Source organism: Nocardioides sp. CPCC 206347, assembly GCF_048654605.1.
In the GTDB taxonomy this organism is placed as follows: Bacteria; Actinomycetota; Actinomycetes; order Propionibacteriales; family Nocardioidaceae; genus Nocardioides.
Window position 1 is genome coordinate 56,414 of sequence record NZ_JBMCYZ010000009.1, and the last position, 48,272, is coordinate 104,685.

40 protein-coding genes and 1 pseudogene (1 of these 41 cut by a window edge) are annotated in these 48,272 nt (G+C 70.6%); 20 read left to right on the plus strand and 21 right to left on the minus strand.

What is annotated here, in order from left to right; all coding sequences use genetic code 11:
• The 8 genes from glnA to ACOACQ_RS23255 all read left to right on the plus strand — a co-directional run.
• Positions 1-16, plus strand: partial view of a type I glutamate--ammonia ligase gene (glnA, locus tag ACOACQ_RS23220; protein ID WP_420289373.1) — the end only. Its footprint begins 1,325 nt before the window's first position; 16 of the gene's 1,341 nt are visible here — the last part of the coding sequence; its start codon lies beyond the left edge, outside the window; its stop codon occupies positions 14-16.
• 38 nt (positions 17-54) lie between these two features.
• On the plus strand, positions 55-3,048 hold the full coding sequence (locus ACOACQ_RS23225) for a bifunctional [glutamine synthetase] adenylyltransferase/[glutamine synthetase]-adenylyl-L-tyrosine phosphorylase (RefSeq protein ID WP_378598054.1): 2,994 nt from the start codon (positions 55-57) through the stop codon (positions 3,046-3,048).
• Between the two features lie 159 nt (positions 3,049-3,207).
• Positions 3,208-3,756 (plus strand): manganese efflux pump MntP family protein, encoded by a 549-nt coding sequence (locus tag ACOACQ_RS23230; RefSeq protein WP_420289374.1) that lies wholly within the window; start codon positions 3,208-3,210, stop codon positions 3,754-3,756.
• Positions 3,757-3,825: 69 nt separating this feature from the next.
• A complete protein-coding gene (locus ACOACQ_RS23235; protein WP_420289375.1) occupies positions 3,826-5,871 on the plus strand; it encodes a hypothetical protein in 2,046 nt (681 codons plus the stop codon).
• Between the two features lie 67 nt (positions 5,872-5,938).
• The gene (locus ACOACQ_RS23240; RefSeq protein WP_420289376.1) at positions 5,939-6,973 is read left to right on the plus strand and encodes a FecCD family ABC transporter permease; all 1,035 of its coding nucleotides are present in this window, start codon (positions 5,939-5,941) and stop codon (positions 6,971-6,973) included.
• Positions 6,974-6,981: 8 nt separating this feature from the next.
• On the plus strand, positions 6,982-8,019 hold the full coding sequence (locus tag ACOACQ_RS23245) for a FecCD family ABC transporter permease (protein ID WP_420289377.1): 1,038 nt from the start codon (positions 6,982-6,984) through the stop codon (positions 8,017-8,019).
• On the plus strand, positions 8,016-8,828 hold the full coding sequence (locus ACOACQ_RS23250; protein WP_378598044.1) for an ABC transporter ATP-binding protein: 813 nt from the start codon (positions 8,016-8,018) through the stop codon (positions 8,826-8,828). Before ACOACQ_RS23245 ends, ACOACQ_RS23250 begins: the two co-directional genes overlap by 4 nt.
• A gap of 40 nt (positions 8,829-8,868) precedes the next feature.
• Positions 8,869-9,906 (plus strand): iron-siderophore ABC transporter substrate-binding protein, encoded by a 1,038-nt coding sequence (locus ACOACQ_RS23255; protein WP_420289378.1) that lies wholly within the window; start codon positions 8,869-8,871, stop codon positions 9,904-9,906.
• Between the two features lie 109 nt (positions 9,907-10,015).
• On the opposite strand, the gene ACOACQ_RS23260 is transcribed toward ACOACQ_RS23255, so the two are convergent.
• Positions 10,016-10,234: a hypothetical protein gene (locus tag ACOACQ_RS23260; RefSeq protein ID WP_378598040.1), complete on the minus strand. Its 219-nt coding sequence runs from the start codon at positions 10,232-10,234 to the stop codon at positions 10,016-10,018.
• Positions 10,234-11,673, minus strand: coding sequence for a glycosyltransferase (locus ACOACQ_RS23265; RefSeq protein WP_420289379.1), 1,440 nt, complete (start codon positions 11,671-11,673; stop codon positions 10,234-10,236). Before ACOACQ_RS23265 ends, ACOACQ_RS23260 begins: the two co-directional genes overlap by 1 nt.
• 178 nt (positions 11,674-11,851) lie before the next feature.
• On the opposite strand from ACOACQ_RS23265, the gene ACOACQ_RS23270 reads away from it, so the two are divergent.
• Positions 11,852-13,954, plus strand: a complete 2,103-nt coding sequence (locus tag ACOACQ_RS23270; protein WP_420289380.1) for a putative bifunctional diguanylate cyclase/phosphodiesterase — start codon at positions 11,852-11,854, stop codon at positions 13,952-13,954.
• Here ACOACQ_RS23270 and ACOACQ_RS23275 read toward each other — a convergent pair.
• Entirely contained in the window at positions 13,894-15,345 is a 1,452-nt protein-coding gene (locus ACOACQ_RS23275; protein WP_420289381.1) for a diguanylate cyclase, read from the minus strand. The genes ACOACQ_RS23270 and ACOACQ_RS23275 overlap by 61 nt on opposite strands.
• Before the next feature lie 152 nt (positions 15,346-15,497).
• On the opposite strand from ACOACQ_RS23275, the gene ACOACQ_RS23280 reads away from it, so the two are divergent.
• The 4 genes from ACOACQ_RS23280 to ACOACQ_RS23295 are packed head-to-tail and all read left to right on the plus strand — an operon-like array spanning position 15,498 to position 20,334.
• A complete protein-coding gene (locus ACOACQ_RS23280; protein ID WP_420289382.1) occupies positions 15,498-17,822 on the plus strand; it encodes a molybdopterin cofactor-binding domain-containing protein in 2,325 nt (774 codons plus the stop codon).
• Positions 17,823-17,831: 9 nt separating this feature from the next.
• Positions 17,832-18,314, plus strand: a complete 483-nt coding sequence (locus ACOACQ_RS23285; RefSeq protein ID WP_378598030.1) for a (2Fe-2S)-binding protein — start codon at positions 17,832-17,834, stop codon at positions 18,312-18,314.
• 26 nt (positions 18,315-18,340) lie between these two features.
• Complete coding sequence (locus ACOACQ_RS23290) at positions 18,341-19,831, plus strand: SDR family NAD(P)-dependent oxidoreductase (RefSeq protein ID WP_420289383.1); 1,491 nt, start codon at positions 18,341-18,343, stop codon at positions 19,829-19,831.
• A gap of 23 nt (positions 19,832-19,854) precedes the next feature.
• Positions 19,855-20,334, plus strand: a complete 480-nt coding sequence (locus tag ACOACQ_RS23295) for a T3SS (YopN, CesT) and YbjN peptide-binding chaperone 1 (protein WP_420289384.1) — start codon at positions 19,855-19,857, stop codon at positions 20,332-20,334.
• A 34-nt stretch (positions 20,335-20,368) separates the two neighbouring features.
• Here ACOACQ_RS23295 and ACOACQ_RS23300 read toward each other — a convergent pair whose 3' ends face one another.
• From ACOACQ_RS23300 to ACOACQ_RS23330, 7 genes are all read right to left on the minus strand, one after another.
• Positions 20,369-20,923 (minus strand): flavodoxin family protein, encoded by a 555-nt coding sequence (locus ACOACQ_RS23300; RefSeq protein WP_420289385.1) that lies wholly within the window; start codon positions 20,921-20,923, stop codon positions 20,369-20,371.
• Positions 20,920-21,762, minus strand: coding sequence for a universal stress protein (locus tag ACOACQ_RS23305; protein WP_378601254.1), 843 nt, complete (start codon positions 21,760-21,762; stop codon positions 20,920-20,922). Before ACOACQ_RS23305 ends, ACOACQ_RS23300 begins: the two co-directional genes overlap by 4 nt.
• A gap of 13 nt (positions 21,763-21,775) precedes the next feature.
• Positions 21,776-22,681 (minus strand): universal stress protein, encoded by a 906-nt coding sequence (locus ACOACQ_RS23310; protein ID WP_420289386.1) that lies wholly within the window; start codon positions 22,679-22,681, stop codon positions 21,776-21,778.
• A complete protein-coding gene (cydD, locus tag ACOACQ_RS23315) occupies positions 22,678-26,091 on the minus strand; it encodes a thiol reductant ABC exporter subunit CydD (RefSeq protein WP_420289387.1) in 3,414 nt (1,137 codons plus the stop codon). Before cydD ends, ACOACQ_RS23310 begins: the two co-directional genes overlap by 4 nt.
• Entirely contained in the window at positions 26,088-27,110 is a 1,023-nt protein-coding gene (gene cydB / locus ACOACQ_RS23320) for a cytochrome d ubiquinol oxidase subunit II (RefSeq protein ID WP_420289388.1), read from the minus strand. The genes cydD and cydB overlap by 4 nt, the downstream gene beginning before the upstream one ends.
• Positions 27,111-27,125: 15 nt before the next feature.
• Positions 27,126-28,562, minus strand: coding sequence for a cytochrome ubiquinol oxidase subunit I (locus ACOACQ_RS23325; RefSeq protein ID WP_378601266.1), 1,437 nt, complete (start codon positions 28,560-28,562; stop codon positions 27,126-27,128).
• Between the two features lie 103 nt (positions 28,563-28,665).
• A complete protein-coding gene (locus ACOACQ_RS23330; RefSeq protein WP_420289389.1) occupies positions 28,666-29,649 on the minus strand; it encodes an Acg family FMN-binding oxidoreductase in 984 nt (327 codons plus the stop codon).
• Positions 29,650-29,777: 128 nt separating this feature from the next.
• On the opposite strand from ACOACQ_RS23330, the gene ACOACQ_RS23335 reads away from it, so the two are divergent.
• Entirely contained in the window at positions 29,778-30,446 is a 669-nt protein-coding gene (locus tag ACOACQ_RS23335; RefSeq protein ID WP_378601272.1) for a response regulator, read from the plus strand.
• 33 nt (positions 30,447-30,479) lie between these two features.
• Here the strand turns inward: ACOACQ_RS23335 and adhP are convergent, their stop codons facing one another.
• Together adhP and ACOACQ_RS23345 are read right to left on the minus strand one after the other, a co-directional pair.
• Positions 30,480-31,496 carry an alcohol dehydrogenase AdhP gene (gene adhP, locus ACOACQ_RS23340; protein WP_420289390.1) on the minus strand — a complete coding sequence of 339 codons (1,017 nt, stop codon included), beginning with the start codon at positions 31,494-31,496 and terminating at the stop codon, positions 30,480-30,482.
• 109 nt (positions 31,497-31,605) lie between these two features.
• The gene (locus ACOACQ_RS23345; RefSeq protein WP_420289401.1) at positions 31,606-32,010 is read right to left on the minus strand and encodes a pyridoxamine 5'-phosphate oxidase family protein; all 405 of its coding nucleotides are present in this window, start codon (positions 32,008-32,010) and stop codon (positions 31,606-31,608) included.
• A 157-nt stretch (positions 32,011-32,167) separates the two neighbouring features.
• Here ACOACQ_RS23345 and ACOACQ_RS23350 point away from each other — a divergent pair, with 157 nt between their 5' ends.
• Together ACOACQ_RS23350 and ACOACQ_RS23355 are read left to right on the plus strand one after the other, a co-directional pair.
• On the plus strand, positions 32,168-33,883 hold the full coding sequence (locus tag ACOACQ_RS23350) for a GAF domain-containing protein (protein WP_420289391.1): 1,716 nt from the start codon (positions 32,168-32,170) through the stop codon (positions 33,881-33,883).
• 66 nt (positions 33,884-33,949) lie between these two features.
• Positions 33,950-34,393 (plus strand): pyridoxamine 5'-phosphate oxidase family protein, encoded by a 444-nt coding sequence (locus ACOACQ_RS23355; protein ID WP_420289392.1) that lies wholly within the window; start codon positions 33,950-33,952, stop codon positions 34,391-34,393.
• Between the two features lie 27 nt (positions 34,394-34,420).
• Here the strand turns inward: ACOACQ_RS23355 and ACOACQ_RS23360 are convergent, their stop codons facing one another.
• On the minus strand, positions 34,421-35,344 hold the full coding sequence (locus ACOACQ_RS23360; RefSeq protein ID WP_420289393.1) for a metallophosphoesterase: 924 nt from the start codon (positions 35,342-35,344) through the stop codon (positions 34,421-34,423).
• A 65-nt stretch (positions 35,345-35,409) separates the two neighbouring features.
• Here ACOACQ_RS23360 and ACOACQ_RS23365 point away from each other — a divergent pair, with 65 nt between their 5' ends.
• Both ACOACQ_RS23365 and ACOACQ_RS23370 read left to right on the plus strand, forming a co-directional pair.
• Positions 35,410-35,763 carry a UBP-type zinc finger domain-containing protein gene (locus tag ACOACQ_RS23365; protein ID WP_378601293.1) on the plus strand — a complete coding sequence of 118 codons (354 nt, stop codon included), beginning with the start codon at positions 35,410-35,412 and terminating at the stop codon, positions 35,761-35,763.
• 75 nt (positions 35,764-35,838) lie between these two features.
• Positions 35,839-36,561 carry a lysophospholipid acyltransferase family protein gene (locus tag ACOACQ_RS23370; RefSeq protein WP_378601296.1) on the plus strand — a complete coding sequence of 241 codons (723 nt, stop codon included), beginning with the start codon at positions 35,839-35,841 and terminating at the stop codon, positions 36,559-36,561.
• Here the strand turns inward: ACOACQ_RS23370 and ACOACQ_RS23375 are convergent, their stop codons facing one another.
• Both ACOACQ_RS23375 and ACOACQ_RS23380 read right to left on the minus strand, forming a co-directional pair.
• Positions 36,562-38,082 (minus strand): acyl-CoA carboxylase subunit beta, encoded by a 1,521-nt coding sequence (locus tag ACOACQ_RS23375; RefSeq protein ID WP_420289394.1) that lies wholly within the window; start codon positions 38,080-38,082, stop codon positions 36,562-36,564.
• 7 nt (positions 38,083-38,089) lie between these two features.
• Complete coding sequence (locus ACOACQ_RS23380; protein ID WP_420289395.1) at positions 38,090-39,097, minus strand: 5'-3' exonuclease H3TH domain-containing protein; 1,008 nt, start codon at positions 39,095-39,097, stop codon at positions 38,090-38,092.
• Positions 39,098-39,194: 97 nt separating this feature from the next.
• Between ACOACQ_RS23380 and ACOACQ_RS23385 the strand changes: the two genes are divergently transcribed.
• Positions 39,195-39,608, plus strand: a complete 414-nt coding sequence (locus ACOACQ_RS23385; protein WP_420289396.1) for a hypothetical protein — start codon at positions 39,195-39,197, stop codon at positions 39,606-39,608.
• Here the strand turns inward: ACOACQ_RS23385 and ACOACQ_RS23390 are convergent.
• The 4 genes from ACOACQ_RS23390 to ACOACQ_RS23405 form a co-directional block, all read right to left on the minus strand.
• Positions 39,605-41,692, minus strand: coding sequence for a fibronectin type III domain-containing protein (locus ACOACQ_RS23390; RefSeq protein ID WP_420289402.1), 2,088 nt, complete (start codon positions 41,690-41,692; stop codon positions 39,605-39,607). The two genes, ACOACQ_RS23385 and ACOACQ_RS23390, sit on opposite strands and share 4 nt — an antisense overlap.
• A gap of 85 nt (positions 41,693-41,777) precedes the next feature.
• Positions 41,778-43,148: an NAD(P)/FAD-dependent oxidoreductase gene (locus ACOACQ_RS23395; protein ID WP_420289397.1), complete on the minus strand. Its 1,371-nt coding sequence runs from the start codon at positions 43,146-43,148 to the stop codon at positions 41,778-41,780.
• On the minus strand, positions 43,145-44,353 hold the full coding sequence (locus tag ACOACQ_RS23400; RefSeq protein WP_420289398.1) for a saccharopine dehydrogenase family protein: 1,209 nt from the start codon (positions 44,351-44,353) through the stop codon (positions 43,145-43,147). The genes ACOACQ_RS23395 and ACOACQ_RS23400 overlap by 4 nt, the downstream gene beginning before the upstream one ends.
• Before the next feature lies 1 nt (position 44,354).
• Positions 44,355-45,794 (minus strand): gamma-aminobutyraldehyde dehydrogenase, encoded by a 1,440-nt coding sequence (locus ACOACQ_RS23405; protein ID WP_420289399.1) that lies wholly within the window; start codon positions 45,792-45,794, stop codon positions 44,355-44,357.
• 123 nt (positions 45,795-45,917) lie between these two features.
• Here ACOACQ_RS23405 and ACOACQ_RS23410 point away from each other — a divergent pair, with 123 nt between their 5' ends.
• A complete protein-coding gene (locus ACOACQ_RS23410) occupies positions 45,918-47,309 on the plus strand; it encodes an aspartate aminotransferase family protein (RefSeq protein ID WP_378599992.1) in 1,392 nt (463 codons plus the stop codon).
• Positions 47,310-47,593: 284 nt separating this feature from the next.
• Here the strand turns inward: ACOACQ_RS23410 and ACOACQ_RS23415 are convergent, their stop codons facing one another.
• A complete protein-coding gene (locus ACOACQ_RS23415; RefSeq protein WP_378599989.1) occupies positions 47,594-47,917 on the minus strand; it encodes a GIY-YIG nuclease family protein in 324 nt (107 codons plus the stop codon).
• 253 nt (positions 47,918-48,170) lie between these two features.
• A pseudogene (locus tag ACOACQ_RS23420) lies at positions 48,171-48,272 on the minus strand (IS481 family transposase); the annotation flags it as partial.

The window sequence follows — 48,272 nt, forward strand, 5'->3', positions numbered from 1 at the left end:
GCTCCCCATCCTGTGAGCCGGGCCGACCGTTGACCCTGCCGTGAGGATGGTTCCGTGACGCCGGCCGACCTGCGACGAACCACCCGCAGCGACCTGCTGCGGCTGGGGTTCGTCGAGCTCGACCGCGCTGTCGCGGAGCTCGAATCGCTCGGCGCCGGCGGAGTGGACCTGCTCGCGTTCCTCGGGCAGACCGCGGACCCCGACGCAGCGCTCGGGGCATTGTGTCGGCTGGCTGATGCCGTCGATGACCGCGACGAGCTGCTGACCGCCCTCCGCGACGACGAGGGTACGGCGATGCGCGTGCTCTGCGTCCTCGGTGCGAGCACCGCACTGGCGGATCACCTGGTCCAGCACCCCGCGCAGTGGCTCGAGCTCACCGATCCCAGCCTCGGGTCGACCCGACCGGCAGCCTGGGCGATGCGCGAGTCGCTGCTGGCCGCCGTCGGAGCCGACGCGACCGATCCTTCGCCGGTCGCGACAGCGCCCGACCACGCGGCGGTCGATGCGCTGCGGGTCGAGTACCGCCGCCAGTTGTTGCGCCTGGCCGCCCGGGACCTCACCCATCACCTGGGCGTCGACGATGCGGCTGCAGAGCTCTCGGACCTCGCTGCCGGGACCCTGGACGCGGCGCTCGCCGTCGCCCGTCAGCGGATCGGCCCCGAGTCCGCCACCGTGCTGCTCGCGGTGATCGCGATGGGCAAGTGTGGCGGCCACGAGCTGAACTACGTCTCCGACGTCGACGTGATCTTCCTCCACGAGCCGGCCGACCCCGATGTGGACGACGCCATCGTCTCGGCCGCGGGCAGGGTCGCGTCGCGCCTGGCGGCCCAGATGATGCAGGTCTGCTCGGAACACACGGCCGAGGGCACCATCTGGCCGGTCGACGCGGCCCTGCGCCCGGAGGGCAAGGCCGGCCCGCTGAGCCGGACCCTGGCCAGCCACCAGAGCTACTACGAGCGCTGGGCCGAGCAGTGGGAGTTCCAGGCCCTGCTCAAGGCGCGGCCCGTCGCCGGTGACCTCGCCCTGGGGCGAGCCTTCGTCGACATGGTTGCCCCGATGGTCTGGTCGGCCGCCGACCGGGAGGGGTTCGTCGATGCTGCCCGCGCCATGCGCCGACGGGTCCTCGAGCACATCCCGGCGAAGGAAGCCGACCGCCAGCTCAAGCTCGGTGCCGGCGGCCTGCGTGACGTCGAGTTCGCCGTGCAGCTGCTGCAACTGGTCCACGGGCGCGCCGACGAACGGATCCGGCCGCCCGCGACCCTGAGCGCCCTCGCGGAGCTGACCCGCGGCGGGTACGTCGGCCGGGAGGACGGCGAGGCACTGCATCGCGCCTACGGATTCCTCCGCCAGCTGGAGCACCGCATCCAGCTCTACCGGATGCAGCGCACGCACGTCGTACCCTCCGACGCGCCCTCGATGCGACGGCTGGGCCGCAGCCTCGGCTTCCTCAAGGAGTCGGAGAAGCGGCTCGACGACACGTGGCAGGACTACCGTCGCGAGGTCAGTCGCCTGCACCAGAAGATCTTCTACCGGCCGCTGCTCAGCGCCGTCGCACGCATCGGCTCGGACGAGGTCCGGCTGTCGTCCGAGGCGGCGGGCGCGCGGCTGGCCGCGCTGGGGTACGCCGACCCGGACGCTGCGTTGCGCAACCTGGAGGCGCTCACGTCCGGGGTCAGCCGGACCTCCGCCATCCAGCGCACCCTGCTGCCCGCGATGCTGCAGTGGTTCGCGGAGTGCCCGGATCCCGATGGCGGGCTGTTCGGGTTCCGGCGGATCAGCGAGGAGCTCGGGCGGACGCCCTGGTACCTGTCCACCCTGCGCGACGAGGGTGAGGTCGCCGAGCGCCTGGCGCACCTGCTGGCGACCTCTCGCTACTGCACCGACCTGCTCGAGCGCGAGCCCGCCGGGGTGCGCCTGCTCGCGGGCGACCTCCGACCGCTGGGCTCGGACGCGCTGACCGAGGAGATGCTCGCGGGCGCCCGCCGGCAGGAGGGGGAGAAGGCGGTGCGTGCCGTGCGCGCCGTACGACGCCGTGAGCTGTTGCGGATCGCGGCCGGCGACGTGCTCGGCCTGGTCACCGTCGACGAGGTCGGCTTCGCGCTGTCCCGCCTCACCGACGCGACGCTTGAGGCGACCCTCGAGGTCGCCGGCCAGACCGTCCGGCGCCAGCGCCACCTGGAGGCCGCACCGACCCGGATCGCGATCATCGCGATGGGCCGCTACGGCGGCTTCGAGCTGTCCTACGGCAGCGATGCCGACGTCCTGTTCGTCCACGACCCCGTCGACGGTGCCGACGCCCACGAGGCCGGCAGCTACGCCCGTGCCGTTGCCGAAGAGGTACGACGTGCGCTGGGTGCGCCGGGTCCCGACCCGGCGCTCGTGGTCGATGCCGACCTGCGCCCCGAGGGACGCCAGGGCCCGCTCGTCCGGACCCTCGAGTCCTACGCCGCCTACTACGCGAAGTGGTCGCACGTGTGGGAGGCCCAGGCGCTGCTCCGCGCGGACGCGGTGGTCGGTGACCCCGACCTGCGGGCGCGCTTCACGGCACTGATCGACCCGTTGCGCTACCCCGAGGAGGGCCTGAGCGAGGACGACATCGTGGAGGTCCGGCGGATCAAGGGCCGGGTCGACAAGGAACGGTTGCCGCGCGGCGCGGACCCGACCCTGCACTTCAAGCTCGGGCGCGGCGGCCTCGCCGACATCGAGTGGACCGTCCAGCTGCTGCAGCTGCGGTACGGCGCCCGCGTCGAGGGACTGCGCACCGCACAGACCCTCGCTGCGCTGACCGCGGCTGCCGACGCCGACCTGCTCACCCACGAGGACGCGGAGACCCTCGCCACGTCGTGGCGGATGGCGTCGCGGGTGCGCAACGGGCTGCTCCTCGCGCGCGGCCGGGCCGGCGACCAGTTCCCGCGCGCGACGATCGAGCGCCGCGCGACGGCGGGCATCCTCGGCTATCAGCTGGACGAGACGGACCGGGTCCTGGACGACTACCTGCGCATCACGCGCAGGGCGCGCGCGGTGGTGGACCGGGTCTTCTGGGAGTGAGCTGGAACAGGCGTGGGGTCCTGCCCCAAGTGGCCCAAGGGAACCATTGGTATGTCATGATGGACGCCGTCGGGCCGCGACCGACCCCCCCAGAGGTCGCGGCCCGGCGCCTTGCGTTTTGACCCCTTGCGGCCTGTCCAGCACGAAACGGAACCTTCGGTGACCACGCTCGAACTCGTCGTCCTCGCCTTTGCGCTGGCCATGGACGCAGTGGCCGTGTCGCTGGCCGAAGGACTCCAGCTGCGCCGGCCGCGGTGGCGCGACGCCCTGCTGATGGCCGGCATGTTCGGCCTCTTCCAGGCGCTGATGCCGGTGCTCGGCTGGGTGCTGGCGTTCTGGTTCGCCGACGCCGTCGAGACGGCGACGCCGTGGATCGCGTTCGGCCTGCTGAGCCTGATCGGCGCCAAGATGCTGTGGGAGTCGTTCGGCAACGAGGCGGACGAGCACACCACCCCGACCGTCACGGTGCGCTCCGTGTTGCCGCTGGCGATCGCCACGTCGATCGATGCTGCAGCCGTCGGCGTGACCTTCGGCGTGCTGGAGGTCGACGTCGCGCCGGCCGTCCTGCTGATCGGTGTCATCACCTTCGTGCTGGCGCTCGCTGCGGTGTTCATCGGTTCGCGGGTGGGGGAGCGGCTGGGGCGCTGGGCGACCCTGGTCGGTGGCCTGATCCTGATCGGGATCGGCCTGCGCATCCTGCTCGGCTGAGCACCCGATCTGGCTCAACCACGGGCGATTCCCTGTTCAGGTACCTGTTACGGGCGGTAACGTCAGAGCATGTTCCTTGCCGTAGAAGAAGCTCCACCGGCAGGCGGTGCGGCGCTCGACCAGGTCCTGATCGCCGCGGCGGCCTTCGCCGTCATCTACATCCCGATCGGGATCTTCCTGATGCGCGAACGCGACGGGAAGCCGACCCTCATCGGGCGCCTGGCCGACCGCGTCTCCGCCATCGACGGGCTTCCGCGGTGGGCTGGGCTGCCCGGCTACCTGGCGGTGGCGGCGCTGCTCGCCTGTGCATTCGGCGTCTACTGGGACGTCCCGATCCACATGCAGAACGGCCGCGACGAGGGGCCGCTGGCCAACCCGTCGCACTTCCCGATCATGTTCGGCATCTTCTTCTTCCTTGCCGCGGGGGTGATCTCGGCGGGGCTGGCCAAGGACCCGTTGCCGCGTCGGACCTTCCGACTCACGCCGAAGTGGCACGTGCCGATGGGCACCCTGGTGCTCCTCGGGGCCGGCATGATCGCCGCGGCGGGCTTCCCTGCCGATGACGTGTGGCACCGGCTGTTCGGCCAGGACGTCACCGAGTGGGGGCCCACCCACGTGATGATGATCGGCGGTGCCGTCACCTGCATCCTGGCGGTTCCCCTGCTCTTCGCCGAGGCAGCGCAGGTGGGCCACGCGCCGGCCCGGACCTGGCTCCGCTTCGGTGGCCTCGCCACCGGTGGCCTGCGCCTGTTCGGCAGGTTCCTGCCGCCGGTGCGTCGCGAGGCCCCGGAGTCGGTCATTGCCGACCGTGGCGCCTGGGCGACCCGCCTGCTCATGACCATCGTGATCGGCATCTGCATCATCCCGATGGCGTTCCTGATGGAGTTCGACCTCGGCGTTCCCCAGTTCCCCGCCGCGACCCTATTCATCATCTCCGGCTTCCTGACCGGCTGGATCTTCGTGGCCGGCCGGCTCTTCTTCGGGCCCGGCGGCGCCCTGGTCACCTGGCTGACCTACACCGTCGTGCGCCTGCTCATCTTCGCCATGACACTGCCGGTCCCCGACATCCACCGTGCCCACTGGCTGCTCTTCCTCGGTCCGGCGCTCTGCATCGAGCTGCTGGCGCTCGTCGTGCGGAACCGGGGCCCGCTCTTCGCCGGCGCCGCCGGAGTGTTCGCGGGCACGGTCGGCCTGGCGACCGAGTGGTGGTGGATGGACCTCTTCATGCCCTACCCGCTGCCGCCCGAGACGCAGCAGATGCCGTTGATGCTGACGGTCGGTGGCATCGCCGCCGCCGGTGGCGGCCTGCTCGGCTGGTCCTTCGCACGCCACATCGAGCGCATCGCCCAGCTGCCCGGCGCCTCCGCCCCGGTCCAGGAGTCCCGTGCGTCGTCGGGCCGATGGCTCGGTACCGCCGGCGTGCTCGCCTTCGTCGTCCTGATGGCTGTCTTCGCCCCGCCGACCAGTGCTGGTGAGGTCGAGGTGGTCAAGCAGTGCGACGGTGACGACTGCCGGACGACGTACCAACCGGTTGAGGGCACCGACGTGGTCTCGGGCCGGGTCTCCTACGACGACAACTGCATCGGCACCGAGGGCTGCCGATCGGTGGTGACCGTGCGTACCGATCCGGTCGATGCCGCGGACGACGCCGTGTGGATCTCGGCGCTGGCGTACCAGGGCAAGCACGAGAACGACGAGAACATCCCCGGCAACGGCATGCTCAGCATCGCGATGGAGCCGACCGGCCTCGACGGAGAGTTCCGCAGCACGGACCCGCTGCCGCTGTACGGCGACTGGAAGGTGCTGGTCCGACTCCACCTCGCGCCCACCACGATGGTCTCGATCCCGCTCCACATGCCGGCCGACCTCGCGATCGACGGACCCGCGGCGGGGCTGGTCCAGGTCGAGGACGGTACGGACGCCGCCTTCGTCCATGAACCGTTCATGCTCCAGCGCGAGCGGAAGCCGGACGTCCCGGTCTGGCTCTGGACCGTGATGTACGGCGTCGTGATCGCCTCGTGGCTGGCGCTGCTCGCCTTCTACGGCTGGCTGTTCGCCTCCGCCGCGGGGGCGGCCGGAGTGGCGACGAAGAAGGAGACGTCACCGGCGTCGTAGCGGTCTCGAGACGGTTGCTGCGCAACCTCCTCGACCAACGTTGTCCCCGGTGTGGGATTGTTAGGTTATGCATACCTTGGTCACGACGCCGGCCGCGGTGCATGGCGACGTCACCTCCGGTGCTGCACGCGGCCGGGTCCTGGTGCTCGCGGGTGCCGTCCTGCTCCTGCTGGTCGGTGTGGTGCTGAGCCTGGCGCTGGGCGTGCGCGAGGTTGCTGTCGGCGAGTCCTGGCGTGCGCTGACCGATCCGGTCGCGGGCAACGTGGACCACGCCGTGATCCGTGGGCAGCGGGTGCCGCGCACGATCATCGCGCTGCTCGCCGGTGCCGCCCTGGGCTTGGCCGGCGTGCTCGCCCAGGGGATCACCCGCAACCCGCTGGCCGACCCCGGCCTGCTCGGTCTCAACGCCGGGGCTGCCCTCGGCATCGTCATCGCCGCGACGACCTTCGGCGTCATTTCGCCGGTCGGGGCCGTGTGGTTCGCCTTCCTCGGCGCGGCGATCGCTGCGCTCACGGTCTTCGCCATCGGGCACGGGCGTCCCGTGCAGCTCGCACTCGCCGGGGCGACGCTCACCGCGCTGCTCACCCCGATCTCGAACCTCGTCCTGTTCCGTGACGTCGACGCGTTCAACAGCCTCCGGTTCTGGGCGGTGGGCGCCCTCAACGGGCGCGACCTCGCCGCCGTCGAGGTGCTGTGGCCGTTCATCGCGGTCGGCGCGGCCATCGCGTTGTTCTCGGCGCACCGCCTCAACGGCCTGGCGCTCGGCGACGACGTCGCCGCCGCCCTGGGCCAGGGTGTCGGGACCACCCGCGCGATCGCCGGCCTGGCCATCATCTGCCTCGCGGGTACGGCGACCGCGCTCGCCGGCCCGATCGCACTCGTCGGCCTCGCGGTCCCGCACGCCGCCCGGCGCCTGGTCGGCACCGACTACCGCTGGATCGTCCCGCTGTGCGCGCTGCTCGGGCCGGTGATGCTGCTGACCGCGGACATCGTCGGTCGCCTGGTCAAGGCCGACGAGCTCGAGGCGGGCGTGGTGGCTGCCATCATCGGGGCACCGGTGCTGATCGCCGTGGCCCGCGGCCGACGGGTGGCCGGCCTGTGAGTACCACGGTGACCGACCTCGACCTCAGCACGATCACCCGCATCCGTCGACGCCACCACCTGCGCACCCTCGCGGTCGTCGTGGTCGGGGTGGCCCTGTGCCTGGGCCTGCTCCTGATCACCTTCGGCCTCGGTGCGGCGGGTGTCCCGCCGGAGCGCTCCTTCCCGGCGTTGTTCGGGGTCGGGGACCGGTTCGACCTGCTCGTCGTCCAGGACCTGCGCCTGCCGCGCGGACTGGCCGCGATCATCGCGGGCCTCGCCTTCGGCCTGGCGGGGGCGTTGTTCCAGTCGACGTTGCGCAACAACCTGGCCAGCCCGGACATCCTCGGGATCTCCGGGGGAGCGTCGCTGGGTGCGGTCACCGCGGTGGTCGGGTACGGCGCCTCCGGCGTCGCCGTGAACCTCGCTGCCGGTGCAGGTGCGCTGGCAGCGGCGGTGGCGATCTGGGTGCTCGCCTGGCGCAACGGCCTCCACGGCATTCGCTTCGTCCTGGTCGGCGTCGGCATCGCCTATCTGTGCGGCTCCCTGATCTCCTGGCGGCTCGCGGAAGCCGACGAGCGGGAGGGCGGGACCGTGCTGCTGTGGACCATCGGCAGCGTCGCGGACGTCCGCGACGGCACGCTCGGCACCCTCGCCCTCGGTGTCGCGGCGCTGGTGCTGCTGACGGTGCCGATCGCGCGCCAGCAGCGTGCCCTGGCCCTCGGTGACGAGCACGCGCAGGGGCTGGGGCTCGGGCCGACGCGGTCGCGCGTGCTGGCGTTGCTGATCGGGGTCGGCCTGGTCGCGTTGGCAACGGCTGTCGCGGGTCCGATCGCGTTCGTGGCGCTGGTCGCCCCCGCGATCGCGCGCCGCCTGGTCGACGACGGAGGTCCCGCCCTGGTCGCCTCCAGTGTGGTCGGCGGCGCGCTCACGATGCTCTCGGACGTCGTGGGCCAGTACTACCTCCCCGGAGGACTCACCGCCCCGGTCGGCATCGTGACCGGGCTCGTCGGCGCGCCGTACCTGTTGTGGCTGCTGGCCCGAAGCGATCGAAAGGCGACCGTATGAGCACCGCGATCACCGCCGAGGGCGTGTCCCTCGGCTACAAGGGCCGCCCGGTCATCGAGGGCCTCGACCTCGCGCTCCCGCCCGGGAAGGTGACGGCGATCGTCGGACCCAACGCGTGCGGCAAGTCGACGCTGCTGCGCGGCCTGGCCCGCCTGCACCCGCTCTCGGGTGGGAAGGTCAGCATCGACGGCAAGGACATCGGCGCCCTGTCGCGACGCGACCTCGCGCGCCTGGTGGGCGTCCTGCCCCAGACGTCGATCGCGCCGGACGGCGTCCGGGTCGCCGAGCTCGTCGGCCGGGGCCGGTTCCCGCACCAGGGCTGGTTCGGCCGGCACAGCAGCAACGACGACGCCGTCGTGATGCGGTCGCTGGAGGCCACGGGCCTGGCCGATCTTGCCGAGCGCCGCCTCGAGGAGCTGTCGGGCGGGCAGCGCCAGCGCGTCTGGATCGCGATGGTGCTCGCCCAGGAGACCGACGCGGTCCTGCTGGACGAGCCGACGACGTACCTCGACGTCACCCACCAGCTCGAGCTGCTCGACCTGCTCAGTGACCTCAACGAGGAGCGCGGCACGACCGTGGTGATGGTGCTGCACGAGCTCAACCACGCCGCCCGGTACGCCGACCACGTGGTCGTGATGTGCGGGGGCCGGGTCGCCGCCCAGGGGGCGCCGGGCGACGTACTGACCGCCGACTCGGTGCGCGAGGCGTTCGGCCTCGATGCGGAGGTGATCGTCGATCCGGTGACCGGCGGCCCCCTCGTCGTACCCAAGGGGCGGACCAGGCGGGGAGTCAGCAGTCTCTTAGGTTAGGCTTTCCTTATTCCAACCCCGAGAGATTGAGGAGAGACACGTGCGTACACGTGCCTTCCGCCGGACCACTGCGCTCGTCGCAGGTCTGGCCACCGTGCTGGCCCTGGCTGCCTGCGGCCAGGAGAGCGACGACAAGGACTCCGGTACCACCACGCTGGAGGCCACCGACTCGTTCCCGATCACCATCGAGCACGCCTTCGGCAAGACCGAGATCACGGAGGAGCCCCAGCGGGTGGCGACGTGGGGCTGGGGTTCCACCGAGGCCGCCATCGCCTCCGGCGTCTACCCGGTCGCGATCGCCGAGCAGCTCTGGACCGTCGGCAAGGGCAACCTCCTCCCGTGGGTCGAGGAGGCGTACGACGCCGAGGGCGTCGAGCACCCGACGCTGCTCCCTGACGACGGCTCCGGCGCGACCGTGCCCTACGACGAGTTCATCGCCGCGAAGCCCGACCTGATCCTGGCGCCGTACTCCGGCATCACCGAGGACCAGTTCAAGAAGCTCAACGAGATCGCTCCGACGGTCGCCTACCCCGAGGCCGCCTGGACGACCACGTGGCAGGACACCATCAAGATCACCGCGAAGGCGCTGGGACGCAGCGCGCACGGTGACAAGATCCTCGCCGACATCGACACCTTCCTGGCCGACGAGGCCGAGAAGCACCCGGAGTTCGACGGCAAGAAGGTCGCCGCCCTCTACCCGGCACCGGCCGCGATCTCGCTCTACACCGAGCTCGACCCGCGCCTGGCGATCCTGACGAAGCTCGGCTTCGACGTCGCGCCGAGCGTCGCGAAGCTGGACACGTCGAAGGGTGGCTTCTACTTCGACATGAGCTACGAGAAGGTCGACGAGATCGACGCCGACGTGGTCGTCACGTACTTCGACGACGACGCCCAGGCCGCCGCCTTCCTCAAGGACCAGAAGGCCCTCGCCATCCCGGCCGTCAAGGACGGGGGCGTTGCCCAGGTCATCGGCCGCACGCGGATCTCGGCGGTCTCCCCGCCGACGGCGCTCAGCTTCCAGTGGGCCGGTGGCATGCCCGAGCTGGTCAAGCTGCTCGCGGAGGCGTCCGCCCAGTAGTCACCTCCGCTGATGGAGGTGCGAGCGAAGAGCCTCGAAGCCCGCTCGGGGGTTTCGAGGCTCGTCGCTGTGCTTTTCGCTGTCTCCTCGCACCTCCACCACCGAGGCGTCAGTGGGGGCCGTCGGGGTAGATGCTCCGGGTCTCGGCCCGGGCGTACCTCCGCGGCAGGTAGTCGCCGACGTAGACCTTCGGCAGCGCCTTGGCCACGGTGAGGGCCACGTAGATGACCGTGTTGATCGCCACGAACGCCGCGAGGATCGCGAACGGGTGCGAACGCACGAGGGCCTCGGGGAAGAGGATGCCCAGGGGTGACAACAGGCTGCTCATCAGGCATCCACCGTTCGGTGCGTCGGGGTCTGGACGACGGTTCCCCAGCTGGCCGTTCGGCCCAGCGACATGTCGATGATCCCCTTGAGATAGACGATGTCGAGGAACAGTGCGTAGGCGAGCTCCGGGAAGAGGGTCGCGGCGAGGAGGCGGGCTCGCCAGCCTCCGGGCCACACGGTGATGATCCGTTCGACGGTGAAGACCATCCCGGTGCCGAGCCAGAACGGGAACCACACCCACGAGTCGAACGACAGCGTCATCAGCGCCATCATCAGCAGGTAGGACATCAAGGCGATGACGCCGTACCCGATGCCGAGCTGCTGGGCCCAGTAGCGGAAGGTCGCCGGCCGCATCCCGTACTCGCCGAGGTTCTCCAGGGCACCGCGCTGCCACCGCAGGCGCTGGACCCACAGGCCGCGCCAGGTGGGCATCACCTCGGTCACGACCGTGCAGTCGGCCGGTGAGATGACCAGGCCGCCCAGGGTCTTCAGGGCGAGGGTGATCTCGTTGTCCTCGGTGAGCACCAGGGTGTCGTAGACGTCGCCGGGCACGCCGGGCAGCATCCGCCCGCGCTCCTCGGCGACCGTGCGCAGGGCACGCGGCCGGAAGACCGTGGCGGTGCCCGTGAGGACGAAGACCCGGCCGCGGCGGCGACGGAGGTCGCGGCCGTACCGGAGGTACTCGTTGCGCTGGAACTGGCCGATCAGGCCCTTGCCCTCCTCGCCGTAGAACAGGCCACCGATGGCCATCAGGCCCCGGTCCTCCGTCATCCGGCGCACGACCGCGTCCAGGAAGCCGGCGTCGAGCGAGGTGTCGGCGTCCATCACCATGACGAGGTCGTTCTCGCCCTGCGCGGGAAGCACGCGGGCCAGTGCCTGGTTGAGCGCTCCGGCCTTCTTGTGCACGTTGCCCTGGCTCTCGATCACGTCCGCACCGGCCCGGAGGGCGAGGGCGACCGTGTCGTCGGTGCAGTTGTCGGCGACCACGATCACGCGTTGGGGCCGGTACGACTGCGCGAACAGCGCGGCCAGGGTGCCGGTGATGGCCTGCTCCTCGTTGTGGGCGGGCACCAGGACCGTGAGGGTGACCTCTCCGTGGAACTGGCCGCGGGTCTCGGCCATCACGTGGCGAGGGGACAGGGGGAGCCGGTGGCCGTCGTCGCTGCGGCGTGCCCGGTTCGCGATCCGGCGCTCGAGGAGCGCGACACCGGCGGCGAACAGCAGCGCCAGTCCCGCCGCGGCCGCGAGGGTCGAGACGCTGGGCATCTCCGTGTCGTAGAGCAGGTGCCAGGCCCCCAGGACCAGGCCGTCCTTCGGCTCGGCGGCCCTGCTGGCGGTGTCGGAGACCGACCACCACAGCAGTCCGGCGCCGATGGCGGCGGTGCCGAAGATCAGCCCTCCGACCGCCCGTTGCAGTCCTTGCGTACCGGATTTCTCCATGTCCTCGACGATAGGGAAACGCCGCCGGTCCCCGCCGGAGTACGACGACCGGGTGGCCGATCGTCGACGAAATCGGGACCGAGGTCCCGACTTCCTTGGTTCGGGCAGGGAATGGCCGATGGAACGGTCACGTGGGGGCACCGAACGGAGTCGGGCACCCCGGACGACTGGAGGGGCGATGGAATCCCGAGCGGAGGACACCGCACTGCGGGCGAGGATCGAGCGCGAGGATCGCCTGCGCCTGATCATCGAGGCAGCGCCGAGTGCCATGATCGTGGTCGACGGCAGTGGTCGCCTGGTGCTGGTCAACTCCGAGGCGGAGCGGTCATTCGGCTACACGCGCGAGGAGCTGCTCGTGCTGCGTGTCGAGGACCTCATCCCGACCCGGTTCCGCAACCATCACGACGTCGAGCGCGACGCGTACTTCGCGCACCCGGACCGCCGCGGGATGGGTGTCGGCCGCGAGCTGTTCGGCCTGCGCAAGGACGGCACGGAGATGCCCGTCGAGATCGGCCTGAACCCGATCGTGATCGACGGTGAGCGCTTCGTGCTGGCGTCGGTCATCGACATCACCGAGCGGCTCCGCGGCCAGGCTGCCGAGGCGGCAGTCCGTCACGACGTGCTGCGCCGCTCGATCCTGGACACGATCCCGTTCAGCATCATCGCGACCGACCGGCACGGCCGGATCGTGACCGCGAACCCCGCCGCCGAGTCGCTGCTCGGCTACCGCGCCGGGGAGCTGATCGACACGTCGCTGACCGCGATCGACGGTGCCGGACGTCGTACCCATGGTGACGGCACACCGATCCTCGGCGATGCCCACGGGGACGACAACGAGTGGGTGTACCGCCACCGGGACGGGCGGATGATCCCCGTCCAGGAGGCCATCGTGCCGCTGGAGTCCGACAGCGGGGAGGACTCCGGGTTCCTGGTCGTGGCCTACGACATCACGCACCGCGTCGAGGACCGCAAGCAGATGGAGCACATGGCCACCCACGACGGACTCACCAACCTGGCGAACCGTTCGCTCCTGGTGCGGCACCTCGCGGTCACCCTCGAGGAGGGCGCGAGCTCGGACCTGCACACGGTCCTGCTCCTGCTGGACCTCGACCACTTCAAGCGGATCAACGACTCGCTCGGCCACCACATCGGGGACGAGCTCCTGCTGGTGGTGTCCGAGCGACTGCGGGTGTGGACGCGTGAGGGCGACTTCGTCGCACGGCTCGGCGGCGACGAGTTCGTCATCGTCTTCCACGACGTTCCGCCGGACGCCGAGCTCGACCGCCGCATCAACGGACTGATGGTCGACGTCCTCGCACCGGTCGTGGTGCACGGGTACGAGCTCGTCGTCACCGGCAGCATCGGCGGCACCCGGTTCCCCGTCGACGCGGTCGATCCCGGTGAGCTGTTGAAGCACGCGGACATCGCCATGTACCAGGCCAAGGCAGCCGGCCGGAACAACGTGCAGTGGTTCGAGCCGGGAATGCTCGAGGAGAACCACGAGCGGCTCGCGCTCTCGGCTGCCCTGCGCCAGGCCCTCGACCAGGACCAGCGTGAGCTCTCCCTCGCCTACCAGCCCCAGCTGGACCTGGCGACCGGCGAGGTCGTCGGCGTCGAGGCGCTGGCCCGCTGGACCAGCCCCACGCTCGGTTCGGTCCCTCCGGACCGGTTCATCCCGGTGGCCGAGGACGGCGGCATGATCGCGCCACTCGGCAGCTGGGTCCTGCGTACGGCGTGCGCCGCGCTGGCCGCGTTGGAGCTCCAGATGGGGCGTCCGCTGCGCCTCGCCGTGAACGTCTCGCCGCGCCAGATGCGGGGGAGCGCCTGGCTCGACGAGATCGCGCAGGCCATCGAGGAGACCGGCATCGCGCCGGAACAGCTCGAGGTCGAGATCACCGAGGGGCTGCTCATCGACGACCACGGCGACGCGGTGTCGATGCTGGAGTCCTTGCGGGCAATGGGCGTGACGATCGTGGTCGACGACTTCGGCCGCGGCTACAGCAGCCTCGCCTACCTGACGAAGTTCCCGATCGACAAGATCAAGATCGACCGCTCCTTCGTGCAGGAGATCACCAGCGTCGACCACAACGCCGCCATCGTGGACGCCATCATCGTGATGGCGCACGCCCTGGGCATGACCGTGGTGGCCGAGGGTGTCGAGACCGAGGCCCAGGAGTGCTACCTGCGCGAGCGCGGTTGCGACGAAGTGCAGGGATACCGCTACAGCCCGGGCGTTCCGGCGGGTTCGGTGGCCATGGTCGCCCAGGCGCTCGGCACCTGACCGGTCGTTGCCGACCGGTTGCAACCGGCCCGCTTGGCGTCGTACATCGCCCTGTCCGCGGCGGTGATCAGCGACTTGCTGGTGCTCTTGCGATCGGACAGCACGTAGCCGATGCTCGCGGTGATCCGGTCGAACGGCGCGTCGGCCGTCGTGCCGTACGGCTCGGCGACCTGCAACCGGACCCGCTCGGCGAGGGCGTGGAGGTCCTCGACGGAGGCCATGCCGGGGCAGGTGATGACGAACTCGTCGCCCCCGAAGCGGGCCACCAGGTCGCCCGGGCGTACGGCGGCGCTGATCCGGTGCGCCATCTCGTTGAGCAGGAGGTCTCCTTCGCGGTGCCCCCATGCGTCGTTGACGAGCTTGAAGCCGTCCAGGTCCAGGAAGATCACGCCCACGGCGCGGGGTGCGACGCGCGGCCGCTCCAGGTGCCTGTCGAGGTGCTGCACCAGCAGCGTGCGGTTGGCCAGCCCGGTGAGCGGGTCGTGCAGCGCCAGGCGCCGGAGCTCGGCGATCAGTGCGTTGCGGGAGTCGCGGGTCAGCGACAAGGTCAGCACCACCAGGGTCAGGCTGCCGACGGTGCCCTGGGCGAGCAGCGCCTGCTCCTCGGCGGCGATGCCCCGGAGCGGGCCGCGGTCCAGGAAGGTCGCCCACACGATGAACGTTCCGGCCGCGGCCAGGAACAGGCTGCTCGTCGTCGTCGAGTAGCGCAGCGACACCCACATGGCCGGCAGCATGATCGCGAAACCGGTCGGCAGGCCCGGGTTGAACCAGAAGATCCGGGCGAACAGCGCGGTCACGACCACGGCGCACACGACCGACTCCGCGACCCGTGCGCGTGACAGGCGCGGGGGAGTCCAGCGGACGTCCTTCAGGCGAAGGACCACCGCGACGCCGGTCAGCGCGGTGACACCGTTGCGCACCGCGAACAGGGAGAACGTGCGCACCAGGTTCTCGTGGTGTTCGTGGGCGAAGTACGCGACCGCCAGCGCCGCTGCGACGAGCGCGCCCACGGCGACGGCTCCGACCAGCCGCGCGAGGTCCGCCGGGTCACGCAACGTGACCGAACGGCCGCCGTACCGAAGGACGGAGGTGGTGACCGCGGCGAGGGCGAGGTTGACGACGGCGAACCAGACTGCCAGCTGGGGTTCGGCTCCGGTGGCCAGGGTGACCCCGGCGGTCAGCACGGTCAACAGCGTCCAGTGGACCGCGGCCGGGACCCGGGGGAGCCCGCTGGCGTGGATGCCCCACAGGACCGCGACGGCCGCGGCGGGCCAGGCCAGGGAGATCTCGCTGCCGTCGACGCGGGTCGCCCGACCCACGAGGATCGCCAGTGCACAGGCCACCGCGAAGCCCAGCAGGGGCAGCGCGGTCCGGACGAGGCGTCGAGCCACGGCCCGCTCCACTTCTCTCGACGGATGTGCGTTTCCGATCGACAACAGGGGGTGTGATCGGAGGAAAAATGCCGCACTGATCTGGTTGAACCGTTGACCAATCCGCGGCTCCCGTGGTGCAGTGACAGTCGTCACATCTCGGGGGTTGGCACATGGGGAACGAAGAAGCGCGGGAGCCTGCCGCGAAGCTGAGCCGACGATCATTCGTCGGGTACGTCGTCGGTGGCACCAGTCTGATGGTGATGGCCGACCTGACGCTCGGAGCGAGTCCAGCGAGCGCGATTCCCATTCCGTCGCTGCCGCAGATCCCGGAGCTCTACGACCTCAACGACTTCCTGACGCACTGCGCCCTGCCGACCGCGAACCAGATCGGGATCCGGGTCGACGAGCAGGGCGACGCCCACTTCGCGCTGCCCCGGATGGAGGTCGGCCAGGGGATCACCACCGCAGCCGCGATGCTGATCGCCGACGAGCTGGACCTGCCCCTCGACCGGGTGCACGTGACCCTCGCACCCGCTCGTCCGGAGCTGCTGTTCAACCAGCTGACGGGTGGCTCGAACACGATCGTCTCGATGTACACGCCGATCCGGGTCGCGGCCGCGGTCGCCCGCAAGGCACTGCTCGAAGCGGCCGCGATCCAGCTGGGCGCCGTGCTCAACACCCTGATCGCGAAGGCCGGGGTCATCAGTGCGCCGAACGGCTCGTCGGTGACGTACGGCGACGTGGCCACGGCTGCTGCCTCACCGAAGACCCGGCAGGTCAGCGTCAGTCTCAAGGCGGCTGCCGAGCGGACCATCGTCGGCACCCCGCAACGGCGGATCGACGCGCTCGACGCGGTGACCGGTCGCAAGCAGTTCGCCATGGACATCGACGTCCCGGACGCCCTGCCGACCATGGTGTGCCGGGCGCCCGGACTCAACGGGAAGCCGGTGTCGGTCCGTAACGAAGCCGCGGTGAAGGCCATGCCGGGGGTGACACACGTGGCGATCATCGCCACGGGGGTCGCGGTGCGGGCCCGCACCTTCGGCCAGTGCATCGACGCCGTGCGGGCCCTCGACGTCGAGTGGGACGGCGGCACCGTTCCCGGGAAGTCGTCGGCCGACGTCCTCAAGGAGCTGCGCCGGGCCCAGCTCCCCCTCGCCGTACCGAAGCTGGGCGCCACGTCGGTGGAGGCGGAGTTCATCTTCAACTTCCGCAGTGGATCGGCGCTGGAGCCGAACTGCGCGATCGCCGACGTACGGTCCGACTCCGCGACCATCTGGAGCGGCCTCAAGTCGCCGATCACCGCGCAGGGACTGATCGCCAAGGAGCTGGGCCTGCCGCAACGCAAGGTCACCGTCCACGTCGTCCAGGGCGGCGGGTCCTTCGGGCGCAAGCTGTTCAGCGACGGGGCGATCGAAGCGGCCCGGGCGTCGAAGGCGTTCGGCGCTCCGGTGCGCTTGATGTGGCACCGGGCCGACGAGCCCCGTCAGGGCCGGGTGCATCCGATGGCGACCTCGCGCATCCGCGCAACGGTGCTGCTGGGCAGCGTCATCACCTTCGAGCAGCGCCACACCAGCGTGACCACCGACTTCACCCACGGGCTCGGCGAACGCCTGACCGCCGAGGCGGCGGCGCTGCCGACCGGACTGGGCAACCTGACCTTCTCGGAATCGGTCTTCATGCTGACCCAGGAGCTGCCCTACAACTTCGGCGTCATCACCCAGCTGCTCAACGAGACCGACAACGACCCGCGACGGTTCAACACCAGCTCGGTGCGCAACATCTACTCGCCCGACGTGGCCACGGCCAACGAGCTGATGGTCGATCGTCTCGCATCCCGCCTCAAGCAGGACCCGGTCGCCTTCCGTCGCGCCCATCTCAAGAGCGCGGTCGTCAAGCGGGTGCTCAACCGCGCCGCCGAGCTCGGCAACTGGGGCAAGGCGATGCCCGCGGGCACCGCGCAGGGGATCGCGATCCACAAGGAGTACAAGGGCGCGACCGCCGTCCTGGTCGAGATCGACTGCCGTCCCGAGACCGTCAACCGGAAGGTCCGCGACGCGGTCACCGGGCCCCGGGTCACCAAGGCGCTGGTCGTGATCGACGCCGGCGTCGTCATCAACCCCGCCGGCATCAAGGCCCAGATGATGGGTGGCTTCATGGACGGCATGGCGCAGGCCCTGACGTACGGCAACCACCTGGTGGACGGGCACTTCCTGGAGGCGAGCTGGGACAACTCGGCGTACACGAGGCAGTGGAACACGCCCTTCGACTTCCAGTGCGAGGTGCTCGACTCGGAGAGCAAGGAGCCCGGGGGAGTCGGCGAGGCCGGCGTGGCGGCGTCGATGGCCGCCGTCGCCTGCGCCTACGCCCGGGCCACCGGGAAGATGCCGACCGAGTTCCCGATCAACTTCCACGATCCGCTGCACTTCGAGCCCAAGTCGTTCATCCCGTCGGTGCCGCAGTCGCCGACCGACGGCCTCTCCTACACGTCCTGAGGTGCCCTGATGCCCACGCACACCTTCAAGCTCAATGGCGAGACCGTCACCGTCGAGGTCGAGGACGACGTCCGCATCCTCTGGGTGCTGCGCGACATCCTCGGTGTCACCGGTCCCAAGTACGGCTGCGGCATCAACGTCTGCAAGGCCTGCACCTCGCACATCAACGGCAAGGCGTTCAACCCGTGCTCGGTCCCGGTCGACGCGATCGGCGAGGACGACGAGATCACCACGATCGAGGGCCTGGCCGACACCGTCGAGGGCGACGGGCTGCATCCGATGCAGGACGCGTGGCTGGAGCACGACGTCGCCCAGTGCGGCTACTGCCAGCCGGGCCAGATCATGACGGCCGTCGCACTGGTCAACCGCGTCCGCCAGGAGGGCCGCGCGATCACCGAGGACGACCTCGACGCGATCCGCAACGTGTGCCGGTGCGGGACCTACTCCCGGATCCGGGACGCGGTGCGCACGGGCGCGGAGATGATGGGCTGAGACAGCCCGGACCGTACGCTTCGCCGGTGGAACGGATCGACCCCGACGAACTCGCCATCACCGTCAAGGTGCTGAAGCAGTTGCACCATTTGCCGCCGGAGCACGAGGACGTCACGACCGTGAAGCGCGCGGCGTCGCACATGTACAAGGCCCTCAAGCAGACCCGTCGCCTGCTCAAGCGTGAAGCCGAGGCGGCTGCCGACCGCGCCGTCATCGAGGCCACCGCGACCGGTTCGGCCATGCGGATCGACGACGAGACCGCCGGGATCCCGCTGGTCTCGACCGCGAAGGGAGCCTTCGCGGGCGAGCTGCTGAAGGCGCGCGGCTGCTACATCTGCAAGCAGGACTTCACCCTGGTCGACGCGTTCTACCACTGGCTCTGCCCCGAGTGCGCGGCCATGAGCCACGCCAAGCGCGACCAGCGCACCGACCTCACCGGCAAGCGCGCGCTGCTGACCGGTGGCCGCGCCAAGATCGGCATGTACATCGCGTTGCGCCTGCTCCGCGACGGCGCGCACACCACGATCACGACCCGGTTCCCGAAGGACGCCGTACGGCGGTTCGCCTCGATGGACGACGCCGACGACTGGCTGCACCGGCTGAAGGTCGTCGGCATCGACCTGCGCGACCCCACCCAGGTGATCGCACTGACCGAGGACGTCGCGGCCGACGGCCCGCTCGACATCCTGATCAACAATGCCTGCCAGACGGTACGACGCTCGCCCGGTTCCTACTCCCACCTGGTCGAGGGCGAGCTCGCCCCGGTCCAGGCCCCGCTGGGCCGTGAGCTGCCGGAGATGGTGACCTTCGACCGGATCTCCGAGGCGCACCCGGCGGCCATCGCCGGTGCGCTGGAGGCGCATGCCGTCGCCCACCACGACGGGGAGTCGATCGAGGCCGCGCTGGCCGCCCAGAACGCCGCGTCGCTGACCTCGCTGGCCCTGTCGGCCGGGCATGCCTCGCTCGAGCGCCACCTCGCCGGCACCGCGGTCGACGCGGGTGGCCTGCTGCCGGACACCCAGACCAACAACTCGTGGACCCAGGTGGTCGACGAGGTCGACCCGCTCGAGCTGCTCGAGGTGCAGTTCTGCAACTCGATCGCGCCGTTCCTGCTGGTGTCGCGCCTGCGTCCGTCGATGCGGGCGGCCGTGGCTGCGGGCGCGCGCCGTGCGTACGTCGTGAACGTGTCGGCGATGGAGGGCCAGTTCTCCCGCCGCTACAAGGGTCCCGGCCACCCGCACACCAACATGGCCAAGGCAGCGCTGAACATGATGACCCGCACCAGTGCGGGGGAGATGTTCGAGACCGACCGGATCCTGATGACCGCCGTCGACACCGGCTGGATCACCGACGAGCGCCCGCACCAGGAGAAGCTGCGGATCGCCGCCGAGGGCTGGCACGCGCCCCTCGACCTGGTCGACGGTGCCGCGCGGGTCTACGACCCGATCGTGCGCGGCGAGGCCGGCGAGGACATGTTCGGTTGCTTCGTGAAGGACTACAAGCCCTCTCCCTGGTGACCCGCGGTGAGTAGGGTCGCTGCATGAGCCGCGACATGGTCGACGCGTACGTCGAGCGCCTGCTGGAGGAGTTCACGGGCAACGAGTCCCTGAACCGCGACGACCAGGGCGGCTTCCCGTTCCGCTACAAGGACTGCGCCTACACGGTGCGCGTCGTGGGACCGGACGACCGGCCGGCGGTCCGGGTCTGGTCGGTCACGGTCACCGAGGTCGAGAAGACTCCCGAGCTGCTCGACTTCCTCAACGAGATCAACCAGCGCCTGCTGCACGCCCGCGTCTACTGGACCGAGAAGGCCGTGGTCTTCGAGGACGCCGTCACCGGTCTGGCGCTCAACAAGGGCACGCTCGAGTCGTCCCTGACCGACGTGATGGAGGCCAGCAACTTCTTCGCCCAACAGCTGGTGGAGAAGTTCGGCGGCAAGCTGACCGTCGAACCGGAAGCGGCCGAAGGTGCCAAGGACCCGTCCGCCGAGCCGGCCGCCGGCGACGGCATGTATCTCTGACGCACGCCGGGACTGGGCCTGGAGCGAGGCGGCATCAGGCCGGTGATGCCGCGAGGTCGTCGCGGCACGCTGCGGCCATCATCTGACCCCAGCGCTCGGCGCGGGCCAGTTCACCTTCGGACAACGGGCCACGCGTCCGGTCGACGAGGAAGGCGACGGGCTTGCGCAACATGCGGAACCCGTGTCGTCGCAGGAGCCGCGCGGCCGTGGCGCCCGCAGCGAGGGGCAGGCGGCGTACCCGGGCAACCCGGGTGTCGAAGACGACGAGGCGATCCGTTCCGAATCGTTCCGGGGTCGCGCTCACGATCCAGTCACGCAGCCCGATCGTGGCCCGGGAGGGGGGTGCACCCTGGTGGACCGCGTCCTGTCGGCTCTGCGCGCGGCTCAGCGTGAAGGCGTGCGTGGGCGCTCCTGCCACCAGGAGGTCGACCCTGATCGGACCGGTGGCTGCGAGCGACGTGACGGGAACGGCGCGGGCTTCGAAGCCGGCCCGCTCCAGGCCGCGGGCGATCGCCTCGGCCACCTGAGCGGTGTTGTCGAACATGGACTCGTAGACGACCAGGGCACTGCGGTCGGCTCCGGTGTTCACGGGAGCAGTCCGCCCCGTGGTTCCGGGACCACGCCGACGACGGTATGGGCTCGCTCCACCACGGCAGTGCCCACCGACCCCGTGACCAGACGCTTCACGCTGTCGATCGGGTGCCGTCCGACGACCACCAGGTCCCATGCCGCGCTGCGTCCGCCGATCACGTCGTCGACCAGTCCGTGGGTGACGCGAAGCGACACGGCGACATCGGGGTACTTCTCGGCGAAGCCGGCGATCGACTCCGCCAACAGGCGGTGCGGCTCGTCCCCGGTGCCGAGGTCTGCATCTTCGAGCGAGACGTTGCGGTCACCGGCCACAGCGGCGGCCACGTCCCAGATGCAGTGGACGACGGTCAGCACCATGTCGCGCATGGAGGCTTGGGCGAAGGCGAACTCGAGGACCGCCCGGGATTCCGGTGTGCCGTCCGCACCGACCAGGATTCCTCGACCACGATGGCCCTCGGGTCGGGGCCGGCACACGATCACCGGGCACCACGAGAGCCGGCTGACGGCGGCGCTGACCGAGCCGAGCAGCATGCTCTGCACGGTCCCCCGGCCGTGGGACCCCAGCACCAGGAGGTGGGCATCGCGGGACAGCTCGACCAGGATCGAGCGGGGATCGCCGGCCGCAGTCAGCGGAACGACCTCGATGCCGGGTGCTGTGCCGGAGGCCAGCCGAGCGGCCTCCTGGTTGATCCGGTGGTTCTTCCCGTCGACGGTGACGACCACCAGGGTCCTGCGTTCGAGCCGGGCCTGTTCGGCCGCCCAGATCACGGCCCGGTCTGCGTGCTTGGAGCCGTCCGCGGCGACAACGATGCTGCCGGACTGGATGAGCTGGTTCATCTCCATCGACCTCTCAACGCTCGAGTGCGGGTTCGGACTGCGGCACGACGACCACGGTGGTTCGGGCGCGTTCGACGACGGCAGTCGCGATCGAGCCGGTGAGGAACTGGAAGAGGGTGTCGACGGGGTGTCGTCCGACCACGATCAGGTTCCAGTCACCGCTTCGGGTGGTCAGGCAGTCCTCGGCGAGACCGTGGGCGAGACGGAGGTCGACTGTCACCTCCGGGAACTTGGCGGACATGCCCGCGATGCTCTCCGCGAGGAGGAGTCGTTGCTCCTCGAGTCCCGGCTCGTCGGGCGCAGCGGGTGCCACACCATGAACTGCTGCGATCTCGTCCCACACGCAGTGCACCACCGTCAGGGGCAGGCTGCGCAGGGAGGCCTGAAGGAACGCGAACTCGATGATGGGCACCGATTCCGCCGTCCCGTCGGCACCCACGAGTACACCGAGAGCCGCTTCCCTTCGCTGGGGGCGACACACGACCACCGGGCAGTCGGCATCCCGGCTGACGGCTGCGCTGACCGAACCCAGCACCTTGCTTCGGAAGACGCCGCGCCCCCGGGAACCGAGGACGAGCAGGTGGGCGTGCCGGGAGATGTCGACGAGCGCCTGTCGGGGGTCGCCCTGGAGCACCCTGACCTCGACCTGCAGTGCAGGACGAAGATGGCGGGCGACGGCGATCGCCTCGTCGGCGACGGCCTGGCCGTGCGCGATCATTTCGTGGGGCTGGTAGGCATATGCGGCGCCCATCCCGGCCCAGGCGACGGCAGGGACTCCGGCCGTGCCCACCGCGGTGACCACGGTCAGCGGGCGGCGCTCCAGATAGGCATGTTCAGCAGCCCACTGGACGGCGCGGTGAGCGTCGTCCGAACCATCAGTCGCGACGACGATGGTGCTGGGATCGATGGTTGTCTTCATGACTCCACCTTCCTCCCGAGCAACCCTGATCCGGCACGGGCCGAGGCCCCGCGACTGCCGGGACCTTCGACCCCTTCGCTGCTCGTGCGGGGCCGGAGCGTGACGGTGCGATCCACCAGGTCCAGGCCTGCCGTGCCATGCGTGATCCACAGCACCGACCTGGTCCGGTCACCGCCCAGGACCTCCTCGGCGAGCGCCACTGCGGTCGCGTGGTCCAGGTGGGCCGTCGGCTCGTCCAGCACGAGCACGGGCTGGTCGGCGAGAAGGGACCGGGCGATTCCCAGCCGGGCCCGCTCGCCCCCGGAGACCGACGCGTGGCCCTCGCCCAACCAGGTGTCGAGGCCGTCGGGCAGGGTGTCGAGCCAGTCACCCAGGTGTGCCCGGCGGAGCGCGTCCTCGACGTCGGCGCCACTTGCTCCGGGCCGGGCCAGCCGGACGTTCTCGACCAGGGTCGTCGCGAACACGTGGGGATGGTCGTCGACCAGGCCGACCCGGCGCCGGATGTCGTCGATCCCGACATATGTCGTGAGCGACCCACCCACGCGTGCTTCGCCGGCGGTGGGATCGAGGAATCGCATCAACACCGCGGCGAGGGTGCTCTTGCCCGATCCGGAGACGCCGACGACGGCCACCCGGTCGCCCTCGGCGAGGTCGAAGGAAGCAGGGCTGGTGAGCGGGGCGCGGAGGTCCCACCGCGTGCTGAGGTCACGGACCGTGACGTCGTTCCCGCGGGGCGATGCCAGGCCGGGAAGGTCGAGGACGGCCGGATCGGTCCGTTCGAGGGCCTCCAGCCGTGCCCGCGCCGCGTCCGTGCGGGTGGCGAGGATGCCGGCGTCGGCGCACGGCAGCGCGACCTCCAGGAGGGCGAGGGGCAGCAGGACCAGCAGGGCCATGATCGGACCGGACAGGCCCCCCGAGCCCACGTCGTCGACGGTCAGCGTCGCCATCGCGACCATCGCGAAGCCACCACCGCTGAGCAGGAGGGCCCGGGCGGCAGCGAGCCAGACGGACGCGGTCCCGGCGGTCGCGCCGGTCCGGGAGCTGGTCAGCGCGATGGCGTCAGCCGTCGGCAGGATCCGCTGCCACATCCGCAGCTCGTCGGCCACCTGGACCGCCTCGACGACTTCGCGCGACAGCTCCGCCCGCAGCCCGACCAGCTCGTGCTCCGCCGTGCGCGACCCACGGCGCGCCAGCAGGTGCGCCACGCCGGCGAGCAGCGAGAACGCGCCGATGACCAGGCTGCTGACCGGATGGAGCAGCGTCGCGATCACGGTGGCGCCAAGGGCGACCAGTGCGAACTGCACGAAGGGCATCCGGACCCGCAGGTGCCGGTCCACGACGCTGTCGACGTCGTCGACGACGGAGCTGAGCAGGTCCCCGCGGCGGCGTCCCAGCCGGCCCGGGACCAGGGGCACCAGGGCGTCGTACACCTCGACACGGCGGCGGGCGAGGAGGCGCAGCGCGGCATCGTGTGCGCGCAGCCGTTCGACGTACCGCAGGACCGGGCGGGCCAGGCCGAAGGCGCGTACGCCGACGACGGCGACCAGCAACGTCAGGACCGGAGGCCGGGTCGAGGCCTGCACGATCAGCCAGCCTGCGGTGGCGGTGAGCGCGACGCCGGACGCAGAGGCCAGTGCGCCCAGGATGGTCGCGCCGGCGAACCGGGTGCGCTCCTCGTGCAGGGGAGGGATCGTGCCGGTCGGAAGGCCTGAGGGTGGCGAGACGGACGACGCCGGCATGTCGGCGGACACGGCTCGCGCCACGGGAGCGCCGGCGAGCACAGGCGCCGGCGCAGGGAGGGCGATTCGATGATCGGCGAGCGCGACCAGCCGGGGCTGGTGCGCGACGACGATCACGCCGCTGCGTCGCCCCAGGGCCACGATCGTGTCGGCGATGACCTGTTCGGTCAGCTGGTCGAGGTGGGCCGTGGGCTCGTCCAGCAGCACCCACGGGCGCTCCGCCAGCACGACACGTGCGAGAGCGAGACGTGCCCGTTCGCCGGCGGACAGGGTTGCGCCGTCCTCGCCGAGGGGAGCGCTGAGCCCGCCGGGCAGCTCGCGGATGCGCACCTCCAGCGCGACCTCGCGCAGGACTCTCCACAGGTCGTCCTCCGTTGCCTCCGGACGGGCCAGGCGGAGGTTGTCGGCGATCGATCCGGTGAGGAACTGGGGCTGCTGGGGCAACCACGCGATCTGGGCCTGCCAGGCCGGTCCGCCGACGGCGTGGCCGCCGGACGCGACCTGTCCGGTGTCGAGCGGCAGCAGGCCGGCGATCGCGGCCAGCAGCGTCGACTTCCCGCACCCCGACGGACCGGTCAGGGCAGTGACGCCGCGGGCCGGAATGAGGGCGGACACGTCGTGCACCGCCGGCACCGTCCGCCCGGGGAACGTGATGGTGACCCGGTCCAGCAGGAGCGGGACACCGTGCGGAGCGGCCTCGTCGGTCCGTGCGCCCTCCGGGGCGTCGAGCAGCTCGTGGGCTGCTGCGAAGGTGGCAGCACCCTCGGCGGCAGCGTGGAACTCGGCGCCGACCCTGCGCAGCGGCCAGAAGGCCTCAGGAGCCAGGAGCAGTACGACGAGCGCAGTGTGCAGGCCGAGCGAGCCCGATGCCAGCCGGACGCCGACCGTGACCGCGACCAGGGCGACCGAGAGCGTGGCGACCAGCTCGAGCACGGCCGAGGACGCGAAGGCGATGCGCAGCGTGCGCAGCGAGGCCAGGCGGTAGCGGTCGGTCACCTCGGCGATCCGCGCCGACTGGGCCCGGGCCCGGCGGTGGGCGACCAGCGTCGGCAGTCCGCGGACGACGTCGAGGAAGTGGCCCGACAGCGAGGCCATCGCGCGCCACTGCTCCTCGGCGCGGTCGCGCGTGGCGAGGCCGACCAGGGCACCGAACACCGGCACCAGCGGCAGGGTGCACACGACGATCAGCGCGCTGAGCAGGTCCTGGGTGGCAATCGCCACGACGGTCAGTGGCGGCAGCACGGTCGCCACCACCAGCGCAGGGACGTAGCGGGTCAGGTACGGCTCGGCGGCAGCCACTCCGCGCGTGGCCAGGACCGCGACCTCGCCCGGTGTCGCGCCGGTGCCCGGAGCGGTGCCCGACCCGCCGGTACGGTCCAGGGTCGCCCGGACCAGGCGGTGGCGCAGCACCGTCGCCACCACCGTGGCGGCGCGCGCGGCGAACAGGTCGCTCGCGGCTCCGACGAGGCCGCGCACGGAGAGGACGACGACCGTGGCCAGCCCCCAGCCCAGCAGCGGCTGGTCGCGCAGCACGGCGATCACCAGCCCGGCGACCACCCAGGCCTGAGCGATGACCAGTCCGCCGCCGAGCACACCCGTGGCGACGACGCCGCCGAGGCTCCCGCGGGCCGGGGCCAGCAGCCGGCGTACCCGCGGGTCGCTCGGCCTCATCGGACCTGGGTGGTCGTGGGAGCCGCGTTCGGGATGTGGTGCACCGCGATCCGCTTGCGGAACACCCAGTACGTCCACGACTGGTAGGCGAGGACGATCGGGGTGAAGACCACCGCGACGATCGTCATGATCCGCAGCGTGTACGACGTCGCGGCCGCATTGGTCGTCGTCAGGCTCGTCCCACCGGCCAGCGTGCTCGGCATGACGTCGGGGAACAGGGCCAGGAACAGGCCGGCGACAGCGAGACCGATGGCGAGGAAGGTGCCCAGGAAGGCCCAGCCCTCGCGCCGGCCGTGTGCGGCGAGACCGGCGCCGACCAGGCACACCGCGGCTGCGCAGAAGGCGACGGCGGAGCCGGGAGTGCCGGTCTGCTGCTGGGTCCACACCAGGAACACCACGGCGAGCAGGGCCGTCACGGCCACCGCCGGTACGGCGAGGCGGCGGGCGCGGTGACGGATCTCGCCGTCCGTCTTCAACGCGACGAACAGCGCACCATGGGTCAGGAAGAGACCGAGCGTGGTGAGACCGCCCAGCAACGCATAGGGGTTGAGCAGGTTGAAGAACCCGCCGGCGTACTCCAGGTCGCTGTCGATCGGGACGCCGCGCAGGATGTTCGCGAAGGCCACTCCCCACAGCAGGGACGGGACGAAGGAGCCGACGATGATGGCCAGGTCCCAGCGGGCCCGCCAGTTGTCGTCGTCCCGCTTGGCGCGGTACTCGAACGCCAGCCCCCGGAAGATCAGCGCGACCAGGATCAGCAGCAGGGGCAGGTAGAACCCGCTGAACAGGGTGGCGTACCACTCGGGGAACGCGGCGAACGTGGCGCCGCCGGCGACGAGCAGCCACACCTCGTTGCCGTCCCAGACGGGGCCGATGGTGTTGATCATGACCCGGCGTTCGGTGTCGTTGCGGGCCAGGACCGGCAGCAGCATGCCGACGCCGAAGTCGAAGCCCTCGAGGGTGAAGTACCCGACCCACAGGACGGCGATCAGGATGAACCAGATGGTGGTGAGCTCCATGGTGATGTCCTCGGGTCAGTAGGCGAAGGCGAGCGGACGGTCGTCGCCCGTTCCGGCCGTGTCGTCGGGCGAGGGCAGCTCGTCGGCTCCCTTGGCGATCCAGGTGAACAGCAACCGGAGCTCGACGACGGCCAGGACGCCGTACACCGCGGTCAGGGTGAGCAACGAGATCCACGCCTCGGTGGTGCTCAGGCCGGGCGAGACGGAGTGCTCGGTGGTCATCAACCCGAAGACCGCCCACGGCTGGCGGCCCATCTCGGTGAAGATCCAGCCGAACGAGTTGGCGAACAGTGGCAGGAACGGGAGCGCCACCGCAGCCGCCAGGACGGCGCGTCCCTCCGGGGACCGGCCGGCGCGGGTCACCCACAGGATCCAGGCGGCGACGACGGCGCCGGCCAAGCCGAGGCCCATCATCAGCCGGAAGGTCCAGTAGGTCAGCGGGATGACCGGGGTGTAGTCGCCGGGGGAGTAGTACGCCGCCCCGGGGTCCGCGCCGTACTGCTCCTGGTAGCGCTCGCGGAGGTCGTTGATCCCTTCGACCTCGCCTCCGGGGGTGCCGGTCGCGAGGAAGGACAGCATGCCGGGGATCTTGATCCCGAAGGTCTCCTTCTCGCCGTCCAGCGTGCCGAGCTGGAAGATCGAGAAGTCGGCGGGCTTCTCCGTGTCGTAGAGGCCTTCTGCCGCCGCCATCTTCATCGGCTGGACCTCGGTCATGATCTTGCCCTGCACGTCGCCGCTGACGATGACGCCGAGTGCAGCGACCAGCACGATCCCCGCACCGGTGCGCACCGCGGTGCGGTACATCAGGCGATCGGTGTCGTTCCTCGCGCGCCGCAGGTGCCACAGGGCGATGCCCACGACGAAGGCCGCTCCCGTCATGTACGCCGACAGCACCACGTGGGGGAAGGTCGCCAGCTGGACCTTGTTCAGCATGACGGCCGCGAAGTCGTTCATCTCGGCGCGACCCGTCTCCGGGTTGTAGGCGAAGCCCACGGGGTTCTGCATCCACGAGTTCGCCGCCAGGATGAAGTACGACGACAGCAGGGTGCCGATGTGGAACAGCACCATGCACGCGGCGTGCACCTTCGGTGGCAGCCGGTCCCAGCCGAAGATCCAGAGTCCGAGGAACGTGGACTCGAGGAAGAACGCGAGCAGGCCCTCGACCGCGAGGGGGGCACCGAAGACGTCGCCCACGAAGCGCGAGTAGTCGCTCCAGTTCATGCCGAACTGGAACTCCTGGACGATGCCTGTGACGACACCGATCGCCACGTTGATCAGGAAGAGCTTGCCGAAGAACTTCGTCAGCCGCAGCCACTGGTCGTTGCGCGTGCGCAGCCAGGTGATCTCGTAGCCGGCGATGATCGCCGACAGGCCGATCGTGATCGGGACGAAGAGGAAGTGATAGACGGTCGTGATGGCGAACTGCCACCGTGCGATGTCGGTCGGGTCCACAGGAGCTCCTGGCTGGTCGGGCTGTCGCGTTCACGCTAGGAGTGCGCACCCGCCCGTCCCCACGGCCCGAATGCCCCTCCCCATGGGACCTTTGGCCCCCGGTTCAGTACGAGAGAACCTCTTTCAGGGGACGACGAGGGCTGCGCGGCAGTGCCCTCCGCCCGATCACCTGCCAGCCCACGCGGACCAGCAGCAACGGCTCGAAAGTGCTGGCGAGCACCGTGCGGCCGATCTCGTGGCGGGTGCTCTCGACCTCGATCGGCTGGGTCATCGGCACCACCGACATGCCGGCACGGGCGGCCTCCAGCCAGATCGCGCCGAGCGCCTCGCCGACCCGGAGCCAGCTGCCCACGTCGTCCGAGGCGGCACCGAGCACGATCACCCGGTCGCCACTGTGGATCACGAGTCGGGTGTCCTCGAGGACACCTGGCCGGAACCGGGTCCGCGGATGCAGGGGGTCCGGGTCGTCCGGGAGCAGCTCCTGCGGGATGCCCTCGTCGCCCGAGCGGTCGATCCAGCTGTCCTGCTCCTCGACGCGGCCGGGGTCGAGGTCCAGGAACGTCAAGGCCCGGTTCGCCAGCAGCTCGAGCCGGAAGCGGGCCGCGTTGTCGGTCACGGCCACGGCGTCGGCCGACCAGGCGGCGGCGATGCGGCAGAGCGCGGCGAGCTGGTCGTCGGGCACCGGCCAGGCGGTGAAGCGTCGACGGTCGGTGCAGCGGGCTCGCAGGAGCTCGATGTCTGCCGGGACGGGCGGATGGTGCGCGTGGCGCCCCACCAGCACCCGGGCGAGCACCGAGTCGTCGTCCGGGGGGACGTGTTCGACGACGGACTCCCAGCCGAGTGCGCGCGTGGCGAACTGGAGGTGGTGCAGGGCCGCCCCACAGCTGATGGTCAGGTTGCGTCCGCGGGGGTCCGACGCCGTCAGCCTGCGCTTCAGGTCGGCGCGGAGCGCGATGGTGCGGCCGTCGTACTCCCACAGCCAGGGCTGGGTGTTGTGGACGCTGGGCGCCAGGCACGCCAGCTCCACGAGGCGCTCGATCACTGCCACGGGGGCGGTCTCGGTGCTCGGGGTTGCGCGCATCGTCATGGTGTCCTCCTGCTCCTTCGTTCCCACTGTGGTTGTTCTCGCAGGGGTCAGGCAGGGTCGAAGGTCCCCTCCTGACAGGAACCGCGGTCCTCGCCTGTGGCACGCGGATCGCGGCTACCGTGGGAACCGTGAGCGAACCACCGACCGCAGGCACACCGCAGATCCGCGTCTACCTCCTCGACGACCACGAGATGATCCGGCGCGGGATTCGCGACCTCCTCGAGAGCGAGGGCGACATCGTGGTGGTCGGCGAGTCCGACTCCGCCCGGGAGGCGGTCAGCCGGATCCCGGCCCTGCGTCCCGATGTCGCGATCCTCGACGGGCGCCTGCCGGACGGCTCCGGCATCGACGTGTGCCGCGACGTCCGGTCCCAGGACCCCTCGATCAAGGCGCTCATCCTGACGTCGTACGACGACGACGACGCGCTCTTCGCCGCGATCATGGCCGGCGCGGCCGGCTACGTCCTCAAGCAGGTCCGCGGCAACGACCTGCTCGACATCGTGCGTCGGGTCGCGGCCGGCCAGTCGACGCTCGACCCGCTGGTCACCGCGCAGGTGCTGGAGCGGATCCGGACAGGCCCCCCAGTCAACAAGGAGCTCGAGTCGCTGACTGATCAGGAGCTGCGGGTCCTCGACCTGATCGGGAAGGGCCTCACCAACCGGCAGATCTCGCAGGAGCTCTTCCTGGCCGAGAAGACGGTCAAGAACTACGTGTCCTCGCTGCTCGCCAAGCTCGGCATGTCGAGCCGGACGCAAGCCGCGATCTACGCGGTGAAGAACAACCCGCCTGCGGAGTGAGGCGGGCCGTGCGACCGCCGGCCCTTCACGTGCTCAGAGCTCGAAGACGATCCGTGCGGTCGTCCGACCGGCGAGCACGTCTGCCATGGCGTCGTTGACCTCGTCGAGCTTCCGGGACTCGGCGATCACCCGGGTCCGGCCTCGGGCGTGCAGCTCGAAGACCTCGGCCAGGTCCTGGCGGCTGCCGACGATCGAGCCGATGACGGAGATGCCCTTGAGCACCGTGGGGAAGATCGGGAGCGCCATCGGCCCCTCTGCCTCCGGAGGCAGGCCCACGCAGATCAGGCGACCTCCGCGGCGCAGCGACGCGAAGGCCTGCTCGAAGACCGACGGTGACACGGCGAGGACGATCGCCACGTCCGCACCGCCGAGCTCCTCGATGGCAGCCACCGGGTCGGTCGTCCGGGCGTTCACGACGTGGTCGGCGCCGAGCTCGCGGGCCATGTCGAGCTTGGTGTCGTCGACGTCGACAGCGATGACCGTGCCGCCGACCAGGCGCGCGTACTGGACGGTGAGGTGGCCCAGGCCACCGATGCCGAAGACGGCGACGCGCTCGGTCGGCCGGATCCCCGCGACCTTGACGGCCTTGTACGTCGTCACGCCTGCGCAGGTGAGAGGTGCCGCGTCGAAGCTGGTGACGCCGTCGGGCACCGGGACGACGTACTTCGCGTCCGCGACGGCGTACTCCGCGAAGGACCCGTCGAACGAGTAGCCGGTGTTGCGCTGTTCCTCGCACAGCGTCTCCCAGCCGCTGACGCAGTGGTCGCAGTGACCGCAGGCGTGGCCCAGCCACGGCAGGGCGACCCGGTCCCCGAGGGCGCGTTCGACGACGCCGTCGCCGAGCGCCTCGATGACACCGACGCCCTCGTGACCCGGCACGAACGGCGGTGTGGGCTTGACTGGCCAGTCGCCGTGCGCGGCATGGATGTCGGTGTGGCACAGGCCGCTGGCCTCGATCCGGACGAGTACCTCGCCGGCGCCGGGTGTGGGGACCTCGTGCTCCTCCAGGGTGAGAGGGGCGGTGAACTGGTGGACGACTGCGGCTTTCATGGGTTTCCTTCGGGACGTGGTGTGGACGTTGTCGGGCCGGAGGCGGTCATCGCACGACGGGCGTGCTGCACCCCCGGCATCGCCGGGCTGGGCGGGCCCCCTGACCTGCTCAGCCCGACGACACCGGGGCCTGCAGCCTGCGACCCGTCACCGAGCGCACCTCGATCCGCAGCCCGAGCACCCGAGGACCGGTGACCCAGGGTGCCGGGCCGTCGCCGACGCGTTCCTGGCGTTGGCAGCGTCCGCGGAGCAGGACGCTCCACCCGCTGTGGTTCTCCTCGTCGATCTGGTCCACCTCGAAGGCGACCTCCCGGTCTGCGCACTCACGTGCCAGCTGGGAGTAGGCGGTGGTGCGGAGGACGATCACGTCGTCCTCCGCCGCAAAGTTCACAGGAAGGACGGTCACACCGTCGCTGCCTGCCCACGCGACCCGGCCGACGGGACGGCTGCGCACCAGTTGCCAGCACTCCTCATCACTGAGGACGACCAGCCTTCCGGGGTGTCGGTCAGACATCTGCACGGGAACCACCTCCTTCGGGGACGTCTCGATACTCGTCGCCGCCGTGGTCGCTGCACAGGTCCGCGGGTCCCTGAGGTTCGGGTCTTTCGACCCCTTGCGCCACGCATCGCTGCTAGCGTGAAAATCGAGTCTTGGACGGGAGAGGGGCGCCATGGGCGGGGTCGGCGAAGGTCGCGACGAGCCGACGAGGGGTGATCTCGACGGCGTCGAGTTCGAGGACCTGGTCCGGGCGGTCCTCGACCGCATGCATGGTGCCCTCGACCAGCAGGCGCGACTCCAGCTGCTCCTCGATGCGGTGGTCACGATCTCGGCCGACCTCAGCCTCGACGGCGTGCTGTCGCGGATCGTGGCGATCGCCAGCCGGCTCGTCGACGCCGAGTACGCCGCGCTCGGCGTGCTGAGCGCGGGCCGGCGACGGCGCCTGCGCACCTTCATCCACCACGGCATCTCCGACGACCTGGCGTCCGAGATCGGTGAGCTGCCGACGGGGCACGGACTGCTCGGCCTGATCATCGACCGACCCGAGCCGCTGCGCCTGCACGACATCGCCGAGCACCCGTCGTCGTACGGCTTCCCGGAGAACCACCCGCCGATGAGCTCCTTCCTCGGCGTCCCCGTGCGAATCCGGGAGCGGGTGTTCGGAAACCTCTACCTGACCGAGAAGGTCGGCGGCGGCGACTTCACCGCCGAGGACGAGGAAGTGGTCGTCGCGCTCGCTGCCGCAGCCGGCGTCGCCATCGAGAACGCCCGCCTCTACGAGGAGACGACCACACGGGAGACGTGGGCCCGTGCGACGGCTGCGATCGCCGCGGTCGTCTCGGACCCGGTGTCGGTGGACGACGCGTATGCGGCCGTCGTGGACCAGGCACGCGAGGTCGGGAGCGCGAACGCCGCGTGGATCATGGTCGACGGCCCTGAGCGCGACCAGCAGGTTGTCGCGATTGCCGGGGTCGCGCTGACGGGCGAGGCACTCGCGTCCCTGGCAGCAGTGGACGTCGCCGCGCAGGGCGCCCTGGAGAAGGGCGAGTGCTGCGCCATCGAGGACATCACCGAGGCCGGTGGTGCCGCGGGCATCCCCGGCCTGCCGGAGATCGGTCCGCTCCTCGCCGTGCCGTTCTCCCCGTCGGCCACCGTCCGCGGCACGTTGTCACTGGCCTGGTCGACCCAGAACGAGGACCGCTACTACGCGCTCGACACCCAGCTGGTGGCGTCGTACGCCGAGCAGGCGGCCCTGACCATGCAGCTGGCCGAGGCGCGGGACGAGCAGCGTCGGCTCGCGGTCTTCGAGGACCGCGACCGGATCGGGCGCGACCTCCACGACCTGGTCATCCAGCGACTGTTCGCCGTCGGCCTGGGGCTCCAGGGTGCCGCCCGTCTCGTCGAACGCCCGGAGGTCGCCGCCCGTCTCGAGCAGGCGGTTGACGATCTCGATGCCACCATCAAGGACATTCGCCGGGCGATCTTCGGCCTGAGCTCGCTCGACACGGCAGGCGACGTCCAGGCGGAGGTCACCCGGCTCGTCGAGCGCGCGTCGTCGACCCTGAAGTTCAAGCCGTCGCTGCGGTTCGAGGGACCGGTCCGCACCTTGGTGCCCCTGGAGCTGGCGCCTGATCTGCTGGCCGTCCTGGCCGAGTGCCTGTCCAACGCCAGTCGTCACGCCGAGGCGACGGCGATCTCGATCATCGTCGCGGCCGGCGACCACGTCGTGCTCACGGTCCAGGACAACGGCAAGGGCATGGAGTCGACGGGCGCCGAGAGCGGGATCGCCAACATCCGGATCCGGGCTGAGCAGCGTGGCGGAACGCTGGCTGTCGATTCCGGAGCCGGGCGGGGTACGACGCTGACCTGGTCGGTGCCGCGGCGCTGACCACCTGACGGGGGTCGAGGACCTTCGGCCCTGCCGCAGTCGCGTCCGGGCGTGGAGGATCGGGACATGTCGACGATCACTGAGCTCACCGCGTCGGAGTGCGAGGAACTGCTGCGCGCCGGCGTCTTCGGCCGGCTGGTCCTGCGCGACGGCCCGCGCGGTGCCGAGATCCTGCCCGTCAACTACGTCACCGTCGGGGACGCCATCCTGGTCCGGACGGCGACCGGCTCCTTGATCGATCAGTACGGCAACGGCGCGACGCTGCTGTTCGAGGTCGACCAGGTCGACTACGAGCGTTGGCACGGCTGGTCCGTCGTGGCTCGCGGCCAGGGCGAGCTGGTGTCCGACGACGAGCGCTCCGAGAGCGAGCGCCACACGCCGGGTCCGCCGCGCTGGGTGCGCCGCGACGACGCCAGGTGGCTCCGGCTTCGCTGGGACGAGCTGTCCGGGCGCAGGATCGGCGCGGCTCAGGACCGGGTGGCAGGGATGCCGGTGCGCCGGACCTGGTGAGGCCGGCCGGTTCCCGGACGCCCCGCACTACGCGGGCGGCTTGTTCAGCAGCGAGTCCTTGCGCGACACCATGTCGAACCGTTCCGCCGGCGTCAGCGCGTTGAACGGCTCCAGCATGTCCAGGCCGTGACCGGTGACCTCCGGTCCGTCGAGAGCGGGCACCACGGAGTGCACGACGCGGTCCTCGTAGAGGTGCAGCATCGTGAACGCCTGGTTCGCGTCGACACCGGAGAGCAGGCGCTGGTCGGGTGCGATCTCGGAGGTGTAGCAGGTGGCCGAGGCGACCGAGACCGGGACGCCGGCGAAGGTCGAGAACGACGTGAAGTGGAAGTGGCCGCCGAGGATCCCGCGCACGTCGGAACCCTGGACCACTGCCGCGAGGCGCTCCTGGTCGTGCAGCTCGATCAGCTCGGCCAGTCGCAGCATCGGCACCGGGATCGGCGCGTGGTGCATCGCCAGCAGGGTGCCGTGCGGCGCCGGCTCGGCGAGGACGTCGGCCAGCCAGGCGAGCTGGTCGTCCGACAGCTCGCCGTGGTGCCAGCCGGGGACGCTCGTGTCGAGCGCGACGATGCGGAGCCCGTCGACGTCGTACACACGGTCCTGAGGGGCGTCGCTGTCCCCGAGGTCGTGGTCGAACAGCTCCCGGGAGTAGGTCGCCCGTTCGTCGTGGTTGCCCATCACCCACACCACCTGGGCGCCGAGGGCCGCGGCCGCGGGCTCGACGATCCCGCGCAGCTTCGCGTACGCCGCCGGTTCGGCCTTGTCCGCGAGGTCACCCGTGAACACGAGGGCCTGGGGTGGCATGGGCAGCCGGGCGAGTCGCTCCAGCGCGCGCTCGAGGTGCGCGGCGGTGTCCACGACGCCGTACTGCAGCGACGTGGCGAGCAGGTGCGGGTCACTGAGGTGCGCGACGACATGGATCGGATCGGGGTACTGGCCGAGGGGCTCCACGGCACGAGAGTAGGCGTTCGCCGGAAGGGGTGGTGTCGGCGCGCGCGCCCCGTTAGCGTCGCGCTGTGACCAGCGACCAGAACCCGGCCATCGACGTCAACGCAGCACCGAGTGGACCGGGGTGCCAGGAGTGTTCGGCTGCCGGAGGCTGGTGGGTGCACCTGCGCCGGTGCGCGGCCTGCGGCCACGTCGGCTGCTGCGACTCGTCGCCGGAGCAGCACGCGACCGCGCACTTCGAGCAGACCGGTCATCAACTGGTCCAGACCTTCGAGCCGGGTGAGGACTGGTTCTGGGACTACGTCGTCGAGGACTACTACGACGGCCCGCCGCTCGCGGCACCGACCTCGCACCCCGAGGACCAGCCCGCGCCCGGCCCGCGCGGCGCCGTACCCACGAACTGGCGCGACCTCGTCCACTGATCGATCCGCCGGCCCGTTGACCCGGGTCCGGCGAGCCACTGGCCGGATCGTGTCGCCCGCGCCAAGATGGCTGTCGTGCCGACGACGAACGAAGAAGCCCACCGGATCGCGCGCGAGAAGGGTGTGAGCGGTCCGCTCTACTTGGTGGTGAAGTACACCGCGGCGTTGATCCTGCGGATCGTGTGCGGGTTCACCGCGACGGGCAAGGAGAACGTCCCCAAGAAGGGGCCGGTCGTGATCGTGCCCAACCACAAGAGCTTCTGGGACCCGTTCTTCGTCGCCATCGTGCTGCGCCGGCCGGTGCACTTCATGGGCAAGGCCGAGCACTTCGAGGGTCCGCTGGCAGGCGTCTTCCTGCGCCTCGGGGCGTTCCCGGTCCGCCGTGGCTCCTCCGACGAGGAAGCCCTCGAGACCGCTCGCGCGATCCTCGCCCGCGGCGACGCGCTGGCGCTGTTCCCCGAGGGCACCCGCGTGCGCGAGGAGGGCTTGGGCGCACCGAAGCGTGGCGCCGCCCGGCTCGCGATCGAGGCCGGTGCTCCGCTGATCCCGACCACCATCACGGGCACGGATAAGCGGCGCTGGCCGTTGCCGCGCAAGGTGCGGATGGTCTTCGGGACGCCCGTCTCCGTCGAGGGACTGAAGGCCACGCCGGAGGACGCCGCCGCTGTGATCGGCGAGGCGTGGCCGCAGGTCGCCGAGGAGTACACGCGCTGGCAGAACCGCCCGGGCACGATCGCGGCCGGTGCCGCGGCGCTGGGTCTCGGTGCCTGGTTCCTGAAGAAGAAGCTCGACAAGTAATCAGCGGCGCGGGGTCGCCCGCTGCAGCGTCGCGACGATCACGGCGCGGGTCTCGGCGGGGTCGATCACGTCGTCGATCTCGAACATCCGGGCGGCGTTGAGCGCCTTGGCGTGCTCGCGGAGCTGGGCGGTGTGCTCGACCACGGCGGCCTCGCGCTCCTGCTCGGGCATGGCGGCGAGCTCGTGGGCCAGCGCCAGCCGGACGGCGCCCTCCAGCCCCATCGCCCCGAGGTGCGCGCCCGGCCACGCCACCGTGAGCAGCGGTCGGTGGGTGCTGCCGCCGAGCATGGCCTGCGCGCCGAGCCCGTAGCCGCGGCGCAGGACGACACCGACCAGCGGAACCGTCAGCACGGCACCGGCGGTCACCATCCGCGAGGCATGGCGGACCAGGCCCGTGCGTTCGGCCTCGGGGCCGACCATGAAGCCCGGGGTGTCGACCAGCGAGACCACCGGCAGCTCCCAGCGCTCGCACAGCTCCAGGAAGTCCGCGGCCTTCGCCGACGCGTCGGCGGTCAGGGCGCCGGCCAGGTGGGTCGACTGGTTGGCGACGAAGCCGACGGGAAGGCCACCGATGCGACCGATCGCGGTGACCAGCTCGGGCGCCCAGCCCTCGCGCAGCCAGGTCAGCGTGTCCGGATCGGCCAGGGTCTCGACGACCGGGCGGACGTCGAAGCCCTCGCGGTCGTTCTCCGGCAGCATCGTGCGCAGGACGTCCTGGTCGTCGGCGACCACCGTGCTGCCTCCGTCGGTGGTGGGACCGCGCAGGCAGGCCAGCAGTCGTCGTACGACGTCAACGGCCTCGGCCTCGTCCTCCACGACCACGTCCAGCACACCGTTGGCGGCCTGCTCGTCGGCGGGCCCGATCTCCTCCGCGGCGAACTGGCCGAGCCCGCCGCCGGCGATCATCGCGGGGCCGGCCATGCCGAGGTTCGCGTCCGGGGTGGCGATCCGCAGGTCGGCGCAGCCGGCCAGCACGGCGTTGCCGGCGAAGCACCGGCCGGAGACGACGGCGATGCGTGGGACCACGCCCTGGAGCTCACCCCACAGCGCGAACGACCCGACGTCGAGCGCGGAGACGAGAGGCAGGTCGGTGTCGCCGGGACGACCACCGCCGCCCTCGGTGAAGAAGACCGTCGGCAGCCCCATCCGGCCGATCAGCTCGATCAGCCGGTCGGACTTGCGGTGCCCGCGCATGCCCTGGGTCCCGGCCATCACGAGGTAGTCGTAGGAGAGGACCGCGCAGGGGTGCCCGTCGATCGTCGCCGTGCCACCGATGATCCCGTCGGCGGGCGCTTCGACGACCAGCTCCGCGAGCGGCCGGCGGGACTCCTGGGCGGCGGTGACGAAGCGGCCGTACTCGACGAAGGATCCGTCGTCGACCAGGTCGGCGATGTTCTCCCTGGCGGTACGACGGCCGCGACCGTGCCAGCGGTCGACCTTCTCGCTGCGGGCGGCGTCGGTGGTGAGGAAGCGCCGCGCGAGCACCTCCGTGAGTCCCTGCGCGGGTGCGTCCTCGGTCACCCGGCCATCATCGCCCAGCCGATGCGGGGATGCCGGTCAGGACGCGCAGCGCGAGCTCGGTGGTCGCCTCCATGTTGAGGTGGCCGACCACGCGGGCGACCCGGTCGATGTCGAGCGGCAGCAGGCCCGGCGTGCCCGGGATGTCCGGGGTGAGGCCGAGGTCCAGGTCGGTGCGCCCGGACATGATCCGGACGTTGAACTCGAAGCGCTCCCGCGCGCCCTCGGCGGTGAGGCGCTTGAGCATGCTCGCACCGATCCGGCGCGCACCCGTCTCCTCGGCCCAGCTGTCGAACGCGGCGAGCAGCGCGTCGCCGTTGTTGTGGTCGATGTCGGCCCACACCGCCTGCATCGAGCCCATGTGGGAGAGCAGCGCGGACGCCGACTTCTCGCCGATGCCGTTGACGCCGGGCAGGTTGTCGCTGGCGTCACCGCGCAGCGCGGCGTACTCGAGATAGTTCTCCGTCGCGACGCCGTACATGATCTTGAGCCGGCTGGGGGTGAGCAGGGGCGAGCCGTTGATGCCGCCGTCGATGAGCCGCAGGATCGAGGTGCGGTCGCTGATGTGGGCGAACGCGTCACGGTCGGACGTGATGATGACGCAGTTCCAGTCGTTGTCCTCGGCCCACGTGGCGGCGGACGCGTTGACGTCGTCGGCCTCGAGGCCCGGGGGAGTGAGCGTCGCCAGGCCGAGGGCGTCGAGGAGTGCGCCGGCGCGGTCGAGCTGGTCGACGAGCTGGTCGTCCTTCTCCGCGCGCCCGGCCTTGTAGTCGGGGTAGAAGTCGCGGCGCAGCGAGGCGGCGCGGTCGTCGAGACCGAAGATCACGGCGTCCGGCGCGAACGCGTCGATCGACTCGATGATCTGGCGCAGCATCCCGTGCAGCGCCCAGGCGGGGCGCCCCGAGCGGTCCGAGAGGCGGGTGTGCGCCCGCGCGTGGTGATTGCGGTGCAGGAGCGACGGCGCGTCCACCGCGAGCAGCAGCTTGCGCTGGCGCGAGGGCGAGGGAGACGTCGTCATGGGGATCGTCGTCATGCTAGATGACCGCGTCCGTGGGCCTCGGAACTAGTCCGTTCGCGCCATTCCCGGTGCGCGGCGGCGGTGCCATGCTCGATCCATGACCGAGGTGCAGCGCCCTCCTGAATCGCTCCCGATGAAGATCGTCGTGAACGTCCTGGTCGCCGTCATCATGATCATCCCGCTGGTGCTGGTGGGGTCCGGACTGTGGCTGCTCGGGCAGCGACAGTTTGGGGAGAAGGTCGAGGCCGAGGTGCTCCGCTGCGACCTCGACGTGGGCTACAAGAAGGCCTCCCAGTACTGCACCGCCCGCTGGACCCAGGACGGCGTCGTCCACACCGGCCCCATCCAGGGCTCGGGCGACAACGAGGTCGGCGACACGATCACCGCCACCGTTCGCGGCGACGAGCTCTACAGCCGCTCGCTCGGCCTGCCCCTGATCCTGCTGGGGCTCGGGCTGCCGTTCAGCCTGCTGCCGATCTCCTGGGTACGACGAAAGCTGCGCCGCGCCTAGGGTTCCTCGACGGTGACGTCGATCGTCTTGGTCGTCACGCCGGTCGACGTGAGGGAGACCGTGGCGCCACCAGCAGCGACACCGTTGATCGTCACGGACTGAGGGACGTTCCAGTTCGACGGGGTGAAGGTCAGGAAGCTGGGCGTGACGGTGGCCGTCTCCGTGTCGCTGGGGTCGACGCCGACGTTGACGGTGACGTTCCCGGTCGGCTGGAACTGGAGGGCCACACCGACCTGCGTGGTGTCGCCGGCGGTGACGGTTGCGGTGGGGTCGGCGACGATCGTCTGGACGTCGTCGTCGATCACCGTGACCGAGACCTGCTTCGCCTGCGTCCCGTAGCTCAACGTGATCGTCACCGCCTCCGCGGCGAGGTTGAGGTCGTTGATCCCGTTGATGGTCACGTTCGCCGAGGACTGGCCCGACGGGATCGTCACGGTCGACGAGGCGGGAACAGCCGCCGACGAGTCCGACGTCGCCACCTGGATCACCGTGTCCTCGGTGACCACGGGATCCAGGGTCACCTGGAACGTGTTGTTGCCGTTCTCGTTGACCGTGATCGACGTCGGCGAGGCGCTGAGGAGGTGTGCCGGGCCCGTCGTGACTTCGATGGGTTCCCACCCGCCGGATCCGTCCGCGCCGTTCGCGACGACCCGATACCAGTACGTCGTCTCGGGTGACGCGGTCTCGTCGACGAAGGCCGTCCCGGCCGTCGTGTCGAGCTCGGTCCACGGACCGTCGGTCGTCGTGCTGCGCGACACCGTGTAGTCGGTGACAGCGACGGCGGCGTTGGCCGGCGCCTCCCAGTCGAGGGACACCGTCGATCCGGTCGCCTCGGCGGCGAGGTCCTGGACCACACCCGGGATGGGTCCGATCTCGGCCGACCAGGCACCGCAGCTGATGGCGTTGCACGCCCGTACCCGGAAGGTGTGGGTGAGGGCGAGCTCGTCCACTGATGCCTCCGTGGTGCCGGGATCCACTTCCTGAACGGACCGCGCCGTCGGGTCGGTCCACGACTCGACCTCGTACTTCGTCAAGGCGCTGGCGCCGTTGCTGGTGGGCGCCGACCAGTCCAGCGTGGTGTCGCTGTCGCTCCCTTCGAGCGTCGGGCTCAGCGGAACGCCGGGCGAGCCCGGCGCACTCGGAGTGATGGTCGCCGTCGTGCCATACCCGACCCGCTCGATGGCTGACCGGGCGCTGATCCGGAACTGGTAGGTGGTCCCGTTGGTGAGCCCGGTGGCGAGGTAGGAGTCGTCGGTCGTCACGGCGATCTCCGTCCACGTCGTGCCGTCCGTGCTCCTCTCGACCTTGTACTGGGCGATGGCGGGGGCGCTGGCCGGTGAGGGTGGAGCCACCCAGCTCAGCTCGACCTGGCCGTCTCCAACGACGGCGTCCAGGCTCGTGACCGGGCCGGGTGGAGCGATGGCGCGGTAGGGGCCGGAGCTGGTGCCGACACCGAAGCCTGCCGCGTTGTGGGCGCGCACGCGCACCCAGTACCTGTTGCCGGCGGTGAGGAGGCTGAACATCACCGGGGCGGTCGTCTTGACGCCGACGGTGGGCACGTCCTTGGGGTTGGTCCACGTCGCACCATCGGTCGAGATCTCGACCCGGTAGGAGTCGACGGGTGCGCCGCCGTTGCTGCTGGGCGCCACCCAGAAGGTGCCGAGTGCCCTGTCGTAGACGTCGGCCTCGAGGAAGCGCGGGGACAACGGCACCGTGCGTGGCGTTGCGGAGACCTGCGCGCTCGGCCTGCCCCACCCGAGTCGGTTGTGCGCCAGGACCACGAAGAAGTACTTCGTCCCGTTGGTGAGACCGGTGTTCGTCCACGACCTGGTGCTGGCCGTCGTGATCTTGACGGTGACCCATTTCCGCGTGGTCGGATTCCACCGCTGCACGGCGTACCGGTCGATCGCAGCGCCGCCGTTCGAGGCGGGGACGACCCAGCTGACCTTGACGGCCAGGTTGCCGGGTGTCGCCTTCACCGCCCGCGGCGCGGAGGGTCGGGTGGCCGCCTCCGCAGCGGTGGCGTCGACAGCCAGGGTGAGGAACAGGATTGCGGCCAACAGGCGCGCCAGGAATCGCATCATCACGAAGCCCCCTTCTGGTGCGGACGTTAGTCCCGGGCGGGGGTTGCCGGAGGCGGAACGGTGGAAGTTCCTCCGGCGCATCGCGTCAGGAGTCGAAGCCCAGTCCCCAGCGGTCCAGGGTGCGCAGCCACAGGTTGCGTCGTCCGGTCACGTCCGCGCGGGCCGACGCCCACCGGGTGAGCTGGATCCCGACCCATGCGAAGGGCTCGGGCGGGAAGGGCGTCGGCTTCTCGCGCACCATGGCCAGCCGGGTGCGCTCGGTGGGTCGACCCTCGAGCAGGTCGAGCATCACGTCGGCGGCGAACCGCGAGGCGCCGACCCCCAGGCCGGTGAAACCGGTCGCGTAGGCCACGCGGCCCTTGCGAGCCAGGCCGAAGAAGGCACAGAACCGCGAGCAGGTGTCGATCACGCCTCCCCAGCGGTGGGAGAAGCCCAGTCCCTCGAGCTGGGGGAAGGTCGTGAAGAAGTGCTCGGCCAGCAACCGGTGTGTCTCCGGGCGTTGTTCGTGGCGCGCGTCGATGCCCTTGCCGAAGTGGTAGACCGCGTCGTAGCCGCCCCACAGGATCCGGTTGTCCTCGGTGAGCCGGTAGTAGTGGAAGAGGTTGCCGCTGTCGGCCACACCGAAGCGGTCGGTCCAGCCGAGGGACGCCAGTTGTTCCGGCGACAACGGCTCGGTGGCGAGCACGTGGTCGTAGACCGGGACGACCCGCTGGCGGAGGCGGCGCAACAGCGAGGTGAAGACGTTGGTCGCCAGCGCGACCTGCCGGGCCCGGATCGTGCCGTGGGCGGTGCGCACCTCGACCAGGTCGCCGCGGCGACGCATCCGGGTGACGGCCGTGTTCTCGGCGATCCGGACGCCGAGGGACTCGGCCGCGTCGGCCAGGCCCCAGGCCAGCCGGGCCGGATCGACCATCGCGCAGCCGTCCGCGTCGAGTCGGCCGGCGAGGTAGGTGGGGGAGTCGAGCAACGTGCGTACGGCGTCCGCGTCGAGGAACCCGTCGACGTCGGGCTCGAGCAGGTCCACCTCGTGCGGTCGGGTGGCGACCTCGAGCTGCCCGGATCGCCGGAAGTCACAGTCGATCCCGTGACGCCGTACGGTCTCCTCGATCTGGTCGAGGTTCTCCTGGCCGAGGCGTTCCAGGTCGTCGTACTCGTCGGGCCAACGGTCCTTCCCGTTGGCGGGTCCGTGGGTCAGGCTGGCCTCGCAGAACCCGCCGTTGCGACCGGTCGCGTGTTCGGCGATCCGGTCGCGTTCGACCAGGAGCACGGACCGGTCCGGGTCGCGCTCCTTCGCCCGCAAGGCCGTCCAGAGACCGGTGAAACCGCCGCCGATGACCAGGAGGTCGACGACCTCGTCGCCAACGGACGGCCGGGCCGCCGGGCGCAGGGGAGTGTCGAGCCACAGGGGTCGTGGGGCCGCCGCGTCGGCCAGCGCGTGGGCGGGATGCGTCGTCATTGCTCCCGCTGGCCCCACGGCGAACCGTAGGCGGTGAGCAGGTCGAGGAAGGGCACCGCGTCGAACGCCTCCGGCCCCAGCACGCCGGTGCCCTGCCACACTCCGGTGGCCAGCAGCTCGAGCGCGATGACCGGGTTGATCGCCGTCTGCCAGACCACGCACTGGTGCCCGTACTCCGCCATGGTCTGTTCGTTGTCGACCACGTGGAAGAGGTACGTCGACCGCGGGGCGCCGTCCTTGCCGGTACCGGTCACCCAGAGGCCGGCGCAGGTCTTGCCCGTCATCCGCGGCCCGACGGTCGCCGGGTCGGGCAGCACGGCAGCGACGACGTCGCGCGGTGAGACCTCGACCCCCTTCACCCGCACCTTCTCGGTGCGGTCCAGCCCGAGCGTGTGCAACACCTTGAGGATGGTGATGAACTCCTCGCCGAGTCCGTACTTGAAGGTCGCCCGCTTGCAGTCGATCCACCGCGGCATGAGGAGCACCTCCTCGTGCTCCACGTTGACGCACTCGACGGGCCCGATGCCCTCGGGGAAGTCGAAGACCTCCGGTTCGCTGAACGGCGCGGTGGTGTGCCAGGCGCCGTCCTGCCAGATCACCGGCGGGTTGAGGCACTCCTCGATCGTGGTCCACATCGAGAACGACGGCGCGAAGATCTCCTTGCCTGCGTCGTCGGTGACCACGAGGTTGGCGCCGTCGCGGGTGCCGAGCTCGTCGATCTCGGAGAACAGGTGGTCGGCGGCGTAGCGCGCGAACACGTCGGACAGGCCCGGTTCGACACCCATGCCGACCAGGGCGAGCCGGCCGGCAGCCTCCCAGTCCGCGGCCACGGCGAACTGTTCGTCGCCGAGCTTCACCCCGGTCTTCTCGTACGGCGTCTCGGGGTGCGGCTTCGAGAGCGACATCGCCATGTCGAGGTAGTCGGCACCGGCACTGAACGCGCCGTTGAAGACGGCCATGTTGAACACCGGGTCGACCGCGTTCATCACGTGCGTGATGGCGTGCTGACGGCAGAGCGCGGCCACCGACTCCGCCGAGGACGCGTCGACCTGCGCGGCGACGTACCGCTCGTCGGCGGCAGCGGCTTTCTCGGCCCGGGCGCGGTCGTAGTCGGCGACGACGATGGTCTCGAAGAAGTCGCGGCGAGCCGCGATGGCCGCGAACGCACCGCCGACGCCGCCGGCTCCGATCAGCAGGATCCGCATGTCACTCGCCGATATAGGACATCACGTGCTTGATGCGCGTGTAGTCCTCGAGCCCGTACATCGAGAGGTCCTTGCCGTAGCCCGAGTGCTTGAACCCGCCGTGCGGCATCTCGGAGACGAAGGGGATGTGGGTGTTGATCCAGACCACGCCGAAGTCGAGCTTGCGCGACATCCGCATCGCGCGGCCGTGGTCCTTGGTCCAGACGCTGGAGGACAGGCCGTACTGGACGCCGTTGGCGAAGCGGAGCGCCTCGGCCTCGTCGCCGAACCGCTGGACGGTGATCACCGGACCGAAGATCTCGTGCTGGACCGCTTCGTCGTCCTGGCGCAGGCCCGAGACGACGGTGGGCTCGTAGAAGTAGCCGCCCTCGCCGCCGGTCACCGAGGCGCGTGCCCCACCCGCGTTGATCGAGGCGTGGTCGGGCAGGCGGTCGACCATGCCGCTGACCCGGGCGAGCTGGTCGGGGTTGTTCAGGGCGCCGTAGAGGACGTCGGCGTCGTCGGGCATTCCGGTGCGGGTGGCGAGGGCCTGCTCGGCGAGGGCGGCGACGAACTCGTCGTGGACGCCGTCGGCGACGAGCACGCGGGTGGCTGCGGTGCAGTCCTGGCCGGCGTTGAAGTAGCCGGCTGTCGCGATCGACTCCACCGCAGCGGCGATGTCGGCGTCGTCGAACACGACGACCGGGGCCTTGCCGCCGAGCTCGAGGTGGACCCGCTTGAGGTCGGTCGCCGCAGAGGCGGCCACCTCCGAGCCCGCCCGCACGGAGCCGGTGATCGCGACCAGTTGCGGGGTCGGGTGCTCGATGAGCGCGCGTCCGGTGTCCCGGTTGCCGCACACCACGTTGAGGGTGCCGGGTGGCAGGAACTCGCTCGCCAGCTCGGCGAGGAGCACGGTGCTCGCCGGGGTGGTGTCACTGGGCTTGAGGACCACCGTGTTGCCGGCGGCGAGCGCGGGTGCGATCTTCCAGATCGCCATCATCAGGGGGTAGTTCCACGGCGTCACCTGGGCGACGACGCCGATCGGTTCACGGCGGATCCAGGACGTGTGGTCCTTGAGGTACTCGCCCGCGCTGCGGCCCTCGAGCACGCGCGCGGCCCCGGCGAAGAAGCGCAGCTCGTCGACGCTGGGCGGCAGCTCCTCCTCGGCGGTCAGGCCCAGCGGCTTGCCGGTGTTCTCGCACTCCACGCGGACGAACTCGTCCGCCCGGTCCTCCAGCGCCTGCGCGATGCGGAGCAACGCCTCCTGGCGCTCGCGCGGGGTCGTGTCGCCCCAGACCTCGAACGCGGCGTCGGCAGCGCGCATCGCACGGTCGACGTCCTCGGTCGCGCTCGCCGGCGCGGTGGCGTACGCCGCTCCCGTGGCCGGGTTGACGACCTCGTAGGTGGCGCCCGAGGCCGCGTCGACGAGCTCACCGTTGATCAGGTTCCGCAGGGGGGTCATGGCCGCGAGCCTAGCCAGCATCTCCGCCGCGGGGAAGCACTCCAACAACGAAATCCGTTGCGATCTGGTGAACTGGCGACGGATTCACTTGCTCGTGACGACTGAACGGGTCAAGATGGGCGGGTGGCCCACGACTCCGAACAGCACGCAGCCCTCCAGCAGTCCGCCCGCGACCACCTCTGGATGCACTTCACCCGCATGTCGTCGTACGACACGGCCGAGGTGCCGGTGATCGTGCGGGGCGACGGCGCCTACATCTGGGACGCCCATGGGCGGAAGTACCTCGACGCCCTCGGCGGGCTGTTCGTCAGCCAGCTCGGGCACGGGCGCACCGACCTGGCCGAGGTGGCGGCGAAGCAGGCCTCCGAGCTCGCGTTCTTCCCGCTGTGGTCCTACGCGCACCCCACCGCCATCGAGCTCGCCGCGAAGGTCGCCAGCTACGCGCCCGGCGACCTCAACCGGGTCTTCTTCACCTCCGGTGGCGGGGAGGCCGTCGAGTCCGCCTGGAAGCTCGCGAAGAACTACTTCAAGCTCGTCGGCAAGCCGATGAAGCACAAGGTGATCTCGCGGACCATCGCCTACCACGGCACCACCCACGGCGCCCTGTCGATCACCGGCCTGCCCGGTCTCAAGCAGCAGTTCGAACCGCTGGTCCCGTCCACCTTCCGGGTGCCGAACACCAACTTCTACCGCGCACCCGAGCGGTTCCACGACGACGGCGGCGACGCCGAGGCGTTCGGCCGCTGGGCGGCGGACCAGATCGCCGTACAGATCGAGAACGAGGGCCCCGACTCGGTGGCCGCCGTCTTCCTCGAGCCGGTGCAGAACGCGGGCGGCTGCTTCCCGCCGCCCCCGGGCTACTTCCAGCGGGTCCGCGAGATCTGCGACCAGTACGACGTCCTGCTGGTCTCCGACGAGGTGATCTGCGCGTTCGGGCGGCTGGGCCACATGTTCGGTGCCGAGCGCTACGGCTACCAGCCCGACATCATCACCTGCGCCAAGGGCATCACGTCCGGCTACGCCCCGCTCGGCGCGATGATCGCCAGCGACCGGCTGTACGAGCCGTTCGCGCACGGCGCGGAGATGTTCGCCCACGGCTACACCTTCGGAGGCCACCCGGTCTCCACCGCGGTGGCGTTGAAGAACCTCGAGATCTTCGAGAACGAAGGCATCAACGAGGGCGTACGGGCCCGCGAGGGTGACTTCCGCGCGACGCTCGAGAAGCTGCTCGACCTGCCGATCGTCGGCGACGTCCGTGGCGACGGCTTCTTCTACGGCATCGAACTCGTCAAGGACAAGGCCAGCAAGGAGACCTTCGACGAGGACGAGTCCGAGCGCCTGCTCCGCGGCTACCTCTCCAAGGCGTTGTACGACGCCGGCCTCTACTGCCGTGCCGACGACCGGGGCGACCCGGTCATCCAGCTCTCGCCCCCGCTGATCTGCGGCCAGGAGCACTTCGACGAGATCGAGCAGAAGCTCCGCGGCGTGCTGACCGGGGCCCTGGAGCTGCTGTAGGACCGGGTGCCGGGAGCCCCGTGGGGAGGCTCCCGGCACCACCCGCCCGGTGGTTGAGGTGCGAGCGCAGCGAGCCTCGAAACCCCCGGGCCATCGGTGGTTGAGGTGCGAGCGACGTGCCGCCCGGTGGTTGAGGTGCGAGCGCAGCGAGCCTCGAAACCTCCGGGCCCACCTTGCGTAGGCGGGCCCGGAGGTTTCGAGGCTCGTCGCTAGCGCTCCTCGCACCTCAACCACCGGGAAGGGTTCGTCGCTAGCGCTCCTCGCACCTCAACCACCGGACCGGATCAGTCCTCGGGAGTCTCGTCCTGCTCGGCAGCGCGTCGCTGGACAGCAGCGCGGCGCGAGAGGTCGGGAAGTAGCGCGTCATCGCCGTTGATCAGCGCCTCCCGCTTCTTGCGACTCCATCCCTGGACGCGCTTCTCGTAGGCGAAGGCGTCCTCGATCCTCTCGAACCAGGCGTTCCAGACAAGGACGACCGGTCGGCGTCTGCGGGTGTAGAGGGCGCCGAGGTCATCGGAGTTGTGCTGCCAGATGCGTCCCTCGAGATCGACGGTGCTCCCGACGTAGTAGGAGTCGTCGTTGCAGCGCACGATGTAGGTCCAGGGCATGGGAGTCCGGGTCCCCATCCAGCGCCCGGAGGAAACTCGACCCGATGCCGCCTGTGGACAGACGCCCGTCGCCCGGTGGTTGAGGTGCGAGCGACGTGCCGCCCGGTGGTTGAGGTGCGAGCGCAGCGCCGCCCGGTGGTTGAGGTGCGAGCGCAGCGAGCCTCGAAACCCCCGGGGCTACGTGGCGTAGGCGGGCCCGGAGGTTTCGAGGCTCGTCGCTGGCGCTCCTCGCACCTCAACCACCGGGCGGGGGCTAGGTGTGATGTCCGGGGACGTTGGTCAGTCGGGTGACCGGTGGCTTGGCTCCGATGGCGGAGTGGACGCGGTGATGATTGTAGAAGTGGAGCCATCCGGG

Bases quoted from the DNA above. Each gene is read 5' to 3' on its own strand.
- ACOACQ_RS23235 (WP_420289375.1), top strand. From the start codon at position 3,826: ATGTTCCTTGCCGTAGAAGAAGCTCCACCGGCAGGCGGTGCGGCGCTC.
- ACOACQ_RS23240 (WP_420289376.1), top strand. From the start codon at position 5,939: ATGCATACCTTGGTCACGACGCCGGCCGCGGTGCATGGCGACGTCACC.
- ACOACQ_RS23250 (WP_378598044.1), top strand. From the start codon at position 8,016: ATGAGCACCGCGATCACCGCCGAGGGCGTGTCCCTCGGCTACAAGGGC.
- ACOACQ_RS23260 (WP_378598040.1), bottom strand. From the start codon at position 10,234: ATGAGCAGCCTGTTGTCACCCCTGGGCATCCTCTTCCCCGAGGCCCTC.
- ACOACQ_RS23265 (WP_420289379.1), bottom strand. From the start codon at position 11,673: ATGGAGAAATCCGGTACGCAAGGACTGCAACGGGCGGTCGGAGGGCTG.
- ACOACQ_RS23270 (WP_420289380.1), top strand. From the start codon at position 11,852: ATGGAATCCCGAGCGGAGGACACCGCACTGCGGGCGAGGATCGAGCGC.
- ACOACQ_RS23280 (WP_420289382.1), top strand. From the start codon at position 15,498: ATGGGGAACGAAGAAGCGCGGGAGCCTGCCGCGAAGCTGAGCCGACGA.
- ACOACQ_RS23285 (WP_378598030.1), top strand. From the start codon at position 17,832: ATGCCCACGCACACCTTCAAGCTCAATGGCGAGACCGTCACCGTCGAG.
- ACOACQ_RS23295 (WP_420289384.1), top strand. From the start codon at position 19,855: ATGAGCCGCGACATGGTCGACGCGTACGTCGAGCGCCTGCTGGAGGAG.
- ACOACQ_RS23305 (WP_378601254.1), bottom strand. From the start codon at position 21,762: ATGAACCAGCTCATCCAGTCCGGCAGCATCGTTGTCGCCGCGGACGGC.
- ACOACQ_RS23310 (WP_420289386.1), bottom strand. From the start codon at position 22,681: ATGAAGACAACCATCGATCCCAGCACCATCGTCGTCGCGACTGATGGT.
- cydD (WP_420289387.1), bottom strand. From the start codon at position 26,091: ATGAGGCCGAGCGACCCGCGGGTACGCCGGCTGCTGGCCCCGGCCCGC.
- cydB (WP_420289388.1), bottom strand. From the start codon at position 27,110: ATGGAGCTCACCACCATCTGGTTCATCCTGATCGCCGTCCTGTGGGTC.
- ACOACQ_RS23330 (WP_420289389.1), bottom strand. From the start codon at position 29,649: ATGACGATGCGCGCAACCCCGAGCACCGAGACCGCCCCCGTGGCAGTG.
- adhP (WP_420289390.1), bottom strand. From the start codon at position 31,496: ATGAAAGCCGCAGTCGTCCACCAGTTCACCGCCCCTCTCACCCTGGAG.
- ACOACQ_RS23345 (WP_420289401.1), bottom strand. From the start codon at position 32,010: ATGTCTGACCGACACCCCGGAAGGCTGGTCGTCCTCAGTGATGAGGAG.
- ACOACQ_RS23350 (WP_420289391.1), top strand. From the start codon at position 32,168: ATGGGCGGGGTCGGCGAAGGTCGCGACGAGCCGACGAGGGGTGATCTC.
- ACOACQ_RS23355 (WP_420289392.1), top strand. From the start codon at position 33,950: ATGTCGACGATCACTGAGCTCACCGCGTCGGAGTGCGAGGAACTGCTG.
- ACOACQ_RS23380 (WP_420289395.1), bottom strand. From the start codon at position 39,097: ATGACGACGTCTCCCTCGCCCTCGCGCCAGCGCAAGCTGCTGCTCGCG.
- ACOACQ_RS23385 (WP_420289396.1), top strand. From the start codon at position 39,195: ATGACCGAGGTGCAGCGCCCTCCTGAATCGCTCCCGATGAAGATCGTC.
- ACOACQ_RS23390 (WP_420289402.1), bottom strand. From the start codon at position 41,692: ATGATGCGATTCCTGGCGCGCCTGTTGGCCGCAATCCTGTTCCTCACC.
- ACOACQ_RS23395 (WP_420289397.1), bottom strand. From the start codon at position 43,148: ATGACGACGCATCCCGCCCACGCGCTGGCCGACGCGGCGGCCCCACGA.
- ACOACQ_RS23400 (WP_420289398.1), bottom strand. From the start codon at position 44,353: ATGCGGATCCTGCTGATCGGAGCCGGCGGCGTCGGCGGTGCGTTCGCG.
- ACOACQ_RS23405 (WP_420289399.1), bottom strand. From the start codon at position 45,794: ATGACCCCCCTGCGGAACCTGATCAACGGTGAGCTCGTCGACGCGGCC.
- ACOACQ_RS23415 (WP_378599989.1), bottom strand. From the start codon at position 47,917: ATGCCCTGGACCTACATCGTGCGCTGCAACGACGACTCCTACTACGTC.